55 protein-coding genes, 1 tRNA gene and 2 pseudogenes (2 of these 58 running past the window's edge) are annotated in these 55,234 nt (G+C 67.5%); 31 read left to right on the top strand and 27 right to left on the bottom strand.

The features are described 5' to 3' along the window. The 3 genes from IT882_RS11625 to IT882_RS11615 all read right to left on the bottom strand — a co-directional run. Window positions 1-579, bottom strand: partial view of a glycosyltransferase gene (locus tag IT882_RS11625; protein WP_195691988.1) — the 5' portion only. The gene continues 627 nt to the left of window position 1, outside the view; 579 of the gene's 1,206 nt are visible here — the first part of the coding sequence; it begins with the start codon at window positions 577-579; the stop codon falls past the left edge of the window. 90 nt (window positions 580-669) lie between these two features. After that, window positions 670-1,701 (bottom strand): glycosyltransferase family 4 protein, encoded by a 1,032-nt coding sequence (locus tag IT882_RS11620; protein WP_229382091.1) that lies wholly within the window; start codon window positions 1,699-1,701, stop codon window positions 670-672. 49 nt (window positions 1,702-1,750) lie between these two features. Then, window positions 1,751-2,299 (bottom strand): hypothetical protein, encoded by a 549-nt coding sequence (locus IT882_RS11615; RefSeq protein WP_195691987.1) that lies wholly within the window; start codon window positions 2,297-2,299, stop codon window positions 1,751-1,753. Window positions 2,300-2,457: 158 nt separating this feature from the next. Here IT882_RS11615 and IT882_RS11610 point away from each other — a divergent pair, with 158 nt between their 5' ends. Then, entirely contained in the window at window positions 2,458-2,622 is a 165-nt protein-coding gene (locus IT882_RS11610; RefSeq protein ID WP_195691986.1) for a hypothetical protein, read from the top strand. A gap of 40 nt (window positions 2,623-2,662) precedes the next feature. On the opposite strand, the gene IT882_RS11605 is transcribed toward IT882_RS11610, so the two are convergent. Continuing rightward, the gene (locus IT882_RS11605; protein ID WP_229382090.1) at window positions 2,663-4,321 is read right to left on the bottom strand and encodes an amylo-alpha-1,6-glucosidase; all 1,659 of its coding nucleotides are present in this window, start codon (window positions 4,319-4,321) and stop codon (window positions 2,663-2,665) included. Between the two features lie 176 nt (window positions 4,322-4,497). Between IT882_RS11605 and IT882_RS11600 the strand changes: the two genes are divergently transcribed. From IT882_RS11600 to IT882_RS16585, 6 genes and pseudogenes are all read left to right on the top strand, one after another. After that, complete coding sequence (locus IT882_RS11600) at window positions 4,498-5,517, top strand: LacI family DNA-binding transcriptional regulator (protein ID WP_195691985.1); 1,020 nt, start codon at window positions 4,498-4,500, stop codon at window positions 5,515-5,517. Window positions 5,518-5,563: 46 nt separating this feature from the next. After that, a complete protein-coding gene (locus IT882_RS11595; RefSeq protein ID WP_195691984.1) occupies window positions 5,564-6,817 on the top strand; it encodes a sugar ABC transporter substrate-binding protein in 1,254 nt (417 codons plus the stop codon). Between the two features lie 54 nt (window positions 6,818-6,871). Further along, entirely contained in the window at window positions 6,872-7,840 is a 969-nt protein-coding gene (locus IT882_RS11590) for a carbohydrate ABC transporter permease (protein ID WP_195691983.1), read from the top strand. Then, window positions 7,837-8,655: a carbohydrate ABC transporter permease gene (locus IT882_RS11585; protein ID WP_195691982.1), complete on the top strand. Its 819-nt coding sequence runs from the start codon at window positions 7,837-7,839 to the stop codon at window positions 8,653-8,655. Before IT882_RS11590 ends, IT882_RS11585 begins: the two co-directional genes overlap by 4 nt. Further along, window positions 8,541-9,901 (top strand): annotated as a pseudogene (locus IT882_RS16590) (glycoside hydrolase family 127 protein); the annotation flags it as partial. The gene IT882_RS11585 and the pseudogene IT882_RS16590, both read left to right, overlap by 115 nt. Before the next feature lie 12 nt (window positions 9,902-9,913). Further along, entirely contained in the window at window positions 9,914-10,624 is a 711-nt protein-coding gene (locus tag IT882_RS16585) for a hypothetical protein (protein ID WP_418887796.1), read from the top strand. A gap of 48 nt (window positions 10,625-10,672) precedes the next feature. Here the strand turns inward: IT882_RS16585 and IT882_RS11575 are convergent, their stop codons facing one another. Both IT882_RS11575 and IT882_RS11570 read right to left on the bottom strand, forming a co-directional pair. Further along, complete coding sequence (locus IT882_RS11575) at window positions 10,673-11,818, bottom strand: RNA polymerase sigma factor (protein ID WP_229382088.1); 1,146 nt, start codon at window positions 11,816-11,818, stop codon at window positions 10,673-10,675. Between the two features lie 53 nt (window positions 11,819-11,871). Then, window positions 11,872-12,201 carry a YciI family protein gene (locus tag IT882_RS11570; RefSeq protein WP_195691980.1) on the bottom strand — a complete coding sequence of 110 codons (330 nt, stop codon included), beginning with the start codon at window positions 12,199-12,201 and terminating at the stop codon, window positions 11,872-11,874. 284 nt (window positions 12,202-12,485) lie between these two features. Here IT882_RS11570 and IT882_RS11565 point away from each other — a divergent pair, with 284 nt between their 5' ends. Both IT882_RS11565 and IT882_RS11560 read left to right on the top strand, forming a co-directional pair. After that, window positions 12,486-12,848, top strand: a complete 363-nt coding sequence (locus IT882_RS11565) for a nuclear transport factor 2 family protein (RefSeq protein WP_195691979.1) — start codon at window positions 12,486-12,488, stop codon at window positions 12,846-12,848. Between the two features lie 95 nt (window positions 12,849-12,943). Next, window positions 12,944-13,399, top strand: coding sequence for an ASCH domain-containing protein (locus tag IT882_RS11560; RefSeq protein ID WP_195694335.1), 456 nt, complete (start codon window positions 12,944-12,946; stop codon window positions 13,397-13,399). A gap of 11 nt (window positions 13,400-13,410) precedes the next feature. Here the strand turns inward: IT882_RS11560 and IT882_RS11555 are convergent, their stop codons facing one another. Genes IT882_RS11555 through IT882_RS11545 form a run of 3 tightly spaced genes read right to left on the bottom strand, consistent with a single transcriptional unit; the run spans window position 13,411 to window position 14,926 of the window. After that, window positions 13,411-14,229 (bottom strand): hypothetical protein, encoded by an 819-nt coding sequence (locus tag IT882_RS11555; protein WP_195691978.1) that lies wholly within the window; start codon window positions 14,227-14,229, stop codon window positions 13,411-13,413. Further along, window positions 14,226-14,450 carry a helix-turn-helix domain-containing protein gene (locus tag IT882_RS11550; protein ID WP_195691977.1) on the bottom strand — a complete coding sequence of 75 codons (225 nt, stop codon included), beginning with the start codon at window positions 14,448-14,450 and terminating at the stop codon, window positions 14,226-14,228. Before IT882_RS11550 ends, IT882_RS11555 begins: the two co-directional genes overlap by 4 nt. Then, window positions 14,450-14,926 carry a DUF2975 domain-containing protein gene (locus IT882_RS11545; protein WP_195691976.1) on the bottom strand — a complete coding sequence of 159 codons (477 nt, stop codon included), beginning with the start codon at window positions 14,924-14,926 and terminating at the stop codon, window positions 14,450-14,452. Before IT882_RS11545 ends, IT882_RS11550 begins: the two co-directional genes overlap by 1 nt. 116 nt (window positions 14,927-15,042) lie before the next feature. Here IT882_RS11545 and IT882_RS11540 point away from each other — a divergent pair, with 116 nt between their 5' ends. Beyond that, window positions 15,043-16,203, top strand: a complete 1,161-nt coding sequence (locus IT882_RS11540; protein WP_195691975.1) for a hypothetical protein — start codon at window positions 15,043-15,045, stop codon at window positions 16,201-16,203. On the opposite strand, the gene IT882_RS11535 is transcribed toward IT882_RS11540, so the two are convergent. After that, the gene (locus IT882_RS11535) at window positions 16,200-17,030 is read right to left on the bottom strand and encodes an LLM class F420-dependent oxidoreductase (RefSeq protein WP_195691974.1); all 831 of its coding nucleotides are present in this window, start codon (window positions 17,028-17,030) and stop codon (window positions 16,200-16,202) included. The genes IT882_RS11540 and IT882_RS11535 overlap by 4 nt on opposite strands. A 381-nt stretch (window positions 17,031-17,411) precedes the next feature. Between IT882_RS11535 and IT882_RS11530 the strand changes: the two genes are divergently transcribed. Together IT882_RS11530 and IT882_RS17135 are read left to right on the top strand one after the other, a co-directional pair. After that, a complete protein-coding gene (locus tag IT882_RS11530) occupies window positions 17,412-18,581 on the top strand; it encodes an RtcB family protein (protein WP_195691973.1) in 1,170 nt (389 codons plus the stop codon). A gap of 71 nt (window positions 18,582-18,652) precedes the next feature. Continuing rightward, complete coding sequence (locus IT882_RS17135) at window positions 18,653-19,690, top strand: DUF1990 family protein (RefSeq protein WP_324253882.1); 1,038 nt, start codon at window positions 18,653-18,655, stop codon at window positions 19,688-19,690. Here IT882_RS17135 and IT882_RS11515 read toward each other — a convergent pair. Both IT882_RS11515 and IT882_RS11510 read right to left on the bottom strand, forming a co-directional pair. Then, window positions 19,593-21,664: pseudogene (locus IT882_RS11515) on the bottom strand (heavy metal translocating P-type ATPase). The gene IT882_RS17135 and the pseudogene IT882_RS11515 overlap by 98 nt on opposite strands. A 75-nt stretch (window positions 21,665-21,739) precedes the next feature. Then, entirely contained in the window at window positions 21,740-23,236 is a 1,497-nt protein-coding gene (locus tag IT882_RS11510) for an amidase (protein ID WP_195691972.1), read from the bottom strand. 121 nt (window positions 23,237-23,357) lie between these two features. Between IT882_RS11510 and IT882_RS11505 the strand changes: the two genes are divergently transcribed. Then, on the top strand, window positions 23,358-24,041 hold the full coding sequence (locus IT882_RS11505) for a TetR/AcrR family transcriptional regulator (RefSeq protein ID WP_195691971.1): 684 nt from the start codon (window positions 23,358-23,360) through the stop codon (window positions 24,039-24,041). Between the two features lie 29 nt (window positions 24,042-24,070). Here the strand turns inward: IT882_RS11505 and IT882_RS11500 are convergent, their stop codons facing one another. Further along, entirely contained in the window at window positions 24,071-24,844 is a 774-nt protein-coding gene (locus IT882_RS11500; RefSeq protein WP_229382087.1) for an SDR family NAD(P)-dependent oxidoreductase, read from the bottom strand. Window positions 24,845-24,962: 118 nt separating this feature from the next. On the opposite strand from IT882_RS11500, the gene IT882_RS11495 reads away from it, so the two are divergent. Then, a complete protein-coding gene (locus IT882_RS11495) occupies window positions 24,963-25,772 on the top strand; it encodes a TetR/AcrR family transcriptional regulator (protein WP_195691969.1) in 810 nt (269 codons plus the stop codon). Here IT882_RS11495 and ald read toward each other — a convergent pair. Beyond that, window positions 25,664-26,749 carry an alanine dehydrogenase gene (gene ald, locus IT882_RS11490; RefSeq protein WP_195691968.1) on the bottom strand — a complete coding sequence of 362 codons (1,086 nt, stop codon included), beginning with the start codon at window positions 26,747-26,749 and terminating at the stop codon, window positions 25,664-25,666. The genes IT882_RS11495 and ald overlap by 109 nt on opposite strands. 190 nt (window positions 26,750-26,939) lie before the next feature. On the opposite strand from ald, the gene IT882_RS17130 reads away from it, so the two are divergent. The 5 genes from IT882_RS17130 (at window position 26,940) to IT882_RS11470 (ending at window position 30,002) form a co-directional block, all read left to right on the top strand. Beyond that, window positions 26,940-27,074: an AsnC family protein gene (locus IT882_RS17130; RefSeq protein ID WP_324253881.1), complete on the top strand. Its 135-nt coding sequence runs from the start codon at window positions 26,940-26,942 to the stop codon at window positions 27,072-27,074. A 71-nt stretch (window positions 27,075-27,145) separates the two neighbouring features. After that, complete coding sequence (locus IT882_RS17125) at window positions 27,146-27,409, top strand: Lrp/AsnC ligand binding domain-containing protein (RefSeq protein WP_324253880.1); 264 nt, start codon at window positions 27,146-27,148, stop codon at window positions 27,407-27,409. 129 nt (window positions 27,410-27,538) lie between these two features. Next, on the top strand, window positions 27,539-28,390 hold the full coding sequence (locus IT882_RS11480) for a transporter substrate-binding domain-containing protein (protein WP_229382086.1): 852 nt from the start codon (window positions 27,539-27,541) through the stop codon (window positions 28,388-28,390). Then, window positions 28,387-29,271, top strand: coding sequence for an amino acid ABC transporter permease (locus IT882_RS11475; protein WP_195691967.1), 885 nt, complete (start codon window positions 28,387-28,389; stop codon window positions 29,269-29,271). Before IT882_RS11480 ends, IT882_RS11475 begins: the two co-directional genes overlap by 4 nt. Then, window positions 29,268-30,002: an amino acid ABC transporter ATP-binding protein gene (locus tag IT882_RS11470; RefSeq protein ID WP_195691966.1), complete on the top strand. Its 735-nt coding sequence runs from the start codon at window positions 29,268-29,270 to the stop codon at window positions 30,000-30,002. The genes IT882_RS11475 and IT882_RS11470 overlap by 4 nt, the downstream gene beginning before the upstream one ends. A gap of 29 nt (window positions 30,003-30,031) precedes the next feature. Here IT882_RS11470 and IT882_RS11465 read toward each other — a convergent pair whose 3' ends face one another. Next, window positions 30,032-31,558, bottom strand: coding sequence for a SulP family inorganic anion transporter (locus IT882_RS11465; RefSeq protein WP_195691965.1), 1,527 nt, complete (start codon window positions 31,556-31,558; stop codon window positions 30,032-30,034). A 248-nt stretch (window positions 31,559-31,806) separates the two neighbouring features. Between IT882_RS11465 and IT882_RS11460 the strand changes: the two genes are divergently transcribed. Continuing rightward, window positions 31,807-32,991: a sensor histidine kinase gene (locus IT882_RS11460; RefSeq protein WP_195691964.1), complete on the top strand. Its 1,185-nt coding sequence runs from the start codon at window positions 31,807-31,809 to the stop codon at window positions 32,989-32,991. A gap of 75 nt (window positions 32,992-33,066) precedes the next feature. Continuing rightward, window positions 33,067-35,472: an acyltransferase family protein gene (locus tag IT882_RS11455; RefSeq protein WP_195691963.1), complete on the top strand. Its 2,406-nt coding sequence runs from the start codon at window positions 33,067-33,069 to the stop codon at window positions 35,470-35,472. 28 nt (window positions 35,473-35,500) lie between these two features. On the opposite strand, the gene IT882_RS11450 is transcribed toward IT882_RS11455, so the two are convergent. The 3 genes from IT882_RS11450 to IT882_RS11440 all read right to left on the bottom strand — a co-directional run bounded on the left by IT882_RS11450 (window position 35,501) and on the right by IT882_RS11440 (window position 37,481). Further along, complete coding sequence (locus tag IT882_RS11450; protein WP_195691962.1) at window positions 35,501-35,845, bottom strand: histone-like nucleoid-structuring protein Lsr2; 345 nt, start codon at window positions 35,843-35,845, stop codon at window positions 35,501-35,503. A 96-nt stretch (window positions 35,846-35,941) separates the two neighbouring features. Further along, window positions 35,942-36,790, bottom strand: a complete 849-nt coding sequence (locus tag IT882_RS11445) for a LuxR C-terminal-related transcriptional regulator (RefSeq protein WP_324253879.1) — start codon at window positions 36,788-36,790, stop codon at window positions 35,942-35,944. A 142-nt stretch (window positions 36,791-36,932) separates the two neighbouring features. Beyond that, on the bottom strand, window positions 36,933-37,481 hold the full coding sequence (locus IT882_RS11440; protein WP_195691961.1) for a methylated-DNA--[protein]-cysteine S-methyltransferase: 549 nt from the start codon (window positions 37,479-37,481) through the stop codon (window positions 36,933-36,935). A gap of 220 nt (window positions 37,482-37,701) precedes the next feature. Here IT882_RS11440 and IT882_RS11435 point away from each other — a divergent pair, with 220 nt between their 5' ends. Further along, entirely contained in the window at window positions 37,702-41,382 is a 3,681-nt protein-coding gene (locus tag IT882_RS11435; RefSeq protein WP_195694329.1) for an AAA family ATPase, read from the top strand. Beyond that, on the top strand, window positions 41,369-41,563 hold the full coding sequence (locus IT882_RS11430; protein ID WP_195691960.1) for a hypothetical protein: 195 nt from the start codon (window positions 41,369-41,371) through the stop codon (window positions 41,561-41,563). Before IT882_RS11435 ends, IT882_RS11430 begins: the two co-directional genes overlap by 14 nt. Window positions 41,564-41,707: 144 nt before the next feature. Here IT882_RS11430 and mscL read toward each other — a convergent pair whose 3' ends face one another. From mscL to IT882_RS11415, 3 genes are read right to left on the bottom strand one after another with little or no spacing between them, the layout of a single operon-like run. Beyond that, window positions 41,708-42,136: a large conductance mechanosensitive channel protein MscL gene (gene mscL, locus IT882_RS11425; protein WP_195691959.1), complete on the bottom strand. Its 429-nt coding sequence runs from the start codon at window positions 42,134-42,136 to the stop codon at window positions 41,708-41,710. A gap of 30 nt (window positions 42,137-42,166) precedes the next feature. Continuing rightward, a complete protein-coding gene (locus tag IT882_RS11420) occupies window positions 42,167-42,499 on the bottom strand; it encodes an FmdB family zinc ribbon protein (RefSeq protein ID WP_195691958.1) in 333 nt (110 codons plus the stop codon). 28 nt (window positions 42,500-42,527) lie between these two features. Continuing rightward, complete coding sequence (locus tag IT882_RS11415) at window positions 42,528-43,124, bottom strand: 5-formyltetrahydrofolate cyclo-ligase (protein ID WP_195691957.1); 597 nt, start codon at window positions 43,122-43,124, stop codon at window positions 42,528-42,530. A gap of 116 nt (window positions 43,125-43,240) precedes the next feature. Between IT882_RS11415 and galU the strand changes: the two genes are divergently transcribed. The 4 genes from galU to IT882_RS11395 all read left to right on the top strand — a co-directional run bounded on the left by galU (window position 43,241) and on the right by IT882_RS11395 (window position 45,920). Beyond that, window positions 43,241-44,128, top strand: coding sequence for a UTP--glucose-1-phosphate uridylyltransferase GalU (galU, locus tag IT882_RS11410; protein ID WP_195691956.1), 888 nt, complete (start codon window positions 43,241-43,243; stop codon window positions 44,126-44,128). A gap of 25 nt (window positions 44,129-44,153) precedes the next feature. Then, the gene (locus IT882_RS11405; protein WP_195691955.1) at window positions 44,154-44,783 is read left to right on the top strand and encodes a GNAT family N-acetyltransferase; all 630 of its coding nucleotides are present in this window, start codon (window positions 44,154-44,156) and stop codon (window positions 44,781-44,783) included. Between the two features lie 79 nt (window positions 44,784-44,862). Continuing rightward, window positions 44,863-45,768, top strand: a complete 906-nt coding sequence (locus IT882_RS11400; RefSeq protein ID WP_229382085.1) for a large exoprotein — start codon at window positions 44,863-44,865, stop codon at window positions 45,766-45,768. Between the two features lie 76 nt (window positions 45,769-45,844). After that, window positions 45,845-45,920: transfer RNA gene (locus tag IT882_RS11395), tRNA-Ala, on the top strand. A 72-nt stretch (window positions 45,921-45,992) separates the two neighbouring features. On the opposite strand, the gene IT882_RS11390 is transcribed toward IT882_RS11395, so the two are convergent. Continuing rightward, entirely contained in the window at window positions 45,993-46,868 is an 876-nt protein-coding gene (locus IT882_RS11390; protein ID WP_195691954.1) for an SDR family NAD(P)-dependent oxidoreductase, read from the bottom strand. Window positions 46,869-46,929: 61 nt separating this feature from the next. On the opposite strand from IT882_RS11390, the gene IT882_RS11385 reads away from it, so the two are divergent. After that, window positions 46,930-47,523 carry a TetR/AcrR family transcriptional regulator gene (locus IT882_RS11385; RefSeq protein WP_195691953.1) on the top strand — a complete coding sequence of 198 codons (594 nt, stop codon included), beginning with the start codon at window positions 46,930-46,932 and terminating at the stop codon, window positions 47,521-47,523. Between the two features lie 932 nt (window positions 47,524-48,455). Beyond that, the gene (locus IT882_RS11380; RefSeq protein WP_195691952.1) at window positions 48,456-48,953 is read left to right on the top strand and encodes a hypothetical protein; all 498 of its coding nucleotides are present in this window, start codon (window positions 48,456-48,458) and stop codon (window positions 48,951-48,953) included. 17 nt (window positions 48,954-48,970) lie between these two features. Here IT882_RS11380 and IT882_RS11375 read toward each other — a convergent pair whose 3' ends face one another. Next, window positions 48,971-50,599: a helix-turn-helix transcriptional regulator gene (locus IT882_RS11375; RefSeq protein WP_195691951.1), complete on the bottom strand. Its 1,629-nt coding sequence runs from the start codon at window positions 50,597-50,599 to the stop codon at window positions 48,971-48,973. 169 nt (window positions 50,600-50,768) lie between these two features. Here IT882_RS11375 and IT882_RS11370 point away from each other — a divergent pair, with 169 nt between their 5' ends. Continuing rightward, on the top strand, window positions 50,769-51,152 hold the full coding sequence (locus IT882_RS11370; RefSeq protein WP_195691950.1) for a hypothetical protein: 384 nt from the start codon (window positions 50,769-50,771) through the stop codon (window positions 51,150-51,152). Window positions 51,153-51,244: 92 nt separating this feature from the next. Here the strand turns inward: IT882_RS11370 and IT882_RS11365 are convergent, their stop codons facing one another. Genes IT882_RS11365 through IT882_RS11355 form a run of 3 tightly spaced genes read right to left on the bottom strand, consistent with a single transcriptional unit; the run spans window position 51,245 to window position 54,016 of the window. Continuing rightward, the gene (locus IT882_RS11365; protein WP_195691949.1) at window positions 51,245-52,072 is read right to left on the bottom strand and encodes an ABC transporter permease; all 828 of its coding nucleotides are present in this window, start codon (window positions 52,070-52,072) and stop codon (window positions 51,245-51,247) included. Next, the gene (locus IT882_RS11360; protein ID WP_195691948.1) at window positions 52,069-53,112 is read right to left on the bottom strand and encodes an aliphatic sulfonate ABC transporter substrate-binding protein; all 1,044 of its coding nucleotides are present in this window, start codon (window positions 53,110-53,112) and stop codon (window positions 52,069-52,071) included. The genes IT882_RS11365 and IT882_RS11360 overlap by 4 nt, the downstream gene beginning before the upstream one ends. Window positions 53,113-53,170: 58 nt before the next feature. Further along, complete coding sequence (locus IT882_RS11355) at window positions 53,171-54,016, bottom strand: ABC transporter ATP-binding protein (RefSeq protein ID WP_195691947.1); 846 nt, start codon at window positions 54,014-54,016, stop codon at window positions 53,171-53,173. Window positions 54,017-54,182: 166 nt separating this feature from the next. Between IT882_RS11355 and IT882_RS11350 the strand changes: the two genes are divergently transcribed. Continuing rightward, complete coding sequence (locus IT882_RS11350; RefSeq protein ID WP_195691946.1) at window positions 54,183-54,650, top strand: DUF3817 domain-containing protein; 468 nt, start codon at window positions 54,183-54,185, stop codon at window positions 54,648-54,650. Between the two features lie 33 nt (window positions 54,651-54,683). On the opposite strand, the gene IT882_RS11345 is transcribed toward IT882_RS11350, so the two are convergent. After that, window positions 54,684-55,234, bottom strand: partial view of a ZIP family metal transporter gene (locus IT882_RS11345; protein WP_195691945.1) — the 3' portion only. Its footprint extends 208 nt past the window's final position; only the last 551 of its 759 coding nucleotides appear in the window; its start codon lies off the right edge, out of view — the gene reads right to left on this strand; the stop codon is at window positions 54,684-54,686.

Raw genomic sequence — 55,234 nt, 5'->3', positions numbered from 1 at the left:
CACGCCGTGGGGGATGGTGTGAACGAGTGCGGCATTCACGTCGTAGTTTTCCAGCAGGGTCTCGCGAGCACTGCTGGTCATCACGACGGTCGCGGACGCTGCTGCGCATACGCGCGTGAGAACTGCTCGCTGATGCGGCGTCGGCGCGGGGAGGACCGTGTGCAGCACCACAATGGTCGGAGCGGTGATGGCCGCGAGGACCTCGAGGATCTCGTCACCGTCTGCGCCGCCGTAGATGCCGTACTCGTGTTGGACGATCGCGACATCGCAGACATTGAGAGCGGTCACGACAGCGGCCCTGCTTCCGCTGTCGTGCGCGATCAGGTCTGCTCGTACCCGAGGTGCGCCGTCGGCGGTACGAGCCGCGGCCGGCTCGGGGGTGTCCAGCACCCGCGCGATGTCGGCGCTGTCTCGCGGGTCGCCGCTCAGGGCGTGGGCGAGTGCCTCGGTGAACGTCGCCAGGCCGCAACGGGTGGGCGGGTAGGTGCTGAGGAATCCATAGTGGGTCACGACGACGCGCTCCTCGGTAGGCCCGAGCGGTGCGACGCCCGGCGTTGGCGAGACGTCTGCCAGCGGCATCCCTCGTGGGATCGTGGCGTCGATGGCGCGATCCGGTCCACGCCCGAATGGTGATGTAGGTGAGGACGCTGTGGGCCCACCATACGCCGGTCAGCTGTGAACAGGCCTGGGCTGAGCTGCCAGGATCTGTTCGTACACGCTCAGGTAGTCATCGACCATCCGTTCGACACCGAACCGGGCCGCTGCTTGCTCGTGGACCTGCCGTCGGTCCAGCGCCACGATGTCGTCAACCGCGCTCACGGCCTGCTCGAGCGTTGCGACGGTACGACCGGTGATGCCGTCATCGACGACTTCACTCATCGAACCGCGCCGATAGGCGATGACCGGCGTGCCGCACATCATCGCCTCCACGACAGATAGGCCGAACGGCTCATTGAAGGCAATCGGATGCAGCAGTGCGGCAGCGTTCCCGAGAATGTGAGCACGGTCAGTCGCGCCAACCGAGCCACGAAACTCCACACGATTGCCGTCGATGTGGGGCGCGACCTCGGATGCGAAGTACTCCTGATCGTGCACGATGCCGCAGATGACCAGCCGACGCCCCGCCCGGCGGGCGATCTCGATGGCCTGGGCGGTGCCCTTGTCGGGGTGGATCCTTCCGAAGCACACGAGATAGTCATCCGGGGAGAGGGCAACCGGGAGTTCTGCCGGATCGATCCCGTGGTGCACGGTCGCGATGTAATCCAGCTTCGGCGATCGGTCGCTGTCCGAGATCGAGACGAAGGCACTGGACGCGGACTCATAGACAGGCAGCGTCGCTGCGCCCGAGAACCCATGAATCGTCGTCAGCATCGGCGCGCGCCACTGAGCCCCGAAAGCCAGTGGCAGCCAATCGAGCTGATTGTGCACGATGTCGACCTCGGCAGAGCGCGTCATCGCGTGTGCCACGTGGAGTGCTTCCCAGACCCGGCCGTCCATTGACGGATCGCTCGCGTATCCGTGAGGAACTACCGGGTCCAGCCGCGCCTCGGTGACCGAGTCCGCGGTCGCGAAGAGTGTGACCTCGACGCCCCGCCGCACCAGACCCTCCGTGAGGAGACTCGTCACCCGTTCCCAGGGGCCATAGTCATCGGGCGGCGTGCGCCAGGCGACCGGCCCCAGCATCCCGACGCGGAGTGTCATCCTGTCCTGACGGTCGGAGTTCGCTCACGGTGTGACGCGCACTGCCTCGTCACGAACTCGTGCGCGCATCGCCGCCATCGTCATTCCACTCCTCGATCTGCGCTTGCTCGTCCGCATCCAGGCGAGGGAGGGTCGTCGCGGTCGCACTCTCGCCGGAGCGATGGAAGGCGACAGAGCCTGCAAGTTCGACCACGGCCGCCGCGCGAAGATGCTCGGTCGCTGCCGCATCATGAGAGCGCGCGGCCGCCTCATCCCGTCCGGCGCGGACGCTGTCGCTGATCGCGGCAAGCCGTTCCGCGAGGACCGTTGCCAGGCCGTCTCGCAGCTCTTCAAGATTCGTATTCGCGATTTCCAAGCGGCGGTCCGAGACAGTGATCTCCACGGTGGGGTACCCCGCTCGAGTGAGAGCATCGCGGGTCTGGTTGTCGAGGATCTGGACCACCTCGTCGCGGTCGGGACGGCGTGTGAACACGGCCTCGACGGTATAGCGGTCGGGGCTCTCGTCAGTCAGTAGCGCAGCAGGCAGCGAACCCACCAGCACCGATCCCAGGCCCAGCGTCGCGGCATCCGAGCCGCTCGTTCGTGTCTGTGTCTTCATGATCGGACGGTACGCCCCGAACATGTACGACTCTCAGGTTCATCTCGCCGAGTGCGCGTGCGTTTCCTGGGGCTGACGGGTGGGGAGAGGGCGCGCGGCTTGCTGTGAATGTGGCTGGCTGGCACTGCCGTGCTCATCGAGCGCGTACGGTGAGGACTATGTGGACAGTACTCATCATCTTGCTTGTCGCGTGGGCGGTGCTGTCGATTGTGGGGTTCGCCTTTGAGGGGCTGCTCTGGCTCGCCATCATTGGAATCGTGCTGTTTATCGGCACCGTGATCTTCGGGATCATCCGGCAGCGCGCACGGGGCAAGAAAGCCTGACGCGCTCGGCATCCTCGTCGCGGCGAAGCCGCCGCCGTTCTCAGACGTCGTCGCGCGCCACCGCTTCCCGCGCCAGCACGAGGTAGGCGGCTGCTGTCCAGGTGTAGGCCCGGTCGCGCAGGCCCTCCCCGGTCAGGGCGTCGAAGTTCTCGGCGAAACCGGATGCCTCGCACAGCCGCCGAAACCGTAGGCTGACGGCATCCGCGGTCTCGCCCGCGCCGGCGCGGCGCAGGCCGTCTTCGATCAGCATCGTCGACGGTGCCCAGATCGGCCCGCGCCAGTAGCCGTCTGACTCGTAGTGGGGGCTGGAGACGAGCTCCGTCGCCGGGCCCCAATCGGTGAGGAACGGCTCGACTCCCTGCGCGAGCGCGTGCGAGACCTCGGGATCGAGAAGGTCGGCTGCAACGATCGGGATCGAGGTGAGCAGACTCGATCGGGTGCTGTCGGCGCCCCCCGAGATGCCGCCGGTGACGCCGCGCGCGACGAATCCATCGCCACGCCACAACTGGGTCATGAGCGCGTCCCGCACGTCGTCGCGACGGGCGAGCCATGGCTGGGCGGACTCGCCGACCTCGGCGGCCACCTCCGCGAGGACGTCGAGTTGGATGACGAGGAACGCGGCCAGGTCGGGGGCGTGAACGACACGATCACGATCGAACATCGTGGAGTTATCCCACCCACTATCGTTGCCGTGTTGATAGACCGGGAGCACCGAGCCGGGCGCGGTACGCCGCTCGAGCCAGAACCGCGTCCACCGGGTCAGCCGGTCGTAGGCGTCGCGCAGCTGCTCCTCAGACAGCGTCACTCCCGAGGCCCGCAGCCGGCGCAGCGCCCACCCGTGGATCGGTGGCTTCACGAAGTTGTAGAGCCGCTCCGAGTGCGTGATCGAGTCGGGCAGAGCCCCGCTCGGATCTTGCTGATCGAAGGGCGCGAGGAACTGGTCCCAGGCGGCGTCGGGTAGGCCGGGAGCCAGTGCGAGGGCGTTGAAGCAGTGGTCCCAACTCCACACCTTGTCCATCCAGTGCTTGGACATGAGTACCGACTCGCGCTCTAGGAAACCCGCGGGTGCGACGGTGGCGGACCACAGCACGTAGCAGGCGAGCCCGGTGGCGGGAACCGTGTCAGTTCGCCATGCCGCGAGAGCGTCGACATACGAGTGGAACTCCTCGCTGACCTCTGTTACGACCTCATCGAACCCCGATTCGGCGATGTAGGGGGCTCGTGCTGTCTCGAACTCTTCGATCACCGCTTCCCAGCCCGCTGCGCCCGACAGCGTGACGGCGCGGTCGGTCTGGCCGAGTCCCTGCGCCCCCGTGACGGTGAGTTCTCCGCGGATCGGCGTCACGCGGTAGCGGCAGCCGGTCTCATACGACGTGAACACGGCGGCGCCGTCGGCAGGGTCGACGAACAGATACGTCCCGGTGAACGGGGTGAGGTCGGCTGCAGCATCCGCCAGCTCCACCTGCGTCCCCGCGGAGCCACGCATACGTACCGCGTCGACGCTCTCGAACGCGGCATTGACCGTGTGACGTCCCTCGCCCCAGGTGAGGATGGCGGGCGTGGCTGCCGGCGACGGCGCGCTCTGCCAGGCTCCGGCCGAGGGGCGGATGCGCAGCACCGGATGCATGCCGGTGCGATGCGAGACCAGGTGCACGTCCTCGACGGTCGTATGCGCCGCGATGACGGGGGAGAGGTTCATCCACGACCCCCGACGACTGAACGGAATCGTGCGCACATCAAACGGGGGCAGGGGCTCGTCATCGAGGGGCTCCGATCGTCGTGATCGATCCGATACTTGCGGATCGCTGGGCTCCACTGTGCATTCGAACCGGTTCGAATCGAACCGGATCGACACTCATCAACGAGGAGACGTGAATGGTCACCATCGGCGACGTAGCCCGGGTCGCGGGTGTCTCGCGGAGCACGGCCTCGTACGCGTTGTCGGGCAAGCGGACGATCTCGCCCGCCGTGCGCCAGAAGGTCGCCGATGCCGTCGCCGAACTCGGCTACACGCCTAACGCCGGCGCTCGGGCCCTCGCAACCTCGCGCACCAACGTCATCGCGCTTCTCGGTCAGTTCTTCGAAGACGAGTTCGCCCCCGCGATGCTGCAGTACATCCTCGGCGTCACCGACCGGGCTCGTGAGCTGGGCTTCGACACGCTGCTGGTCTCCGACAGCGACGGCGTCTCGGCGCTACGCCGCATTTCGGACTCGCGCATGGCCGACGGCTTCGTTCTGCTGAATGTCGCCGAGAACGATGAGCGACTCGCCCCGCTGCGCAGCGCGTCACAGCCGGCCGCTCTCGTGGGGCTCCCCGGAAACTCCGAAGGCATCGACGCTTTCGACCTCGACTTCGCCGCGGCAGGCGAGCTGATGGTCGAGCGGATGCACGAACTCGGGCATCGCGAGCTCATCCTCGTGTCACAGCCCGAGCACGTCGTCGAGCGCGGCGGCGCCTACGTCTGGCGGCTCGCCAACGCCGCGGCCGCCCGCGCGGCCACGCTGGGTGTCACGCTGCACCACTACTACGCGGCCTCGAGTCAGCCCGAGATCGGCAAAGACCTGAACGCCTTCCTCGATGCGCATCCCGACGCAACGGGGCTCCTGCTCAACAACGAAGCCGCCGCGGCGGCGCTGCCCAACGTGCTGCAGGCACGCTCTCTCGCCGTCCCGGCAGACATGTCGGTGATCGGTCGCTACTCCGAGACCTTCGCTCGCACGTTCTCGCTTCCGTATTCCGCCATCGACAGCGCTCCCGACCTCCTGGGTCGCCGCGCCGTCGAGCATCTCGTCTCCCGCATCGACGGCACTGCCGATGCGGACACCCACGTCGTCGATCTGATCGCGCCCATCATCGACGACCGCGGCTCTGTGGCCGCACCACCATCCCGATAGGGACACCAAGAGTCCGGTTGCGACCGGGCACGTTCAAGGAGGAACCATGATTACCAGCAAGCTGCGGGTGCCCCTCGCGGTCGCCACTGCGGCCGTCGCGGTGGGCGCACTGGCCGGATGCTCCGGCTCGGGCGACGGCGGATCGACAGCCGCCGCCGACACCTACACGTGGTGGGATCCGTACCCCCAGCACGAGGAGGGCTCGGACTGGGCCAACCGCGTGCAGGACTGCGGCACGGAGGCCGGTGTCACCATCGAGCGCACGGCGTACGACACGACCTCGCTCACCAACCAGGCCCTTCTGGCTGCGCAGGAAGGCACCTCGCCCGACATCATCCTGCTCGACAACCCCGCCGTCTCGACACTGGCTGACACCGGCATGTTGACGACGATGGACGAGCTCGGGCTGGACACCTCCGACATCGACAGCAACCTGTTGGCAGCCGGCGAGATCGACGGCCAGGCCTACGGCATCCCGATCGGCGCGAACACGCTCGCGCTGTACTACAACGAGGACGTCCTGTCCGCTGCCGGCGTGGACCCCGCATCCATCACCGACTGGGCATCGCTCACCGACGCGCTGGCGGCAGTGACCGCCGCGGGCCACAAGGGCATCAGCTTCGCCGGGATCAACACGGAAGAGGGATCGTTCCAGTTCCTGCCTTGGTTCTGGGGCGCCGGCGCCGACCTGACGCAGCTCGATTCGCCCGAAGCCGTCGACGCTCTGCAGTTGTGGACCGACTGGGTGAACAACGGCTACGCGCCGAACTCCGTGATCACCAACTCTCAGAACACCGTCTGGGAGGAGTTCCTCACCGGCGACTTCGGCTTCGCCGAGAACGGCACCTGGCAGGTCAACAGCGCCGCAGAGGCTGACTTCCCGACGGGTGTCATCGAGCTTCCCGCCATGAACGGCGGCGTCGCACCGGCACCCACCGGGGGCGAGTTCATCATCGCTCCGGTTCAGCAGGACACCGGCCGGTACGAGACGACGAAGCAGATCATCGAGTGCATGACCACGCCCGAGGGCTTCGTTGAGACGGCTAACACGTTCGCGTACTACATCCCGCCGACGGATGCCGGTCAGCAGGCGCTGCTGGAAGAGCACCCCGAACTCGAGACCTGGGTTTCGGCGGTGCAGGCCGCGAAGGGGCGTACCAGCGACAACCTCGGTACGGACTATCCGCTCATCTCGGAGCAGCTGTGGACGGCTGTGCAGAGCGCGCTTTCAGGCGCAGCGACGCCGGAAGAGGCGCTCGCCGCAGCCCAGGAGGCTGCCGCCGCCGAGACCGGAAAGTGACACCGTGCCCGGGCGGGCTCGTCCCGCCCCGGGCACCTCTCTTCAAGGACAACCATGACCCTCTCTTCGACGCTGTCGCCGGCGCCCGCTCCCGACACGGCGACCATGTCGGTACCGCCGGAGCGACGCAGGCCCGCGCGCCTCCAGGGGTCGCGATGGATCGCGGTCGGGTTCGCGGCGCCGCTGCTGGTCTACCTCGTGGCGTTCTACGTCTACCCGCTGATTCGCAGTATCGACCTCAGCATCCACGACTACACCGTGCGGGCTTTCGTGCAGGGCAACGCCGAGTTCGTCGGCCTGCAGAACTACATCGACGTCGTCACCTCGCCGCTGTTCGGGCAGGCCATCGTCAACACGGCAGTGTTCGTCATCGGATCCCTCGTGTTCCAGTACGCGATCGGACTCGCGCTCGCGGTCTTCTTCCGCAACAACTTCCGGCTCTCGGGTGTTCTGCGGGCCCTGTTCCTGGTGCCGTGGTTGCTGCCGCTGATCGTCTCGGGCTCGACCTGGTCCTGGATGCTCAACAGCGACAACGGCATCGTCAACGCTGCGCTCGAAGCGTTCGGGATCGGCTCGATCAACTGGTTGACCTCGCCCGACACCGCGATGATCGCCGTGGTCATCGCCAACATCTGGCTCGGCATCCCGTTCAACCTCGTCATCCTCTACTCGGGGCTCCAGAACATCCCCGGGGACCTCTACGAAGCTGCGTCGCTCGACGGCGCCGGGGGCTGGCGACAGTTCTGGAGCATCACGTTCCCGCTTCTTCGTCCCGTCTCAGCGATCACCCTGCTTCTCGGCCTCGTCTACACGCTCAAGGTCGTCGACATCATCTGGATCATGACGACCGGCGGTCCCGCCAACGCGACGACCACGCTGGCGATCTGGTCCTATCGCGAGGCGTTCGGTACGGGGCAGCCCGACCTTTCACCCGCCGCCGCCGTCGGCAACGTCCTCATCGTCATCGCGCTGATCTTCGGATTCTTCTACCTGCGCATCCAGCGACGTCAGGAGAACTCATGAACGCCCGCCGCCCCTGGTGGAAGACTGCGCTGGGCATCGTCTTCACCGCCTTCATGCTCTTCCCGGTGTACTGGATGCTCAACGTGTCGCTGACCAAGACCAGCGACCTGCGGCTCAGTCCGCCGCACCTGTTCCCGATCGATCCGACCTTCGAGGGCTATGCCGACGTCCTGCGCCAGCAGCTTCCGAATCTCGGAACGAGCCTGCTCATCGGCCTCGGATGTGTCGTCCTGACGCTCGTGATCGCAGCGCCAGCTGCCTACGCGATCTCGCTGCTGAACCTGCGCGCCGGTCGTTCGCTGAACTTCGTGCTGCTGGTTGCCCAGATGATCCCCGCGGTCGTGATGGCGATGGGCTTCTACGCCATCTATGTGCGACTCGGCCTGCTCAATTCGGTGGGTGGACTCATCCTCGCCGACTCCACGATCGCCGTGCCCTTCGGGGTGCTGTTGTTCACGGCGTTCATGAGCGGCATCCCGCGGGAACTGCTGCAGGCAGCTCGCATCGACGGCGCCGGCGCGTGGCGCGTATTCACCTCGGTCGTGCTGCCGCTGAGCCGCAACTCCGCGCTGACCGTCGCCCTGTTCGCGTTCCTCTGGGCCTGGTCGGACTTCGTGTTCGCCTCGACCCTGGCGCGCAACTCGCCGCTGCGGCCGATCACGCTCGGGATCTACGCCTACATCGGCAACAACACGACGCAGTGGAACGCCATCATGGCAACCGCCGTCGTGGCCTCCATCCCTGCGGCGATCCTGCTGGTCGTCGCGCAACGCTACGTCGCCGCCGGGGTCACCGCCGGCGCGGTGAAGGACTGACCGTGACGCTCTCTCCCTCTTCGGAGGCCACCACGTCGTCGCGCGTCACGGACACTCCCGCGCGCACCGGCGCCGTGCCCGTCGCGCCCATTCACAGTGACCGGTTCGGGGTGAGCACGGGTGAGGTGGTCCTGGATCCCGATGGTTTCTGGGGGCACCGCCAGGAGGTGAACGCCACAGCGACGTTCGCGCACTGCCTCGAGTGGATGGAGCGTCTCGGATGGCTCGCGTCGTTCGACCGCATCGCACGGGGCGAGGCCACGACCGACCGTCCGGGATGGCAATTCTCTGACTCTGAGGTCTACAAGCTCCTCGAGGGCATGGCGTGGGAACTGGGCCGCAGCGATGACCCGGCGCTTGCCGACATCTTCGGTCAGCTCGTCGCCCGCGTGGGCGCCGCGCAGGACGCTGACGGCTACCTGGGCACGGCCTACGGGCATCCGGGGTTGCCGCCTCGGTACTCGGACCTGGCCATGGGGCACGAGCTCTACAACATGGGGCATCTTCTGCAGGCGGCAGTCGCGCGCATCCGCACCGGCTGGGTCGACGACCCGATCGTGCACATTGCGCGGCGCGCAGCCGACCACATCTGTCAAGAATTCGGCGTGAACGGACGGGATGCCGTCTGTGGGCACGCCGAGATCGAAGTGGCGCTCGCCGAGGCGGGGCGCGCCCTCGGCGAGCGTCGCTACCTCGAACAGGCCCGGCTCTTCATCGAACGCCGCGGCCGAGGGTCCCTGCCCGTGCCCCCGCTGCAGTCGCCCGAGTACTTCCAGGACGACATCCCGGTGCGTGAGGCCGACGTGCTTCGCGGCCACGCGGTGCGGGCGCTGTACCTCAGTGCCGGGGCCGTGGACGTGGCAGTCGATAGCGCGGATGCCGAACTCCTCGCCGCATTGCAAACACAGTGGGAGCGCACCGTCGCCCGTCGCACCTACCTGACCGGGGGATGGGTTCCCGTCACCAGGACGAGGGGTTCGGCGAGGACTTCGAACTGCCCGCCGACAGGGCCTACTGCGAGACCTGCGCCGGCGTCGCATCGGTCATGTTCGCGTGGCGTCTCTACCTCGCGACCGGTGACGTTCGCTATCCGGATCTGATCGAACGCACCCTCTTCAACGTCGTCGCGACCTCGCCCAGCGCTGACGGCCGGTCGTTCTTCTACGCCAATCCGCTCCATCAGCGTGAAGCGGCGCCGCGGGCGCTGGACGGGGTCAACACTCGAGCCGAAGGCGGCGTTCGCGCGCCGTGGTTCGAGGTGTCGTGCTGTCCCACCAATGTCGCCCGCACCCTCGCATCGCTGGGTGCCTACGTGGCGTCGGTGGATGCCGAGGGTCTCACGATCCTGCAGTACGCGGCAGGAACCATCGCGGCGGGAGGGTTCCGGCTCACGATCGATACCGCCTACCCCGACGAGGGTCGCATTCGGATCCGCGTCGAGCGAGCACCGGCCCAGCGCTCGCGGTTGCGCCTTCGCGTGCCCGACTGGGCTGGCGCCGGCGCCAGGGTGCGACTCCGCGGCGGTGCCTGGCAGCAGGCGGGTCGGGGATGGCTGGATCTTCATGATCAGTTCGCTCCGGACGATGAGATCGTGCTGGAGCTCCCCACCACCCCGAGGTTCACGTGGCCGGACACGCGTATCGATGCGCTGCGCGGCTCGGTCGCCGTCGAAAAGGGGCCGCTGGTGCTCTGCCTCGAGTCCACTGACCTGGCAGAGGATGCCGCGCTTGACCACGTGCGTGTGGACACGACCGCGACCCCGGATGCCGACGGTGACGGCGCCCTGATCTCGATTGCCCAGATGCCGCCGCCGCCTACCGACGTCCTGCCGTACGCCGCGTCGGCTCCGTCATCCGTTCCGCTCTCGATCTCGACAGCGCGTCTCGTGCCCTACCACCGCTGGGCCGAACGGGGCCCGTCGACGATGCGCGTGTTCATGCCCGAGCTCTCGGAGCTCGGACAGGCGTAACCGACTGATTCGCGCGGTCCGCAGGAAGCACCGCAGCACGGAACTGAGCTACGCAGTCAGCGTGTCGAGCATCCGCTGCAGTGCGCGTCGCTCCGCATCCCCCGATGCCGCGGCAATGGCCAGGGAGTACTGCGCCGCCGCCTCTTCGCGCCTCCCCGCGCGCAGAAGGAGGTCGGCGCGTGCCGCGGGCAGGAGCGGGTAGCTGCCGAGCGCATGCGCCACATCGTCGAGGGCTGCGAGTCCTGCATCCGGTCCCGCCGCCATACCGAGGGCGATCGCCCGGTTGAGAGCGACGACGGGGGAGGGTGTGGTGGCGAGCAAGCGGTCGTAGAGGGCGACGATGGCGGCCCAGTCTGTGGCATCCGCTGTCGGTGCAGTCGCGTGAGCAGCGGCGATCGCGGCCTGCACGTGGTACGGGCCGATGTGCTGCTGGCGGGCGGCGCGGCTGAGCAGCGCGCGGGCTTCGTCGATGGCGGCGGCGTCCCAGAGCGCCCGATCCTGCTCTTCGAGCGTGAGGAGCATCCCGTCGTGCTCGCGCGCGTGGCGACGTGAGTGTTGGAAGAGCATGAGAGCGAGGAGCCCGAGCGTCTCGGGTTCGCCGGGGAGTAGGTGCACGAGCGCGCGAGCGAGTCGAATGGCCTCGTCGGCGACCTCGCTGCGTGTCGTGTAGCCCTCGTTGAACGCGAGGTAGAGCACGGCGAGCACCCCACCGAGGCGCTCCGGCAGGAGGTCAGTACCGGGCACGCGATAGGGGATCCCCGCATCGGTGATCTTGCGTTTGGCGCGAACGACGCGCTGGGCAATGGTCGATGTCGGCACAAGAAAGGCGCGTGCGATCTGCTCCGTGGTAAGTCCGCCGACGGTACGCAGGGTGAGTGCGACGCGGGACTCGAGGGGGAGTGCGGGATGGCAGCAGGTGAAGATCAGGCGCAGTCGGTCGTCGGGAAAGTCCGGAAGCTCGGGGTCGAGGTGTTCGAGTTCGGTCATCGTCGCCACCTCTTCCAGCTTGCGGGTGAGCACCGCCGCGCGGCGCAGCCGGTCGAGCGCGCGGTTCTTCGCCACCGTCGTGAGCCACGCGCCCGGATTGCGTGGCACTCCGTCCTGGTCCCACGCCCTGAGTGCGGTCTCGAAGGCTTCGGCGGCACAGTCCTCAGCCAGTGACCAGTCCCCGGTCACACGGATCAGAGTGGACACCACGCGAGCCCACTCTGATCCGTGCGCATGGGCGACGGCGTCGCGAACCGCGTCTACAGCGGCCACACCGGCCGCAGCTCGATACGTCCGAAGCGCGCCATGGGATGCTTCGCTGCGATCTTGATCGCCTCGTCTAGGTCCTCCGCCTGAATGATGTCGTACCCGGCGATCCACTCCTTCGACTCGGTGAATGGCCCGTCGGTGACGAGGACCTCGCCATCCCGCACGCGGACGAGCGTGGCATCCTCGATCGGACGCAGGCGGTCGCCGTGCAGATGGGCGCCGCGCGCGGTCACATCGGCGATCCAGTCTTCGATGTTGTCCTGGTCCTTGTCATAGGGCTCGGCCTCGGGGTCGGTTGCCACGAACATCATGTACTCCACGGGACTATCCCTTCGTTGGTGAAACGGTACGACAGTGCGACGAACGGGGGAATCGTGATTCGACACTCACAGCAGGCGAATTCCCAGCGCCGCGGGAATGCGCTCGATCCAGCTGATCTCATGATCCTCGCGTGGCTCCTCGGCTGTCTCGTTCTCGTCCATGGCGATCTCCTCTCGGTGAGGATCCCGGCGGATTCCTCGTCACCCTCACGACGAACGCAAACCCACAGATTCGACAGGGCCTGTGCGTCTCCTTGTCGGGACCGCGTGCGAAGGTGGGAGCCATGGATACGGATGCCGTCGGGCGCTGGGTTACGGAGTACGAGAGAGCCTGGCGTGACTGCGATGCGCCAGCGGTGCGCGATCTTTTCACCGAGGACGTGCACTACCTCACGTCCCCATACGAAGAGCCGCTCGCCGGGCACGAAGCGATCGAGGCTTTCTGGAACGATCCGCGCCCGTTCGACATGGGGGTCGAGTCGGTCACGCTCGATGGATTCCACGCCGTTGTGCGTGTGCGAGTCAACTACCGCGACCCCGACCAGGAGTACCTCGACCTCTGGGAGCTCGACTTCGCGCCAGACGGGCGCGTCGAGCATTTCGTCGAGTGGGCTTACTGGCCCGGCAAGAGCTTCACCGCCTCGTAGAGCGAGGTGGCGGACCATACGTGCGAACGGGCCTACTATGAGGAGCCGTGAGCTCCGTTCCCGCCATCTCTGTTGACCTGGAGGCGGGGAGGCGGATGTGGAGCGACTACTCCGCCGCGTTCCCCGACGCTGCTGCCGCAGGCCCCGAGTACACGATCGAGTACTTCGGTGACTCTCCGCGGCTGGCCGATGAGCTGCTCGAACACGTCCTGAGCGGGCGGAAGCGTGCAACATCCGAGCTTGTCGCGGCCTTCGTTAGTCGCGGCGACAGCGTGCCCCGCGTCGGATCCCACTGGATCGCCTGTGACGGCCGGGGCAAGCCCAGGATCGTCATCCGGAGCGTCGAACTGCGCATTGGTGACTTCGCAAGCGCGGATTCCTCGTTTGCGCACGATGAGGGAGAGGACGACCTCAGCCTCGAGAGCTGGCAACGAGAGCACCGCCGGTACTGGACTCGCACGTGCGCTGCGGAAGGGCGCGACTGGTCGGAGGGTGAGGAGATCGTCTTCGAACGCTTCCGCGTGGTGTGGCCTCCGGAGCACGCGGACTGATGGCTGTTCCCTCAGCCCGCGGCCTCGACGGCACACGCGGTCTCGAGCTTGAGGTGCAGCATCCCATCGATCGTCGTCGAGTCACGGATTCTCATCCGTTCGATGGGCAACTCCGTGCTGTAGCGAAAGTCCTCCTGCATCGCTCGATCGGGCATGTACCCGGCGCTATCCCAGGCAGCCAGGATGCGGACCAGTGAGGCCGCGTTATCACCCGTGCGGAACGTGAGGTCGACGGTCAGCCTAGCCCCGACCTCGCCGCACGGAGCTGCGGCCACCGGCGTCTGATGAACGGTTACGGGAGTCTCCTCGGGTGTCCGAAGGGGCGGCGTGCTCGCCTCGATCGTTGCGTGCAGCATCCGCGTGATCTCGTCCCGCGCCTGGGTGACAGTCAGAGGATCCGGTGCTGGCGTCGTGGCTGCCGGCGGCAGGATCGCGGGAGTGTTCCCGATCGCGGATGTGGCTATCTCGGTGAGCTTTTCGACATTGTCATCTCCCCACGCGACGAGCACGAGCGAGCAGGAGAGCAGCACCCCGGACACGAGGCCGGCTGCCAGCCAGTTGACGGATCGCCTCCACACGGCGAAGGCGATGATGGCGCACACCACGATGAGGGTGATGCTCAAGATCGCTGATGCTCCACTCTTGGCCGACGCGGCTTCAGCGATCTCCTCCAGCCAACCAGCCGCTGTCACCGGTTTGTTGTAGCCGACGTCGCCGCTGAGCATCGCGAACAGCACCGAGGCTCCGCACAGCACGACTGTGGTGGCGACGAGGGCAAGAATCGCAAGCGCGTTGATCACTCGCAGCGCGGCGGTGGAGATCCTGCTCACGTGCCGCCGGCGGTCGCATCGGGCTCCCACCGCAGGATGTCACCGGGCTGGCACTCCAACACGCGGCAGATCGCGTCGAGCGTGGAAAAGCGCACGGCCTTGGCTCGGCCGTTCTTGAGGACCGACACGTTGACGGGGGTTATGTCGATGGCGGCGGCGAGTTCCGAAACACTCATTTTCTTCTTCGCGAGCTGCACATCGAGGTCGATCACGATCGCCATCAGACGACCTCAGACAGGTCCTGGCGCAGCTGCGTCGCTTGCTTGAGGAGCCCGCGCATCACGACGACCACCAGAGCGAGTCCCGCTGCACAGATCACCGCGATGACGCCCATGAGCGCGAGGAACGGGCTCCCGGCGCTCGCAAGGGATAGAAGCACGAGGCCTGCAATGACGAGCACTCCCGCGGCGAGGATGCTGGTGATAATGACGTCGACCCAGAGCAGAGCCGTGGCGTCGAAGATGTCTTCCCGCGCGACGCGCGAGAGCAAAGCCCACACGCAGATGAGGACGACCTGGCCGCACAGAAGAAGCGCGTCGACCATGATGATCCCCGGCACTTCGAGTGCAGCGAACTCGGGAGCGGCCAGGGCGAAGCTCGTGGCATTGACGGGAACGAAGACGACCTGACAGAAAACGATCGCGGCGAACAGGATCACGATCAGAGCCTTCGTTGTGACGATCACGACGCGCCGCATGCATCTCCACCTATCGTTTATCGCTTGCAATCTATCGAAAAACGATAGTAGCTTACCTGCGAGGGTCGCAACACGCGGTATGTCGTGCGTGCCTCGCGGCGTGTTGCGACCCCTCGATGAAGACCGAGGAGGGTGTGGAGGTCGCGGTGACGGATCGTGCTGACTGGCTGCGGTCGGCGTATTCTCGGGCGACCTGGCTGGCGCTCCTCGTCGGCGTCATCGTCGGCGCTGCGCTCGGATTCGTGGTCGTTTCGATCGTGGGTTCCGGGGCGCCGTGGGGCGTTGTGACAGTCTCAGGTGTCGCCGGCGGCATCGTCGCAGCGATCGCCGCGGGTGGATGCCTCGCGATCCTCGCAGGCATGAACGCTTATGTGCCGGCGCGCTCGCGCGGTCGGATCGCGATCGCGACGATCACGGCATCCGTGGTTACCGGGGTACTTTCGGTCGCCCTCCTGTGGATCATGTTCCTTCGCGCCGTCCTGTGGGTCGCGGGGATCGCCGCGGTCATCGCGGGGATCGTGGCCATCGCCCTGGCGCTGGCAGCTGAGAAGCGCGCTCCGACCTTGCCGGCTCCGGTGCGGCGCGACCATATTCCCAGCGGGATCGCACTCTGGCCGCTGGGCGCCGCAGCGCTCACTCCGATTGGTGCCGGCGGCTCGATCTTCCTGCTCCGGACACAGCTGCATGTCCAGTGCGGCATTTACTTCGAAGCGGGCGTCTCGCAGATCGAAGCGAACGGGACCTGGGTCTGCGCGGACGGCATCAGCTACCTGATGCCGGGCCTGATCCTGCTCTGCGGGCCCGTCGTGCTGTCTATCGCGGGTGCCCTCGTCGCGCACCTCATCGTCCGTGACCGGTCGGCGCGGCTCGTCTTGACGCTCCTCGCCGCAGCGAGCGTTGGGTGGGTCCTCGGGTGGACGTCGTACGCCTCGCGCGAGTCCGTGCACTCCACGCCGCCGGGCGTCGACTCACTGCACTACTGGTACGTCGCCGTCGGGCCTGCCGCGGCCGTGTCGGCATCCGCCGTGGTGATCGCACTCATCGCGCTCGCCATGCGCCCCGTAATCGCCAGACGGATGCTGGGCCTCGCGATTGCCGGCATGCTCATCGCGAGTGTGGCCTGCCTCGGCATCTCTGCCGGCACATTAGTCGCCGCAGGTCTTCTCGGTGCCGCCTACGGGCGCGGGCCTGTTCACGACGACCCTCTCGCGCCGAGCGAGAACTCCGTTGCCCGCCCCGGCCAGGCCGATGGCGCCCGTATCGACTCGGGAGACTAGTTCCAGGCCGCCGCCACGGCGCGGTACGTCTCGGCAGCGGAGACGGTGGGGACCGCTTGAAGACAGACGTGGTCGGCGCCGGCATCGCGGTGCGCGCGCAGTCCGGCGACAAGAGATTCGGCATTCCCGTGGATGACAATCCGATCGACCAGCTCGTCGCTTCCGGATCCTGCCACGTCTGCGTCGCTGAACCCGCCTCGCTTCATCGTGGTGGTGTAGTTGCTCAGGCCGAGATACGGCGTCAGGAACGTTCGCGCAGCAGCTCGAGCTGACACCGGATCCGTGTCGAGAACGACGGTTTGCTCGGGCGCGATCAGGATGCCGGGGCCCAGCACTGTGCGCGCCTCGGCGGTCTGCGAGGGCACCGTGAGGTACGGATGCGTGCCTGCGCTGCGGGTGCGGGCGAGCTCGAGCATCCGCGGGCCGAGCGCCGACAGCAGGCGGTCTTCGTGCGGCACCCCTTCTGCGTCGAGGACATCCAGATAGTGGCTCATCGCCTCCAGCGGCCGGGCGCGTTCGTGCTGTCGCTCGCGATGCCCGGATCCGATGCCGAGGAGGATCCTCCCGGGGTGTCGGGCAACGATGCGGTGGTAGGAGGCAGCAAGTTCGCGGGCATCCGACATCCATATGTTGACGATGCCGGTCGCGACCACCACCGATTCGGTCGCATCGAGCAGCCGCTCCGCCTCGGTGAGGTCGGCGGCGGGAGACCCACCCAGCCAGATCGTGCCGTATCCGAGCCGCTCGACCTCCTGAGCCGTCGCCTCGTCGATGTCGCTGCTGCGGCGCCAGACGCCGAGTTCACCCAGTCGATCCGTCCACGTCATGTTCGCATCCTCGCATGCGTGCGGATGCCGGGGGTCGAGGGGTGGGGAAGTGACCGACGTCTCCGCGATCGTCGCTGGTTGACGCGCAGCGTGCCTGTCGCTAGCGTTGCAAGGCTGTGCCACCGTGGCACGGCAATCCGGCACGCCGAGAGGACGACGCGATGACTCCCCAGCGGGTGTTTCGCACGCTCGCGGTTCTGGGTCTCAAGCCCCAGAACCGCTACGAGTCGACCCCTCCGGCGCCGGTCGTGTAGACGCATCCGTCTTCCCACGCCCCGCACCGAATGGTCCGGGGCTTTTTCTTTTCCGCGCAGCGGAAGGTGCACCCCGGACGGCCTGCCGGCCCTCCCCGCGCCGCCGGCGCAGAACAGGAAAGGAATCATGGAAAAGCTCACCGACAGACTTCTGTCGTGGGCGAGCCTGATCGATGAGAAGACCATCGATCAGGCGCGCACCTCATCACGGATGCCGTTCATCTACCCGCACATCGCCCTGATGCCCGACGCCCACCTGGGCCTCGGTGCCACGGTCGGCTCGGTCATCCCGACACTCGGCGCCATCATGCCCGCCGCGGTCGGGGTCGACATCGGGTGCGGGATGATCGCTGTCAAGACGCAGTTCACGCGCGCTGACCTTGCGGGACGCGATCTCGCGGAGTTGCGGGGGCAGATCGAGCGAGCGATCCCGCTGTCGGCAGGGCATGACAACCGGAAGATCGTCGCGAGCGCTGAGCCGCGGGTGGCGGAGCTCGAGGAAGCCGCGCAGGCTGCCGAGTTTGACCCGGCGTCGTACGCGGCGCACTGGCGCCTGCAGCTCGGGTCACTGGGCAGTGGCAACCACTTCATTGAGGTCTCGGCCGACGAAGCCGACGTGGTGTGGATGTTCCTGCACTCGGGGTCGCGGGGAGTGGGTAACAAGATCGCTCAGCACCACATCAAGGTCGCCCAGCGGTTGGCGAAGCAGTGGTGGATCGATCTGCCCGACCCGGATCTTGCCTACCTCGTCGAGGGCACGCCCGAATTCACCCGGTACATCCGGGAACTGCGGTGGGCGCAGAGGTTCGCGCTGCTGAACAGAGAAGAGATGATGGACCGCGTCGCGAATCAGCTTGGTCGGTTCCTCGGCGAAACGGTGCAGGAGCAGGAGCGGATCAACTGCCACCACAACTTCACCGAGTCGGAGATGCACTTCGGCAAGCGGGTCTGGGTTTCCCGGAAGGGTGCGATCCAGGCCGACGCGGGACGCGCAGGTCTCATTCCCGGATCCATGGGAACCGCGTCGTACGTCGTGGTCGGCAAGGGCAATCCGGTGGCGCTGCACTCTTCTCCGCATGGCGCGGGCCGCGAGTACTCGCGGTCGGCGGCGCGGAGAACCTTCACCCACGACCAGTTGCGTGAGGCGATGGTCGGCATCGAGTACCGGGACACGAATGCCTTCATCGACGAGATTCCGCAGGCGTACAAGCCGATCGATCGGGTCATGGCGGATGCCGCGGATCTGGTCGAGGTGAGGCATACGCTGCGTCAGCTCGTGAACGTGAAGGGCGACTGATGCGTCTCGCCCGGGGGAGCCGGCTCCGGTTCCCCCGGGCGCGGTGACACCCGATCAGGCAGGATCGGAGGATGGCCAGTCGATTCGTCGTGCGCACCCGCGCTGAGGTGGCTGCGGAAGAACTCTTCGACATCTCGCTCGACATCGACACGCACGTCGCCTCGATGGAGCAATCCGGTGAGCGTGCGATCGGTGGCGTCGTCTCGGGTCGGATCGACCTCGGCGAGGAGGTCACCTGGCGTGCACGTCACTTCGGTGTCTGGTTCACGATGACCTCGCGGATAGCCGCACTCGATCGCCCTAAGCGATTCGTTGACGAACAGGTGCGGGGTCCGTTCCGATCGTTCCGCCACGAGCATCGATTCGACGATCGCGGCGGGGCAACCACCATGACAGACACCATCGACGTCGCGTCACCGATCCTCGGTGTGCTCGCCGAACGCGTCGTGCTCGTGCCCTACCTTCGTCGACTCATCCGGCTTCGCAACGGGCATCTGCTCGACCGGCTCGGACTCGCACCATCCACCGACCCCGGTGCCGCCGTCTGGGAGTCGGGGGAGTGCTACCCGTTCCGGGCCGCCGAGAGCACGACTCTCCTCGGTCACGGGGCAAAAGTGTGGGAGTTTGCCGCTCGCGAGGTGCTCCGCTGGGGCGTGAAGACCCGCAGTGGGTTCCGGGTCGCTGACGTTCGCGATGTCGTGCCCGGTGAGCGGCTGCAGATCACCGCGCGCGTCGGTCCCGTCAGGGTTCGTGAACCGGTCGAGGTTCGCCGCGTCATCCGTGAACCCGACCGGGTCGGCTTCTCCTATGCCGCACTGCCGGGACACCCGGTGCGCGGGGAGGAGGCATTCATCGTCCATCGCGACGGCGACGAGGTCTTCCTCAGCATCCGGTCGCTCACGGCCCCCGCTGACCGGGGACTGTGGCGATTCGCATACCCCTGCTGCGGGTGGCCCAACTCGTCGCGCGACGCCGCTACCGGCGCGCGCTGCGCTGAGATCGACCCGGAACCTACCGGCGCGCAGCTCGAACGGCGGCCGCGGGGTCGAGGTCGATGCGCCGCAGGAGTTGGGCGTTCAGGGCCACGACGACCGTGGACAGCGACATGAGGATCGCCCCGACCGACATCGGCAACACGAACCCGATCGGAGCCAGGATGCCGGCGGCCAGCGGTACCGAGATGAGGTTGTACCCGCCCGCCCACCAGAGGTTCTGCGCCATCTTGCGATGGGTGCGGCGCGACAGCGCGATCACCGATAGCACGGAGCGGGGATCGGAGGTGGCGAGGATCACCCCGGCCGAGGCGATCGCAACGTCCGTCCCCGCGCCGATGGCGATGCCGACGTCGGCCTGCGCGAGGGCGGGAGCATCGTTGACGCCGTCGCCGACCATCGCGACCCGCTTCCCCTCACTCTGGAGTGCGCGCACCGCATCGGCCTTGTCTTCAGGCCGCACCTGCGCGAACACGCGGTCGATGCCGAGCTGGTCGCCGACGGAGTCGGCAACGCTCTGAGCATCCCCGGTGATCATGATGACAGCGATCCCGAGAGCATGCAGGGCCTCGACGGCCTCGCGGGACTCCGGCCGCACACGGTCGGCCAGTGCCAGCGCTCCGATCACCTTCCCATCTCGCGCGACATGCAAAATGATGGCTCCCTCGTCGCGCCAGGATGCCGCGGCCTCGACCTCCCGGGCGCCGAGCTCTTCCAGCATCCGGGGCCCGCCCACCCGGATCTCGTGTCCGTCGACCGTCGCTGCGACGCCGACCGCGGGGAGGAAGAGAAGCCGCGTGCCTCGGGAACCGGGATGCCGCGTTCTTCCGCCGCGCGAACGATGGCGGCGGCAAGTGGGTGCTCGCTGGGCGTCTCAGCGGCCGCGGCCAGGGCCACGACCTCGTCGTCGCTGGCGCCCGTCCCCGCCACGCCCGTGATCGCCGGCGCGCCCTGCGTGAGGGTGCCCGTCTTGTCGAAGAGCACGGCGTCGACGGTGCGCATGCTCTCGAGCGCGAGTCGGTCCTTCACGAGAACACCGGCGTGCGCTGCGCGTTCGGTGGCGATCGAAACGACGAGGGGGATGGCCAGCCCCAGCGCATGGGGGCAGGCGATCACGAGTACGGTGATCGAGCGGACGACGGCGGAGTCAGGGTCTCCGAGGAGCGTCCACACGGTAGCGGTCACCACGGCCGAGCCGAGGGCAAACCAGAACAGCAGCGCGGCAGCCCGATCGGCCAAGCGCTGTGCGTGGGATGACGAGTTCTGCGCCTCGGTGACCAGTCGCTGAATGCCGGCGAGCGCCGTCGCATCCCCGGTGGCGGTGACCTCGATCCGTAGCCCCGAGTCGACAGCGACGGTGCCGGCCGTGACGGTGTCGCCAACGCCGCGGGAGATGGGGCGGGATTCTCCGGTCACCATCGACTCGTCCATGTCGGCCCGGCCGTCGATTACCCGGCCGTCGGCGGGTACGCTCGCGCCCGGGCGCACCACGACGACATCGCCCACGCGCAGCTCGGCGGGCGCGACGGTGACGATCTGATCGCCCTCCACGCGCTCCGCCTCGTCGGGCAGCAGCGCGGCGAGCGAGTCGAGCGCCGAGGTCGTCTGCGCGAGGGAGCGCATCTCGATCCAGTGGCCCAGCAGCATGATCACGATCAGAAGCGCGAGCTCCCACCAGAACTCGAGCGTGTGGTCGAGGATGCCGACAGTCGCGCCCCAGGATGCGAGGAAGGCGACGGTGATCGCGAGTCCGATCAGGAGCATCATCCCGGGCGTGCGCGAGCGAAGCTCTGAGACGGCGCCCGTCAGGAAGGGCCAGCCGCCCCAGACGTACATGACGGTGCCGAGAACAGGAGCGACAACCAGCGCCCAGTCGGGGACCGCGTAGCCCAGGATCATCGCGAACATCGGCGAGGTAGCCACGACCGGGATGGCAATGAGGAGGTTGATCCAGAAGAGCCGTCGAAACTGGCCGACGTGGTCCCGGTGGCCCGCGTGATCCCCGTGGCCCGCGTGATCCTCGTGTTCCGCGTGATCGTGGTGTTCCGCATGAGCGGACATGGGTGTTTCGCGGCTGTGTGCGTCGGTCATCGCCGTCAGTCCCTCCGTCGTTGCGGGACAACAACGATACCCCGTGAGGGTATTCCGACCGAGGGAGTGACGACGCTACGCGTGCAGTGTGCGGGCGACGTCGGGCGTGCCGACGGCGCCGGCTCGCGCCTCAATGTCGCGTGCCGCCGCCAGCGCGATGTGCTCTCCGTTGCGGGCGGCGATCACCTGGACACCCGAGGGGATCCCGTCGGCGTCGAGCCCGGTGGGAACGGCTACCGACGGCAAGCCCAGGAAGTTGACGGTCACGAGCAAGCGGTGGTCTCGCCACAGCTGCGTGGTTGCCTCGGGGCCCGACAGGTCGTACCCGATCTTCGGCATCCGTCGCGCGGAGACAGGGCCCAGCACGATGGGGTACTCGGCCTGGAAACGTTCCCAGGCGGCGGCGATGGCGAGGCGCTGGCCCCACGCGCTCACGTAGTCGCCGACCGTTTCGAGAACGGTGACTTCGCTCGCATTGTCGAGGAAGTACTGCGTTGCCCCCGCTCCGAGGGGCACCTCCCGCGCTCCCGGGGCGAACGAGTCCACCAGCTCGGTGACCGAGAGCTGGCGCCACAGCGAGGCGGCGTCTTCGATCAGCGGCGGCTCCACCTCGACAACCTCCCACCCGGCGCGAGCCAGGGCGTCGGCAGCGATCGAGAGGGCCTCGTCTACTTCGGGATCGATGCCCCAGCCGAGGGGGTCGCGGGTAAGCGCAACGCGACGCACGCCGTCATAGGTAGAGGGGTGCGGAATGGATGCCGCGGTCGGATCGAGCCCGTCAGCGCCGTGCATGAGCGAGAACGCGAGGTCGAGGTCGTCTATTGTTCGCGCCAGGGGCCCGTTGACGGAGAAGAACTGCTCGGTCAGCGGCCATGCCTGGATGGGTGTCACAGCGGGGATTCGCCCCGCTGAGGGGCGCAGTGCACACACGCCAGCGGCATAGGCCGGGAGCCGCAGTGATCCGCCGTAGTCATTGCCGAGGGCGATGGGCGTCATCCCTGTTGCAACAGCGACGGCGTCGCCTCCGCTGGACCCGCCAGGAACCCGGTCGTGATCCCAGGGATTGAGGGTTCGACCGAACAGTTCGTTGTCGGTATCCCACCGCAATCCGGTCTCGGGCATGTTGCCACGACCGATCGGGATGGCTCCAGCAGCCATCAGGCGCTGCACGATCGTTGCGTCGGAGGTCGGCACGGCATCCGCGAGGAAGGTCCACCCCTCGGTCGACGCCGACCAGGTGATATCGATGTTCTCCTTGATCGTGAAGGGCACGCCGGCGAGCGCGCCGATCTCCTCGCCTCGCGCGATGCGACGGTCCACGTCGTCTGCCAGCTCTCGTGACTTCTCCTCGAACACGACGGTGAGCGCGTTCAGCGTCGGGTTGAGATCACGGATGCGTGCAAGGTGTGTGTCGATCACCTCGCGTGCCGTCACCTGCCCGGTGCGCACGAGGTGCGCGATCGTGTGGGCGCTGGACTGCAGGAGGGGAGGGCGTTCGCTGTCATCTAAGCCTCGAGATCGGAGCGGTGGGGTCTGTGTCGGATGTCGGTCTGCCGCCACGAAGCGAGACATCCAGTTGGGGAGAGTATGGCGATAGTTAGTGAGATAGTCAATGATATTCACTAAAGACGTTTCGGGGCGGCGCGATCCACTCGCTCCGGTAGGGTCGAGGACGAATGGGAAGAGGCTGACAGTGAGCGAAACCACGCGCGTAAGGCGCAAGCGCGGGTCGATCACGCAGGACGAGATCGTCACGGCGGCGCTCCGGCTCACCGACCGTGAGGGTGAGTCTGCACTGACGTTCGCGCGCTTGGGACACGAGCTCAAGGCATCGCCGACCGCGGTCTACCGGCACTTCGCGAACCGGAACGAGATCCTGCGTGCCCTCGCGAACCATCTCGACGGCATCTCTATCGACGGCTACGTGCCTACTGACGACTGGCGGCGTGACCTGGAAGACCTGGGGTGGCGCGCCTGGCGCACCGCGATCACGCACCCTGCTGCTGCAGCGATCTCACTGTCGTTGGTTTCGAACGGCGCCAACGAGCTGCGGGCTGTCGAGTGGGTACTGCGGGCCATCCATTGCGCCGGCGTATCCGGCCGCGACGCCGTCGTTCAGTACCAGGTGTACACGAATCTCGTGCTCGGGTCGGCGGGGGCTCAGGCGGCGCGGCTCAGTGCTGCCGACGCCGTGGAGTCCTCAGAAGGATGGATCCAGGTCTACGCGCCGAAGGATCCGTCGCGGTACCCGCACGCCGAAGCGGTGAAGGCCGAACTCACCTCGGTGACCTACGAGGAAGTGTTCGCCAAGCAGATGCAGATGTACCTTGACGCCCTGGCGATGACCAGCGCGGGCCGGTCGGAGGCCCCGGCGTAGGGAGCGAGCTTGCCGGCGATGCGGGAAGATCAGGCGCCTCGTTCTTCGGCGATGGTGTTGGCGCCGTCGACGACCAGGAGCTGGCCCGTGATGTACGAGGCCCCGTCGGAAGCGAGGAAGGCGATCGCGTGCGCGACCTCATCCGCCGTTCCGGAGCGGCCAACCGGCGTCGCGCGTCCCATCGCGCGCTCGTGATCGCTCGCTGACCCGGTGTCGATCCAGCCGGGGGCTACCGCGTTGATGGTCACGCCATCGGCCGCGGTATCGATGGCAACAGCTCGCGTGAGTCCCACCATCCCGGCTTTCGCTGCGTGGTAGGCGACGTCGCCGGGATAGGCGGCGACGGGCCCTGACACGGAGGCGACATTGACGATCCGACCGAACCCCGCTGCGCGCATGAGCGGCACGGCAGACCGAATCATCCGGTAGGCGGTCGTCAGGTTCCGATCGAGCGAGGCCTGCCACTGTCCCAGGGAGAGATCCTGAATGGGCGCGGGGTCATCGGGGTCCGCGACCGAGGTCATCCCAGCGTTGTTGACCAGAACATCGACGCTCCCCGAGATTCGTGTCGCCGCGGCCATCACCGCTTCGGCGCCCTCGTCTCGCGTGAGGTCGGCGACAACTCCGGTGGCCGTGACGCCGATCGCGTCGAGTTCTGCAACACGGTCGAAGATTCGGTCCGTCGTCGAGGTGACGACAACGTTCATGCCGGAGAGTCCGAGCAGCCGTGCGGCGGCGAACCCGATACCGCGTTCTCCGCCGGCTCCGGTGATGATGGCGGTGCGCCTCGGCTGTGCGGACACGTCTGTTCCTCTTCTCGATCGGCTGTTCCATTCTTGCGGGGAGCAAGACGGCACCGATTCGAGGGCTAGGCTAGCAATAGTTGAACGTTCGTCCAAGACATGATCAGGCAGGATCTCCATGGCCGAGTCATCCGTATCGCCCGGAGCGAAGGGCGCGCATCGGAAGGCGCTGATCATCGACGCGGCGCTCACGATCGTTGGCCGGGACGGCCTCGGACAGTTGTCGATGCGCTCGCTTGCCGCCGAAGCGGGTGTTCCCCTGGGCGCGATCGGCTACTACTTCGAGAACAAACGCGCGCTCATCCTCGAGACCTTCGATGCCCATTCGCGGCGTGAACTGGAGCGCGTCATTGGCGCTATCGCGTCGATGGGACGTGCTGCGTCACCGCAGAAGCTTGCGGAGGTGCTGATCGACTTCGTCCTCGACGGGCTGCGCAACACGCAGTGGCGTCTTGTCGCGGAGTACGAGTACCTGCTGGAGGCCAGCCGGATGCCTGAGCTGGCGCGGGCCTCGACGCTGTGGCAGCAGTCTCTGCGCATTGCGGTCGCGGACGCTGTTGAACGGCTCGGCTCGCACCATCCCGGTGCCGATGCTCAGGTCATCCTCGCGGTGCTCGTCGGTCTCGAGGTCGAGAACCTCACGGGAAAGCCCCCAGCGGCGCGCAGCGAACAGACATCGAGCGCACGATCAGGCACGCCATCGATGGCGCGAGCGCCGCGTGGTCCGGTCCAGCCGCCGGCGACTCGCGGGGTGACGCAGCCGCCGATGGCTGAGGGTCAGCCCTCACCGCCGATCGGCGGGTTTCGCCGCGAAGCCGGTCACATGCCGAACGCGGCGCGCACCCCGTCGTTGACGACGACTCCTGCGCGGACGTTGAGTCCGCGGGCGAGGGCCGGATCGGCCTCGGACGCTGCATCCCAGCCGTAGTCGGCGATCGTCGCGATGTAGGGAAGCGTGGCGTTGCCGAGCGCGCGCGTGGACGTGTGCGGAGCCGCTCCGGGCATGTTCGCGACGCAGTAGTACAGGGACTGGTGCACCGGGAAGGTGGGGTTGTCGTGGGTCGTGGGGTGCGACCCCTCGAAGCATCCGCCCTGGTCGATCGCAATGTCCACGAGCACGGAGCCGGGCTTCATTGCGGCGACCATCTCGTCGGTGACGAGCTTGGGGGCCGCAGCGCCGGGGATGAGGACCGAGCCGATCACGAGGTCGGCATCGGCGAGCTGCTCGGCGATCTCGTAGCGGGTGGATGCTCGCGTCTGGATGGCTCCGCCGAAGCGCGCTTCGAGGGCGCGGAGCTTGTGCAGGGAGATGTCGATGACGGTGACGTTTGCACCGAGGCCCAGGGCGTTTGCCGTGGCGTGTTCGCCGGCGACGCCGCCGCCGATCACGACGACCTTGGCCTTCGGGGTGCCGGGCACGCCGCCCAGCAGCATCCCGCGTCCGCCGGAGGGGCTCATGAGCGCTTGCGCGCCGACGGTGATCGAGAGCCGGCCCGCGACCTCGCTCATGGGGGCAAGGAGCGGAAGTGCGCGATCGACGGTTTGCACGGTCTCGTACGCGACGGCGGTGGTGCCGGCGCTCATGAGCGCGTCCGTCAAGGGGCGGTCGGCCGCCAGGTGCAGGTAGGTGAAGAGCGTGAGATCCTCGCGCAGCAGCCCGTACTCGGGGGCGATCGGCTCCTTGACCTTGACGACCATCTCGGCGCCGCCCCAGGTCTCTTCCGCGCTGTCGGCGATCTGGGCGCCCGCTGCCACGTAGGCCTCGTCGGTGAACGCACTGCCAAGTCCCGCGCCGCGCTGCACCGTCACCGTGTGTCCCCGGCTCACGAGCGCGTCGACTGCTGCCGGCGTCATGGCGACGCGGTTCTCGTTGTTCTTGATTTCGGTGGGTACGCCGATCCGCATGAATCTCTCCGTTCTTCCTTGAGCATCTTCCGTGAGAGCGGCCACACAGCTCGCCGTCGGAACAGAGAATCGCACGATCGTCGGTTCTTTGTGTTTCAGAACGAAGAAATTCACCGAGAAAGCGCTCATCAGGGCACCAATTCATGACGAAAGGTTGGTGTATCGGCTGTAATGCCGAAGAATATTCGCCATGGAGAAGGAACTCGACCCCATCGACGAGCGCATCGTCGCGCTGCTTTCCGCCGACGGCCGGATGACCAACGCGGCGCTCGCGGACGCGATCGGCCTGGCCCCTCGACCGTCCACACCCGCGTTCGCGCCCTGACCGACCGCGGGGTCATCGCGGGGTTTCACGCCGCACTCGATCAGCGCGCCCTCGGACGCGGGCTGCAGGCCGTGATCGGCGTCACCCTCCGTCCCGGCGCGCGCCAGGAGAGCATCCGCGCGTTCACGCAGGAGGTGCGACGCATCCCCGAGGTGATCCAGGTCTTCTTCCTCGGCGGTGCGGATGACTTCCTCGTGCACATCGCGGTCGAAGACTCGTCGGCGGTGCGGCGCTTCGTCGTCGACCATCTCTCGGCTCGGCACAGCGTCGCATCCACCCGCACGAGCCTCATCTTCGAATACCACCGCAACGGCGTCGCGGCCGACTTCGACTAGGGCAGGCTCCCGCGGCGAGGCGGAGGCGTAAGAAAGCGCCGCGGAATTGGGCCCCGGGGCCCCACACGACGGATGATGGAGGAACGGCGCATCACAGCACCCGTGCGCCGACCCACCCTTGGAGGCCCTGTGTCCCGTCCCTCTGGCGCATCGCGCGCCCGCATCCTTGCCGCCGCTGCCGCACTCACGGTCTCGGCGCTCGCCCTGGCCGGCTGCGCCGGTTCGAGCGAACAGACCGATTCTGCCGATGCCGCGTATGTGACGCCTGGAAAGCTCACTGTCGCGACCGGGCAGACCGCCTACGAGCCGTACGTCATCAACGATGACCCGGCATCGGGCGAGGGCTTCGAGGCGGCCCTCGCGTACGCGATCGCCGACAAGCTCGGTTTCGCCGCCGACGATGTCGAGTGGGTGCGGACGAGCTTCGAATCCGCGATCGCTCCCGGTCCGAAGGACTTTGATTTCAACATCCAGCAGTACACGATCACCGACGAGCGCAAGCAGGCTGTCGACTTCTCGTCGCCGTACTACTCCGCAGCGCAGGCGGTCGTCGCCCTCGAGGGCGGGCCGGCGGACGGTGTCACCGATATTGCGGGGCTCAAGCCGCTCGTGTTCGGCGCGATGTCGGGATCGACCAGCGCGCAGACGATCGACGCTGTCGTGCAGCCCGATACCGCTCCGCAGCTGTACTCCTCGAACGAGGATGCCGTTGCCGCCCTCAGCGCGGGGCAGATCGACGCCTTCGTGATCGACCTGCCGACGGCCTTCCTCGCGACCTCGCAGTACATCGAGGACTCGTTCATCGTCGGTCAGCTGCCCCTCGGTGGCATCGCTGACGAGTGGGGTGTGGTTCTGGCCAAGGACTCTCCCTTGACCGCGTCGGTTTCGGCAGCGATCGACGAGTTGCGCGCCGACGGCACCCTCCAGCAGATCACCGAGCAGTGGCTGGGTGCCGAGCAGGACGTTCCGATCCTGCAGTGACCCCGTCCGACCCGGCCCTCGCGCCCGCGAGCGGCGGCGGGCTCCCGCCGCCGAGCGCCCTTGAGCTCGACCGCCGCGCCTACCGGCGCCGGCGGTCGCAGCGCTCGGTCCTGCTGGCTATCGCGTCGACCGTCGTCTTCGCGGCGATCGTCTGGGTCAGCGTCATCCAGACGCCGGGATGGGCGGCGGTGCAGGAGGCGTTCTTCGACCCGCGGATCGCGCTGGAGGCACTGCCGAAGGTGTGGGACGGGTTCCTTCTGAACCTGCAGGTTCTCGGGCTGTCGGTCATCACGGTCAGCGTCGTCGCGCTGGTCGTCGCGGTGCTGCGCACCCTCCGCGGCCCGGTGTTCTTCCCGCTGCGGGTTCTGGCAGCCGGCTACACCGACCTGTTCCGCGGGTTCCCCTTCATCATCGTGCTCTACCTCGTGGGATACGGGATCCCCACGATCGTCGGGGAACGGATCGAGCCCGTCATCCTCGGGGTGATGGCGGTCACTCTCACCTACTCGGCGTACGTCGCGGAAGTCATCCGTGCCGGGATCGAGGCGGTGCATCCCTCGCAGCGGTTAGCGGCGCGCGCCCTGGGCCTCGGGCACGCGCAGACACTGCGGCACGTCGTGCTGCCCCAGGCGCTGCGCAAGATGACGCCGCCCCTCATGAACGACTTCATCTCGATGCAGAAGGATGTCGGCCTGATCTCGATCCTCGGAGCGGTGGATGCCATCGCCGCCGCGCGCTCCGAGGTCTCGCTCACCTACAACTTCACGCCGTACGTCGTTGCCGGCATCCTGTTCGTGCTACTGGCTGTGCCGACGATCCGAGTGGCTGACTGGTATACGGCGAGGCTGCAGCGCCGCGAGCAGGCGGGATCGATCCTGTGACCGCGGTGCTGCGGGCCGAGGGCCTCTGGAAGAGCTTCGGCGAGCAACCCGTCCTGCGCGGCGTGTCGCTCGAGCTCTCCCGCCACGAGGTCGTGGCGCTGATCGGTGCGAGCGGCTCGGGAAAGTCGACCCTGTTGCGCTGCCTCAATCTGCTCGAAGGCATCGACGATGGCCGCATCCTGCTGGGGGACCAAGACATCTCCGATCCGCGCGTTGACGCCGACCGGGTGCGCTCGCGCCTGGGAACCGTCTTCCAGAGCTACAACCTCTTCCCTCACCTGAGCGTGCTCGACAACGTCACGCTCGCGTCGCGCGTCGTGCGACGGATGCCGCGGCGCGACGCCGAAGAGCGGGGGAGAGCCCTTCTCGACCGCGTCGGGTTGGGGGCGTTCGCCGGCGAGCATCCTGACCGGCTGTCGGGAGGTCAGCAGCAGCGCGCGGCGCTCGCCCGCGCCCTGGCCACCGACCCCGACGTGCTCCTCCTGGACGAGATCACCTCGGCCCTTGATCCTGAGCTGGTCGGCGAGGTGCTGGGGCTCGTGCGGCAGCTGGCCGAGGACGGCGCGACGATCCTCATGGCTACCCACGAGATGGCGTTCGCCCGTGATGTGGCTCACCGCGTGGTGTTCCTCGATGAGGGCCGCGTGCTCGAGGAGGGACCGCCAGCTCAGGTGTTCGGCGCGCCGCGCGAGGCCCGCACGAGGGAGTTCCTCACCCGTTTCCGCGCCTAGCCCGGTTCAGCCCGGCGACGAGCTCGGCGTCAGTGGCCGGCGCCGAGCTCGCCCGACAGCCTGCCGTGGAAGTCGGTTGTGGCCTCGTTCATCCCCTCGAGGATGACGCGCTTGCCGCGCTGCTCGTACTTCGTGACGACGGCATCCAGGGCGGCGACCGTCGAGGCATCCCAGATGTGAGAGTTCGACATGTCGATGATGACGCGGTCGGGGTCATGCGAGTACTCGAACTGCGTCGTGAGGTCGTTGCTGGAAGCGAAGAACAGCTCGCCGTCGACGGTATAGCGCACCGTGGGGACCGATGCCTCGGCATCCGGCTCACGGCGCACCTGGACGAAGTGGGCGACGCGCCGGGCAAAGAGCACCATCGCCGCGAAGACACCGACGACCACACCGATCGCGAGGTTGTGGGTCCACACCGTCACGATGACGGTGATGAGCATGACGGCGGTCTCGCTCTTGGGCATCCGTCGCAGGGTCGACGGACGGATGCTGTGCCAGTCGAAGGTCGCGACCGAGACGACGATCATGACGGCGACGAGGGCCGCCATGGGAATGACCGCGACGATGTCGCCGAGCACGAGCACGAGGATCAGGAGGAAGACGCCCGCGAGGAAGGTCGAGATGCGCGTGCGTGCGCCGGACGCCTTGACGTTGATCATCGTCTGGCCGATCATCGCGCACCCGCCCATGCCGCCGAACAGGCCCGACAGGATGTTCGCGCCGCCCTGCCCGAAGGCTTCGCGGGTCTTGCGTGAGTGGGTATCGGTGATGTCATCGACGAGCTTTGCCGTCATGAGAGATTCGAGCAGTCCGACGACGGCCACTGCGAGGGCGTACGGGGCGATGATCTGGAGGGTCTCGAGGCTGAACGGGACGTTCGGGATGAACAGCGTCGGAAGACTCTCGGGCAGATCACCCTGGTCTCCGACGGTGGGGATGTTCATCGCGAAGACGACAGCTGCGGCCGTGAGCAGCACGATCGCCACGAGCGGGGCGGGCACGATCTTGGTCCACAGCGGCATGAGGTACATGATCAGCAGGCCGGCGACGACCATCGGGTAGACGAGCCAGGGCACGTCGATCAGCTGCGGGAACTGCGAAACGAAGATCAGGATCGCGAGCGCGTTGACGAATCCGACCATGACGCTGCGGGGGATGAAGCGCATGAGCTTCGCGACCCCGAGGGCCGCGAACACGATCTGGATGAGGCCGCCGAGCAGAACCGTCGCGACGAGATAGTCGACGCCATACTCGCGTGCCACGGGCGCAACCACGAGCGCGATGGCGCCCGTCGCTGCGGTGATCATCGCCGGCCTGCCCCCGAGGAAGGCGATCGCCACCGCCATGACGAACGACGAGAAGAGGCCGAGGCGCGGATCGACCCCCGCGATGATCGAGAAGGCGATCGCTTCGGGGATCAGGGCGATCGCGACGACCAGGCCCGCGAGCACTTCCCGGGTCAGCAACCTCGGGCTTCGCAGCGCGTCAAGCACGGTCGGTTCGATGCGGTAGCGGCCAGAGGTCTCGGGCGCAGCGGGGGCGGTATCGGTCACGGCACTCCAGGGGCGAGGGCAGGGCGGGCGCCAGGAATGGGCGCGGGAACGGGCGGCGACCACCCTACCCGGGAGTGCCTGAGCGTTGCTAACTCCGCAGAATCGCTCGTGGTTCGGAGTTCTCCGGGCCGGATGCTGAGAAGACCGCGCGAAAGTGCGGGGTTCGCGACGGCCGGCGCCGGCGCTCGCGGCCCCGAGCTCCCACCCACGCCGTAGTGTGTTCCGGGTTGGCGACGAAGGGACGAGGGATGACGACAGTCGAGGATGTCACCCGGGTCGAGGCGATCAGCCACTACGACCTGATCGACTCACCACCCCGCTCGGACCTCGAGGGGCTTGTGCGCCTGGCCGCCCTGCTCTGCGGGGTCCCAACCGCCGTGATCAACATCATCGACGATCGGTTCCAGCATCAGATCGCGGCGGTGGGGATGGAACCCGCGGTATGCGACCGCGACGACTCCCTGTGCGTCGCGGTGCTTGCGCAGCGCACCCCGGTCGTCGTCCCAGACGCCCGGGAGGACCCGCGGTTCAGCGCCAACCCCTTCGTCACCGGCGACATCGCTCGCGTCCGCTTCTACGCATCCAGTCCGCTCGTGACCCCTGACGGCGTCGTCATCGGGACGCTGTGCGTCTTTGACGAGAACGTCCGTGATCTCGATTCTGAGACTCAGCGCGCGCTCGACATCCTGGCGAACCAAGTCATCGATGTGCTCGAGTTGCGCCGCATCACCCGCGAACTCCTGCAGACGAACGAGATGCTCTCGCAGTTTGCGGGACAGATCAGCCATGACCTGCGCAATCCGCTCACGGCGTTGACGGGCTTCCTGGAGCTCGCATCCGACAGTCCCGACATCGACCATGCGCCGCAGGCCGCCAGGTCACTGGCTCACGCCGAGTCCGCCGCCGACCGGATGGCGGCGATGATCGCCGACCTGCTCGAGTACGCCCGGCGTGGATCCGCGGCGCCGCGGCCGCACACCGTGCGGCTCGACGAACTGGCGACGGAGGTTGTCAAGGATCTCCGCGTCGCCATCACCGCAGCGGGAGCGGACGTCGTGGTGGATGCCGATCTTGAGGTGTGGGCTGACCGCACGCTCTTGGGTGTTGTCATCCAGAACCTCATCGCCAACGCCGTGAAGTTCGCCGCAGCGGATGGGGTGGAGCCGCGTGTCGAGGTGCGAGCAGAGGTGAGTTCACCGGGCTGGCTCATCACCGTCGACGACAACGGGCCGGGCGTCCCCGTGGCGCTCCGGAGGCGTGTGTTCGATTTCATGGATCGCGGCAACGCGGAAGGCGTCGACGGCCTCGGCATCGGGTTGGCGACGTGCCGTCGCATCATTCAGGCACACGGAGGCCGCATCGGTATCGACGATTCTCCGCTCGGTGGTGCACGGGTGTGGATCACGCTGCCGTCCCGCCCTGACGTGCGCTGACTGACACTCAGAGAAGTCCCGGCTGTCTTTCGCGTTGGCCGGAAGCGCTCCCATAGAATTGTCGGCGGCCTCGCCATGACTCCCGATCCTTCCCCTCACCCTGCGCCTCGCCGCGACATCCAGGGCCTGCGCGCTCTTGCCGTCCTGGCGGTCGTCGGCGCGCATGCCGTGGGGTGGCCCGCCGGAGGATTCGTCGGGGTCGACATCTTCTTCGTGATTTCCGGCTTTCTCATCACGGGGATGCTGCTCGCCGAGTTGCGCCGTCGGGGCCGCGTGTCGCTCGGCGGCTTCTATGCGCGTCGCGCACGTCGCATCCTTCCCGCTGCTCTCGTCACCCTCGGCGCGGTCGTGGGTGCCGCGTTCCTGCTGTTCAATACGGTCCGGGCCGACCAGACGCTGTGGGATGCCGTCAGCGCGGCGCTGTTCGTCTCGAACTGGCACTTCGCGGCTCAGGGCACGGACTACTTCCACGCCGCCGATGCCGTCTCACCGCTGCAGAACTTCTGGTCACTCTCGGTCGAGGAACAGTTCTACCTCGCCTGGCCGGGCCTGCTCGTTATTCTCGCGCTGCTGGTGCCCATCGCAGCGCGCCGACGCGGGGTCATCCGGATCGTCGTGGCGGTCGCGGCGGGAGCGGTTGTTGCGGCATCCTTCGCGTGGGCGCTGACGCAGACCGGGGCGCAGCCCACCGTCGCCTACTTCTCCACGCTGACGCGGGCCTGGGAGCTCGCGGCCGGGGCGCTCCTGGCCGCAGCGGTCCCGGTGCTTGCCCGCATTCCTCGGGCGGTGGGAATCACGCTGAGCTGGGTGGGACTTGCCGGTGCTGTCTCCGCGCTCGTGATCATCGAGCCGACCGAGCCCGGCTTCCCCGCGCCGTGGGCCGCGCTGCCGGTTGCGGCGACCTGTCTCGTGCTTGCCGGGGGCGTGGCAGGGGATCCGAGGCAGCGACACCTTTTCCCTCTCAGCAACCCCGTCAGTGTCTTCGTCGGCGACATGTCGTACTCGCTGTACCTGTGGCACTTCCCGGTCATCGTCTTCGCCGCAACCCTGCTCCCCGCCTCCGATCAGCGGTTGTGGATCGTGCTTGCGGCCATTGCCGTGCTCAGTCTCGCCTCGTACTTCATCGTTGAGCAGCCGTTGCGGTACGCGCCGTGGCTGGGTGCTCGGACGCCGGCAGCGCCAGATCGGGGAGCATCCGCTCGGTCCTCGGCGACGCCCCAGCCGCCCGCCGCGCCGGCCCGTGCGGCCTCCGCAGCCCCCGCTGCGAGCTCGACGCGGCCGCCGGGATGGACCCCGGGGACCCGGTACTTTCCCGACAGTCGACGGGGTCCGCTTCCCCCGGCCGCCCCCGCAGCGTCCGCCGCTCCCATTGCATGGACTGCTCCCGCCGCCCCTGCCGCGCCGGCCGTGGACGTTCCGGTCGCGCCCGCGGACGATGCGACGGTGACCGATGGCGAGGTCGCTGCCGGTCGGCTGTGGCGTGAACGGTTCGGCGCGCAGATCTTCTTGGCGACGGCAGGTCTGCTGGCCGTCGCGCTGGGAACGGCAACCTGGGTACACGCCACCTCGGGTGCCGGCCCGCTCATTCAGGTGCCGGCGCTCGCTGCTCCCACGGCACCGGCGCCGGCGGAAGACCCGACAGCGCAGCTGCAGGCAGAGCTTGCTGCAGCAGTCACGGCGACGGCCTGGCCCGAGCTGCATCCATCGCTCGACGAGGTGATGGCGCAGTCATCCGGAGCGAACCCCGCGCATGACTGCTTCTCGCCGACCGTGACGCCTGACCCGGCGGCGTGTACATGGGGGAGCGGCGATGCGCCGACCCACGTGTATCTCGTCGGCGACTCCACGGCGATGGCCTATGCGCCGGCGTTCCGGGCGCTCGCGGATAGCAGCGGCGGGCAGATCGCGGCGACGACGGTCGGGCTGTACGGATGCCGATTCACCGACGTGCTCGTGCAGAATGACGGCGATGGCATCATGGCCGCCTGTGAGCAGCGCAAGGAGTTCGTGCGGCAGCTGATCGCAGCCGATCAGCCCGCGCTCGTCGTGCTGTCGAACGCCTTCACGCTCGGACGCTCGACGGCCGGCGTAGACCTGTCAGCGCAGGACCTCGCCGCCGCGGCTCAGGCCGAAGCCGCCACCTACGGGATGGCGGGGCGTGTCGTCTACCTCGCCCCGCCTCCGCAGGGCGTCAACCTCGGCGCGTGCTACTCACCGGTGTCATCACCGTCTGCGTGCATGTCGGCGGTCGACGACACGTGGAAGGCGATGTGGGAAGCCACGGTGGCCGCCGCGGCGGCAACCGGTGATCACGCCATCGATGCGCTGCCGTTCAGTTGCTGGGAAGAGATCTGCCCCGCCTTCGCCGGAACGATTCCCACGAAGTACGACCAGACGCACCTCACCGTCCCGTACTCCGAGCACATCGCTCCGTACCTGGAGTGGGCGCTTCAGAGTCAGGGTCTGCTTCCCGGCGGGTGATCGGTGACGCCGCCCTCGTTCGACTCGATCAGTTGGCGGCGTTGTACGCGTCGAGCACGGATGCCGGCACTCGCCCGCGCTCCGAGACCGAGTAGCCGTTCTCCTTGGCCCACGCGCGGATCGCGCCGTAGTCCTGCTGCCCGGACCGGCGGCGCTTGCGTCCTGATGCTGACGCGCTCTGTGATGCCGAGATTCGGCGTCCGGCTGCGACATACGGGGCCAGCGCATCCCGCAAAGCCGAGGCGTTCGTCTCGGTGAGGTCGATCTCGTAGGCGACTCCGTCGAGAGAGAACGTCAGCGTTTCTCCCTCGCCGATTTCGAGAACGGTTCCGTCGAGGTCATCGACGAGTTGATGAACGATTTTGCGTGCCATAGGTCAAGTCTATGGCGTTTGTCGCCGTCATTCGCGGAGACAAATACCGCGTCGCCGGCGTTTCGCTAATGCCACACCAAGACCGGTAATGGGTATTCAGGGCAGAATTCCCGCGCGTCGTGCCTTTGTCACTGCCGCATGCCGCGTGGAAACGTCAAGTTTCGACATCGCCGACTGCAGATAGGACTTCACCGTGCCGTCTCGCAGTCCGAGCGACGCCGCGACCTCGGCGTTTGTTGCGCCCACGGCAACGCTGGCGAGCACGTCGATTTCGCGCGGAGAGAGGCGCACCTCCAGGGGGGTTGCCGATCCGTCACCGCTGAGAGCGGCGAGCCGCCTTTCGATGGCCTCGAGGCGACGCTTCAGGGCCTCATCCGAAACCGTCGCGGCAATACTGCGGATTTCGGCGTAGCTCTCTCGCAATTCCTCGCGTGCGGCGCTGCCGAGCGTGGTCGGTGACGGGGTGACTATATCCGACAGGCGGCGGTCTATTTCCCGGCGTACGCGCAATTCTGTTGCGAGGGAGTCAGCAACGCTGAATGCCGCGCGCGCGACGACGTCTCCGATGGCGGATTCGGCCCAGGATCCGCAATAAAGCACGCCGTGAGCTTGGCCGTCGACCATGACGGGTACCGCGAAAAGTGTCGAGATTCCTTCGCCGAGAATCGCGCGATCGTAATCGTGCGTGATTCCACGCGCCGTTCGGTAGTCGATCGCCAGTCGCGCGCGCTTTTCGACAAGCGAACGACCACCCAGGCCGCGCTCGGGTTGCACGACGAGTCCGGCAAGAGATCGGGTGCGGGTGCCCGCGGTGGCGGTGACGGGCAAGAGGCCGTTGGTCGTGAGCCCACCGAACGCGACGGGGAACTTCGTGGCCTGCGGAAGCTGCGCAACTGCGCGTGCAAGCAGATCGTGCTCCGTATCGGGGGAGGATGCCAGGGCCACGTGGACCGCCTCGTGTCGGGACGACCGATTCCGTTCAGGACGTCACTGTCGCCGAATCCAGTAGCGACGAGGCTACCATCCGCGCATCGTGCGCAGTGCGGGACCTCCGGCGTGCACCGGAGGTCCCGTCGGCTGCGCCGGCCTACACGGCGCGGCCGGTCTCGGCTCCCTCGATCGCGCGCGATTCGAGGTCGAGGAGGAATCGCTTCGTCTCGGGGTGGCCGCCGTAGTCGCCGATCGACCCGTCGGCTCGGATGACGCGGTGGACCGGAACGACAAGGGAGAAGGGCGTCGTCGCGCACGCGGTGCCGACGGCCCGCGCAGCCCGGGGATGCCCGGCCATGACCGCGACCTCACCGTAGCCGGCGGTCTCGCCGAAGGGGATCCGGCTCACCGCCTGCAAGGCCTCGCGCGTGAACCCCCTCGCCAGCCGCCAATCGAGGGGCACATCGAACGCCATCCGGTCTCCCGTGAAGTACTCGTCGAGCTGTGCGGAGAGACGCTGTGCGGCATCCGTGAGCCCGGGCTTCGGCTCGATGCCCAATGCGTGCGTGAGAGCAGCCAGTTCGGCGCCCGGATCGTCATACACGGGGTGGCAGGAGATCACGGCTTCGGGGGTGCTCACGATGAGGACGTCCCCGAGGGGAGTGGGGTGCAGAACATAGGTCGAGGCGACGGATGCAGGAGGCATGTGTCCATCCTGTTCGTCGGTGCGGGATCTGCTGCGGCGGGGATCGCCGCGGTGGACAGTCTGGCGATAGGGGCAGCGGGGGAGGAAGCCCTGACGGACTCGGCGTGTCGCGCAATACTGCAACACTCGTGGGGCGTTACCGGGGGGTACCCAGAGCGCAACCTAGTCTGACCGTGTGGTGCGAGCAGAAGGTGGCGTCATCCTTGGCGCTGATGGTGCGATGCGTGCGGTGTCGGTGGACCCCGCGGATCTGAGTCTCGCCGACACGGACGCGACGATCGTGCACATCGCCGAAGAGGAGCGCCAGAGGTTGCGCACGCAGGCGGCGGACCTCGGCGGCCGCTCGGCACTGCTGCACTTCTCTGACACACCGGATTCCGGGATCGAGATCACGAAGGCGCACCCGGGGAGTCTTCCGCAGTTCATCACGGGGCGCTCGACGCTCTTGTCGGGCCTGTTCCGCGACGAGGTGGCCCTCGGCACTGCCCGTCGCGCCGCCGAGCGGATCACGACGAAGAACGTCGAGTTGCGCACGGCCCGAGGTATCGATGCGGTGCGCCTGGCGGTCGGGATCGCGTCGTGGCGAATCGGTGGGCTGGAGTGCATCGCCCCTGTTCTGCTGCGCCCGCTGGCGATCCGTCGTCATCACACCGACTTCGAACTGAAGCTCCACGGCAGCTTCCAGGTCAATCCCGAACTGCTGCGCGCGATGCGGATGCATTTCGGCATCGAACTCGACGGCGACGCCCTGTCGGGTCTCGCCTACGATCAGGGCGTCTTCAAGCCGCAGCCGGTCATCGATCACCTGCGCGCGCTCATGGCGCAGATCCCGTCGTTTGTGGTCAAGCCACGGCTTGTGGTCTCGACGTTCGTGGACGTCGGCTCGGCCATGGTCCGTGACGCCGCGCACCTGGACCACCCGGTCTTGAACGCGCTCGCCGGCCACCCCGCGGATCGCGAGACCGTCACGCTGCGTCGCCCGGTTCCCGTGACGCCCGGTCCTGACGAGCGTGTGCCGGCTGCCGACACTCTGTTGCTGGATGCCGACGCTGAGCAGGAAGCCGTCTTGGCTCGGGTCACCGCGGGCCAGTCCGTCGTGGTGCACACCCTGCCGGGAACCGGCGGAACCCAGACTGTCATCAACGCCGTGGGCGCACTCGTGCGCGAAGGACGTCGCGTGCTCGTCGTCAGTGCGCGCCGCTCGACCCTCGACGGGGTTCGGCACCGCCTGGCCGGTGTCGGGCTCCCGGGTCTTGCCGTGTCGCCGAGCGAACTGCAACGCGATCTCGTCCGCGCGATCGGGCGCAACGAGAAGGCTGTCGCCCCCAAGGTCTCCGAGATCGATGACGCGCTCGTGCGTCTGCGCACGGTTCTGCGTGATTACCGATCGTCGCTGGCTGACCGGCATGACGCTCTGGGCACGTCGGTGCTCGACATCCTGCGCCAGCTGTCGGTACTCGCGCAGCGAGAGGACCCGCCCACGACGACAGCGCGGCTCGATATCGAGACCCTCGTCCGCCTCGCGCGCGGTCGAGAGGATGCCGCGGCAAAGCTGGCATCGGCGGCGCGGCTCGGCGAGTTCCGGATCGGCCCCTCGGACTCTCCCTGGTACGGCGTGAGCTTTGCGACGACCGAGCAGGCGCGTTCGGCGCACGCCCTGGCGGGGAAGCTCCACCGCATGGACCTTCCTCACCTGCTGGAGCGGGGCTACGTTCTGCTTGGGCAGACGCACATGCGCCCGTTCGAGAGCATCGGCGAGCTCGGCGAGTACCTGCGGCTCCTGCAGGGCATCCGGGACTCCCTGGACCGCTTCAGCCCGACGGTGTTCGAACGTCCCATCGGCGACCTGATTCAGGCTCACGCCCCGCGCCGTGACACCTCGACGCTCAGTGGCGCCGACCGTCGCCGGCTCCGCCGTCTGTCGCGCGAGTACGTGCGCCCCGGAGTGCACGTCGGCGACATGTACGAAGCGCTCCTTCGCATCCAGAAGCAGCGTCAGCAGTGGCAGCGGTATGTCGACGCGAACGTCGTTCCCGACATCCCCCTCGGTCTTGCCGACGTCGCGGTGGCCTGGCAACGGGTGGACGCCGAGCTTAGCGAGCTGGATGCCGTCCTCCGGCGATCGGGCTCGCAGGCGCTGTCTGCGCTTCCGGTGAAGACCCTCGTCCGCACCCTCGCAGGGCTCGCGGCCGAGTCGGAGGTCTTCGAGAACCTCATGGAGCGCGCGAGCCTCCGCAGCGAGCTCGCAGCCCTCGGACTCGAGCCGCTGCTGCTCGACCTCTCGGTGCGGCACGTGCCCGAACAGCAGGTCGCCGGTGAGCTGGAGTACGCGTGGTGGCAGTCGGCGCTGGAGCACCTGCTGCGCAGTGACCGGGCGCTCCTGGGAGCCAACACCGCCGTTGTTGACCGCCTGGAGCGCGACTTCCGTCTGGTTGACGAAGCGCACGCGGCGGCATCCGGGCAGCTCCTGGCTGCGCAGCTGGCTACGCAGTGGCGTGTGGGGATCGTCGACGAACCCCACGAAGCCACCGCGCTCAAGCAGGCTCTGCGCGATGGCCGCACCTCGCCGCGCCATGTGATCTCGACGGCGCCGACACTCATGCGCTCTCTCGCGCCGGTCTGGCTCGCCTCTCCGTACGAAGTGCCCGCGATCCCGGATGACCTCGTCTTCGATGTCGTGATCATCTCGGATGCTGCATCCCTGAGCCTGGCCGAGGCGTCGCCCGCGATTCGCCGCGGCCGGCAGATCGTGGCGCTCGGCGATCCCGTAACCCAGAAGCCGACGGCATTCCGCGTTGCCGCGGGTACGCCGAGCGGTGAGGACGAGCCCGAGGAGCCGTTCGACGACGCGAGCGTCTTCGAACGTCTCGCCGAGATTTTGCCCGTTGAGACGCTCACACGCAGCTATCGCGCCGGCGGCGAGGATCTCGCGGAGCTCGTCAACGGAGCGTTCTACGGCGGCGAGATCGTCTCTCTGCCCTGGGCGGGGTCCTACCTCGGGCGGGGGAGCCTCTCGGTCGACTACGTCGAGGGCGGAATCGGTGTTCCCGATCCCGAGTCCGGCGCCGTCGAGAGCCCGGATGCCGAGGTCGCCCGTGTCGTGACGCTCGTCGTCGAGCACGCCGTCAACCGCGGGTCCGAGTCGCTCATGGTCATCACGGCCAGCGCGAAGCATGCTGCCCGCATCCGTGCTGCCGTTGACCGTGCATTCGCCGGGAGGTCGGATGTCGCGGACTTCGTCGCGCGCGACTCCGCCGAGCCGTTCTCGGTGCTCACTCTCGAGGAGTCGGTGGCCGAGAGCCGTGACCGGGTCATCTTCTCGTTGGGCTTCGGCCTCACTCGCCACGGACGGGTTCTCAGCGACTTCGGTGACCTGTCGACCGCCGATGGTGAGCGGCTCCTGACCGTCGGAATGACCCGTGCCCGCCGCTCGATGGTCATCGTGTCATGCATCCGTCCCGGCGCTGTCGATGACCGTCGTTTGGCTCACGGTGCAGCATCCCTCATGTCGATCCTCGGGGATGTCGAACGGCGTGCTCGGGTGTCGCGGCAGGAGGATGACGGCGATCCGTTGATGCTCTCGCTCGCGAAGGAGCTGCGACGCCTGGGCGTGGCTGTCGAGGTGAACTACCGTGGCCTGCTCCCGCTTGTCGCCCACCACCAGGGCAAGGCCGTGGTTGCTGAGAGCGACCCCGAAACGATCGGCGGGTCGCTGCGGGAGTCGTTGCGCCTGCGCCCGCAGATCCTGCGGCGCCTGGGCTGGCACTACGTCCGCGTGCACTCGTTCGATCTGTACAGCGACCCCGGCGGCGTCGCGCAGCGCATCGCCGGAATCCTCGGGGTGACCACGGAAGCACCCGTGGCCGAGGGTGACACGCAGCCGATCGATGTCGTCGCCTGATGAGCGCCAGCGCGTCGAGCGCGTTCCCGGATCCCGCCGCGCACGCCTGACTCCCGCTCCGGGGACGGATGTGGCCCCCGAATCCCCGGATGCCGACGCCGACGCACCATCGACGCCGCCGTCATCCCCCACGGGCCCGAACGACGACCGTCTGCGTGCCGACGTCCCCCCGCACTACTGACCTCGCCCCGACGACCGGAGCGCCGAACCCACGCGTTCGGCGGCGAGCCCACATATTTGGGTTGGTCGGTCCCGTGGGTTCGCGCGGATTGCTGTGGGCTCGCGGGAGCGGACTTACGCAGCGGGCAGCGGGGCCTCATCCGTGCTAGGGCTTCGGCGGGGCCGTGTCGTTCTGCTTCTGCAACAGGTCGCGGATCTGGATGAGAATCTCGGCCTCGCTCGGCATCGGCTCGGGCTCGGGCGGCAACTGTTCGCGGGCCGCGGCGCGTTCCTTGAGCCTGTTCATCGGCATGACGAACACGAAGTAGACGACCACCGCGACCGCGAGGAAGTTGATGACGGCGCCGATGATCGCACCGAAGGCGAAGGTCACCGTGCCCCCGCCGAGCGTGGGAACCGGAACCGCCAGCGCCTCATTGAGGCTGTCGGCGGCGAAGAAGAGGCCGATGAGCGGGTTGATGAACGAAGCGACAAGCGTGTTGACGATGGTGGTGAAGGCAGCGCCGATGACGACGGCTACCGCGAGGTCGATGACGTTGCCGCGGAGGATGAACTCCCGGAATCCCTTGATCATGGTTGTCCCTTCAGTCGCAGGTTGGCGGCGTCAGCCGGCGCTCGTGGTTGAGGTGGTGCTGCTGGAGGAGGTGGATGACGAACTCGAGCTCTTGGAACCGGAGTCCTTGGAACCGGAGTCCTTGGAACCGGAGTCCTTGGAACCGGAGTCCTTGGAACCGGAGTCCTTCGCGCCCGAACTCGCGCCGGCGCGAGAGTCGGTGCGGTAGAAGCCCGACCCGTTGAAGGTCACGCCGATGGAACCGTACTCCTTGCGCAGCGGACCGCCGCACTCCGGACACTCGGTCAGCGAGGCATCCGAGAACGACTGGACGGTTTCGAATCGGTGGCCGCACTGGCGGCAGGCGTAGGCGTACGTGGGCATGGGTGGTCTTTCGGTCGGTGCGAGGGGGTCAGCTCTGGTCAGGATGCAGGTCGACGATGCGGGTGGGAGTGACGACGCCCGCCACCGGCTGGTCGTGGAGGTCTCGGGGAACCTCCGGCACGAGTTCGTCGTCGAAGATCACCGCGTAGACGGGTGGGCAGCGTTCCATCGAGCCGATCGTCTTGTCGAAGTAGCCGCGTCCCCAGCCGAGCCGCATGCCGGTCGTGTCGACGGCTGCGGCGGGGATGATCATGAGATCGACATCGTTGACAGCGATCGGGCCGAGCAGTTCGCCGGTCGGTTCCGGCATGCCGAACAGCCCCTCGATCTCGCTGCCATCGCGCTCGGCGACCGTCCAGTCGAGCAGTCCGTCGGCGCGGGTAATGGGAAGCAGAACCCGCAGGCCTCGGTCGATCGCGGCATTGACGAACTCGCGTGTGCCGGGCTCGGTCGTCGTCGACAGGAAGCACGAGAGGGACGTTGCGCCGAGCCGGTCGACGAGAGCGTCGAGCTGGGTACGGATGCCGTCCGCGGCGGCTTCCCGGGCGGGTTCGGAGATCGTCTGCCGACGCTCTCGGAGGTCCGCGCGCATCGCACGCTTGGCATCGGCGATCGCATCGGACATGCGTAGATTCTAGGCTGCTCACGTGCGCAGGCAGGCTTCGGCATCCGGATGTCAAGGGGTGACGGCGGTTGGCCATCCGTCACATCGCGTTCATAGCCTCTCGGTAGAGTGAGGCCATGTCTGATCTTCCCTTCAAGGCAGTGATCCCCGCAGCGGGCCTCGGCACCCGCTTCCTTCCTGCCACCAAAGCCATGCCCAAAGAGATGCTGCCGGTCGTTGACAAGCCGGCGATCCAGTACGTCGTGGAAGAAGCGGCGAGCGCCGGCATCCAGGATGTCCTGATCATCATCGGACGCAACAAGAACAACATCGCCAACCACTTCGACTCGGTTCCCGAGCTCGAAGAGAAGCTGCGCGAAAAGGGCGACGGCAAGAAGCTTGCGGCTGTCGAGCATTCCTCGGACCTCGCCGAGGTTCACATGGTGCGTCAGGGCGAGCCCAAGGGCCTCGGACACGCGGTCCTTCGCGCGAAGTCGCACGTCGGTACCCACCCCTTTGCTGTGCTGCTCGGCGACGATCTGATCGATGAGCGCGACCCGCTGCTGACCAAGATGCTCGATGAGCACCGTCGCACGGGCGCGGCGATCGTGGCTCTCATGGAGGTCGACCCCGAGCAGATCCACCTGTACGGCTGCGCTGTCGCCGAGCCGACGGACGATCCGGATGTCGTCACCGTCGGTGGCCTGGTTGAGAAGCCGTCCAAGGAGGACGCTCCCTCGAACCTCGCGATCATCGGGCGGTACGTGTTGGCGCCGACCGTGTTCGACGTGCTCGAGCACACCCAGCCGGGCAAGGGCGGCGAAATCCAACTCACGGATGCTCTCGAGGAGCTTGCGAAGGACCCGAACGGTCCCGGTGTACGGGGCGTCATTTTCCGCGGGCGTCGCTACGACACCGGCGATAAGGTGGACTACATCAAGGCCATCGTTCAGCTCGCTTCGGACCGTGAGGATATCGGCGCCGAGCTGAAGCCCTGGTTGAAGGAGTTCGCGGCGACCCTGTAAGCGCCGCCCGGGTCGGAGGGGTCACGTGGATCTGACGTCACCCTTTCAGCACGGCCCGGTATCGATCCGGCTAGTGCGTGCGCGCGATGCGCGCGTGCTGCAGCAGCTTCTGCTGGACAACCGCTCGTGGTTGCGCCGGTGGGAAGCGACGAGCCCCGACGGCCCGGTCTCGTTCGACATGAGACTGAGCATCCGTCGCCTGCTGCAGCAGCACCGCGAGGGCTCGGGCGTGCCCTACGTCATGGAGTACGACGGCGAGGTCACGGGCCAGCTCAACGTGTGGGGGATCGCTCGCGGATCGCTCGCGTCGGCGACGATCGGGTACTGGATCGCCGAGAAGTTCGCCGGCCGCAACATCACGCCGATCTCTGTCGCGCTCGCTACCGACATCTGCTTCCGCGAGCTTAACCTCCACCGCGTCGAGATCTGCATCCGCCCCGAGAATCGCGCGAGCTTGCGCATCGTCGAGAAGCTCGGCTTCCGCTACGAGGGGTATCGGCGCCGCTACATCCATATCGACGGGGATTGGCGCGATCACTACGCGTTCGCGCTCGTGCGCGAGGACGTTCCCGAGGGCGTGCTGCAGCGGTGGGCCTCCGGCCGGGTCCCGGCGGGTGCCGCGACCGTGCCTCCGGAGGATCGGATGCCGATCTAGCGCTCGCTCGCTACGGATCCGCCTCGCCGCACGACGTGTCTGCGGGGCAAGCGAGGATCCGTCGCATACCGTATGGATCATGGACGGACAAGTGCTGGGCGGCGGAGTGATCGTCGCCGTCTCGGTGCTGTTGTGGCTCGTGTATCTGGTGCCCTCGTGGTACGAGCGCCGCCAGTATGACGCGGCTGAGCGTAACGCGGTCCGCCTCAACCAGGCGCTTCGCGTGCTGGCCGAGACGAGCGAGACGCCCGATGAGGTGCGGCTCGAGTTGAACACCCGCACTGCTCAGGCGCAACAGCGTGAGGCGAAGCGAGCGCTTGCCGAGCGCGAGCGTCTCGCGAAGCTTGCAGCTGCCGAACGCGAGCACGCTGCCGTGGAGCAGGCGCGCGAGGAACTCGTTGCGGCCAGATCGATCCCCGCGGCTCGTCGCGCTCGTGCCCGTCGCCGCGCACGGTTGCTGACCACCCTCGTCGGAGTGGTCGCGATCGTGTTCCTCGGATGGGGAGCGTGGCTCTTGGCGACAACCGGTTCGCAGACCATGCTGTGGTGGTCTGCCGGGATCCTCGCCGTGTGCGCCACGATGCTCGTGCAGATGGCGCGGGTCGCATCGCGCGGCTCCGCACGTTCCCAGGTGTCCGTTGCAGAGCCAGCGCGGGCAGCGCCGGTCGTGCAGGATGTCGCCCTTCCCGTTTCGCGCCAGTGGGCGCCTCGTGAGCTTCCCAAGCCGCTGACCGCGGCATCCGGATCCCGCGCTGCCGCGACCCTCGACGGTGTCGCTGCGCGAGAAGCTCTGCGCCAGGCCGCGCGTGATGAGGCGCTGCGCCAGCGCGCAGAGGCGGTCGCGCCACCGACGATCGACCGCGTGCGCGCCGACCGCGAACGCGCCCGGACGTCGGCATCCGCCGCGCCGGCGCCGGGGTCGACTTTGCGCGGATGGGCTATGTCGACGACGCCGAGATCGAGGCGCATGTTCGCGACCTGCTGAGTCGTCGCGCGGCCAGCGCATAGCCCCACCGCGATTCAGCCCGTCGGTGGCTGCGTGATAGTGTTACTGGGTTCACGGGCCTGTGGCGCAGTTGGTAGCGCGCTTCGTTCGCAATGAAGAGGTCAGGGGTTCGAATCCCCTCAGGTCCACCACATCCGTATCCTGAGAGCACCCGACCGTGCCCACTCAGGTAGTTCTTCTGTTCCCGCGAGCTGGGGTGGAACCTATCCCTGGGTGAGCTTCAGCGATACGCGTGTGGCTCGCTCAGACAGTTCCCACAGGCGCGCGGCGAGCTCTGTGTTCTGCGCTCTCGCCGACCGACCGATTGGCTGCGCGCCGCCGCGCATATGCAGGGCGTGCTGCGGTCCGATGAAGCTGTCGCCGGGGATGCTCTCGGTCGCGGCGAACAGCAGCGGCAGCGCGCCCTCATCGGGAGACTGAGCAATCCGGACGAGCTGGCGTTCTGCCCAGCCTTGTCGGTGGCCTCCGTCGTAGATCGGAGTGCGCACAAACCCGGGGTGGGCGGCCACCGAGAGCACCGGAGATCCGGCTGCGTGGAGCCGGCGGTGAAGTTCTGACGCGAAGAGGATGTTCGCCAGCTTGGAGTCGTTGTAGGCCCGTGAAGGCGAGTACCGACGACGCGTCCATGCGGGGTCATCGAGGTCGATCCGTGACCCGCGTTCCGCTTGCGAGGCGACCGTGACGACCCGCCCCGTGATATGGGGCAGGAGAAGGTTCGTCAGTGCGAAATGGCCCAGGTGGTTCGTTGCGAAGTCGAGTTCGTACCCCGCGGGCGTGACCTGTAGCTCCCGCGAGTAGATCCCGGCGTTGTTGATGAGGATGTCGACCTCACCCTCCCACTCTGCGGCGAAGCGTCGAACAGACGCCAGGTCGGCGAGGTCGAGGTCGCGGGCGTGCGCATTCGGTCCGAGCTCGCGTGCGACATCGCGGGCTCGGACGATATCGCGCGCCGCGATCGTCACGTGCGCTCCAGCTTGTGTGAGTCGTTCGGCTACGGCCTGTCCGATACCGCTCGACCCGCCCGTCACGATGATGACGCGGCCAGCCAGAGCCCCGCGGTCCGTCCATTTCCAGTCCATGTCTGCCAATGTAGGCGGCGCCTACATTGTTGTCAATGGCTACGTCGCCTAGCATGAGCGGGTGAGCGGCGGCTATCACCACGGGAATCTTCGCGAAGCGCTCGTCACCGAAGGCATGAAGCTTCTGGACGATGACGGCGTCGAGGCGGTCACCCTGAGAGAGCTGGCGCGCCGCACGAACGTGAGCCACGGTGCGCCCCATCGTCACTTTGGTGACCGAGACGAGCTTCTTGGCGAGATGGCAGCGCGTGGCTTCGACGAACTGTCGACCTTGCTTGTGGAGGTGCTTCAACAGCCGACTCCCGCTCGACGCCTGCGCGCGTACCTTCGCGGCTATGTCACCTTTGCGACCGAGCGACCTGGCCTGGTCCAGTTGATGTTCTCGCGCGTCGGGAAAGACGCGGAGGGCGTTCATGAGGCGGCCCGGAGGTTCTTTTCCCAAGGGGCCCGAGCGCTCGGCGTGTCTGAGCCGGGGGAGCCGTCGACGGGCGCCTTCCTCGTGGCAGCAGTTTCCGAAGGCATCTCCACGCTCGCGATCGCGGGTCGCCTGCCCGAAGAGCGAGTCGATGAGGTCATTGACAGCGCCGTGGCGGCCTTGCTCGCCTCGGATGCTCTCGCGCTACCCGACACGGGCCAGCACGCAGATCTGACGTAGGGCGACCTGAGCGTGCCATGTCGATGTCGAGCTCTCAGGCGCGACCGTTCCGCCGCACGAGGCTCGGCGCGATCGTGAGTTCGTGCGCAGCGCGTGGTAGAGCTCGAGTACGTGGGGGACTGGGCCATCCATCATCTCGCGGCGCAGGTTTCCGCCAAGTATTGACATCGCGAACCCGTCGACACCGGTGTGGTCTCGACGAGGAGACGCCCGGCGCAGCAGGGCGAGGTGCGCGGGCTTTGACGGATGCCCGAAGCCGTAGCTGCACGCACGTCCCAGCGTGACCGGGCGCCGCACAGAATCACCGGCTCTCGGTACTGGGTGCGTTGTGCGGGAGACCTGCACGCGGACCTCGAAACACCGGTCCACCCGGTATTGGCATGCGCATAGGAGCGGCAGACAACCGGGGGAAGGTCCCCATCGCCCGAATACGCCGGGACCGCCATATCGAAGGGAACTGATTCGCTCCTACTCTTCTGATGCGGCCGGTCCGGTCGCGGGAAGGGAAGCATGTCTGAACGAAGCTCCCGGCGCGTTGCCGCAGTTGTGGTGATGACGGTTCTCACCGGAGCGACGGTCGCCACGACGACCCCTGCTGTCGCCTTTACGGACCCGGCGGTCCTCACAATCAGCCCGGGCGACGAGACCGCCGAGAACCTCGGGGCATTACCTTTGCCGGCGAGTGCCTCCCCGGCAGCGACGCAGCGGAACTGCGCTGGGATGTCGGATCCTCCCCGGTGGTCGTCCCGGTGATTCTCGACGGCACAGGCGCTTTCAGTGGAGTGGGACCCTACTTCACAGGTGCCGCGCCCGGTCTGGGTCTCGCTGTAACCCTCGATTGCCTTCAGGGCGGGTCTTCGATCGGTGCGGCATACTCCTTCGCAATGTATCCCGATCTGGGTGCATCCATCGGTGGGCCCGCCACTGTGGCCTTGGATGAGCCGCTTGCCCCGTCCTACGACTGTGGCACCCCGATCGCGCCGTCTGTCTTCGCATCGGCCTCCATCACCCTCTACGACCCGCACGACGTCGCCGTGGACACAGTTGCGAGTCTTCCTGTGCCCACCGGATCCGGTGCAGGTCTTGGTACTCCCGCTTCGTACGGGCTCGTGATCGGCGACACCGTCGCTCTCTACCTGAACTGCTTCGTCTCGAGCGGAGGCTCTGCGACGGTCGCGGGGTTCCGCAGCTACGCAATGACCATCACCCCGGGATCCGCCACGGTTGTTGCTCCCGCTGTCCCGTCCGCCTCCGCTCCCGTTTCCCCAGCCGCGCCGACTGACCCCTCGCTCTCCGGGACGTCCGAGCTTGCTGAGACCGGGATGGATGCAGCGCCAGCGAGTATCGCGGCGCTCGCCGCCGCCCTCGCGCTCGGCGGAGTCCTCGCCCGCTTCGCAGCTCGGTTGCGGATGCGCCGCGACGTGCGTTGAGGTGGAGCCTCTCCGGGTCAGCCCGCGAGTTCGCCGGGCGGCCCACCGGCGATGTGGACGATTCCTGCTCGCGATCGGACACCCCAGCGGCGCATCACGGCGGCGACATGCTTCTCGACTGTGCTGACGCCGATGCCCAGCCGGTCGGCGATGAGCTGATTGCCCAGTCCCTCGACGATCAACGCGACGATCTCGGACTGCCGGGCCGTGAGCGGCGCGCGGGTCGCGGCTGCTGGCGCCAACGCCTTCGCGACGCCGAGTCGACTAGAGACTCCGAATGCGTGCAGTACTCGAGACACGTGCATCCGCACGGTGTGCTCCGAGACGAACAGTGCCGCAGCGATCTCGGCGTTGACCGCGCCCTCCGCGATGAGGACGGCGACCTCGCGCTCGCGCGGTGACAGACCCGACCAGCCGCTTGCAGTCCTCGGCGGGAGGCGGCGTCCGATCCCGCGTAGCTCCCGGGATGCAGCGTTCACGGCAGAGACATGGCCGGCGATTCGAGCGCGGTGCGCAACTTCTGCGAGATCCCGCGCGGCGGGGCCCCGCTCGTGCACTCCGATCCGCGCGCGGGCCAGGAGAATAGCTGCCTCGGTATCCTCAAAGGTTCGCCCTTCGGCCTGCGCATTCTCGCGTGCGCGCGCGGCAAACATCGCGGCGGTGGAGGCGTCGTCGCTGAGGAGTGCGACCAGTGCGCGAATGCGGGCTACCGTCGACCTCGCGATCGGATGATGCTCGAGGGGGGTGGCCCGGGCGAGCCATGCTGCAGCAGCAGTCGCATCGGCGTCGGTCGCGGCGGAGCTCGCGAGAATCTCCAATCCAAGGACTCGGTCGATGATGCGCAGCTGCTCGAGGCCGGGACCGCCGCCAGCGTCGAGCATGAGGCGTGATGCAGCCGCCCGGTCCCCGAGTGCCCAGGCGCCGTATGCAATGAGGACGAAGCCTCCGCGCGTGACGAGATCGACGGGCCGCGCCTGCCCGGACTGCAGGAGGTCGATGATCTCGAGGGTCTCCCGGCGAGCTCCCGCGTTGCCGTGGACCAGGGCGGCTGTTCCCGCAGCCAGCATCCGGGCGCTCGGCGTGGAGGCTCCCGTGATGGCGTCCTCGATCAGCCGCTCCGCCTCGACGATCTCGCCACGGAAGGCCGCCACACGTATGGCGGTGAGTCGCATGAATGTCAGAAACGGATGACGTGTGCTCCCGAACAACTCGACCGGCGGGCGTCGGTGCGTGAGCAGGTGAGAAGCGAGCTCTACTCGTGCGCACGCGAGAGCGGCTTCGGCGAGCAGGAAAGCGGAAGCGATGCCAACCGACGATCTAGGGTCTCGGGGTTCCGCGCTGGCGGCGTCGAGGACATCGCCGCCGGTGAGCGGGTCCGTCAGTCGCGGGGGTGGCGTTACGTCCGGGAGATGAGCCAGCGTTAGTCCGGCAACGGCGCGCGCGAGGTCGAGTGCCTCTGGATCTCGGGCCTGCGTGAGCGCCATGGCCGCGTTGTCGACGGCGATCTGGATCTCACCGTCGGAGATCGCTTGCAGGGCTGTGATCGCGTGGCCGAAGGCATCTGCCCGTGGCTCGCTACGTAGGGTGGGATCCGCGGCGCTCATCAAGTAACGCAGAGCCCGATCCGCGCGTTCGGCGCGACTCATGGCGTCATGCTAGCTGGGAGAGGACCGAGCCGGGTTTCACACGGCTGCTGTCGCTCGCGAATACGACGGAACCGCTATGGGCGAACTCAACGAAGCTCGGTACCGTGCTCCCCAGGAGTCCGATAGCCGAGGGGGACCTATGTCGTTGCGTACGCTTCATTCCGTCGCCGTGATCGTGATGCTTGGCGTCACCGTCGTGGGGTGCGCCGCAACGACACCCTCGGAGCAGGATGCAGCAGTCTCGTCTGAGACCGACTCCGGCACCGTGCAGTCATCCGAATCGGATGCCGCGTCATCCGACCAGGATGCTGCATCGTCATTCGTGACTGTCTCGGGAACGGGCCGCTACGCAATCGGTGTCGATCTCCCCTACGGCGGATACCAGTTGCACGGCGAGCCGGACGAGCAGCCGGCGGGATGCACCTGGGCGATACTGGATGCCGACGGCGGTGTGTCGTTCGAGAATCAGGGCTCCTACGCCTTCCTGACGGACGTCCCCGAGATGGTCACCTTTGAGACGACCGGATGCCCCGACTGGGAGCAGTTCGAATAGCCGATATCTCACGGCGGGCGAGTACGCAGTCGGCTCGTTACGATATGCGGAAAGTCTGACACAGGGCCGACGAGTCGACCAGAGCCAGCGCGCTACATCCACCTCCGCAAGAGGAGCTTCTGGGCAAGGCTCAGAAGTCCGTTCGTGACGGTGCCGAGAATGGCGAGCAGCACGATCGCGAGCAGGATGCGGTCGACGCGACCGGTCGACTGCGAGTCGGTGAGCAGGAAGCCGAGGCCCATTGCGGCGGCCAGGAGTTCGGCGGCGACGAGGAAGAGCCACGCCTGCGCGAGCGCGAGCCGCAGACCCGACATGATCGACGGCACGACCGCTGGCAGTTGCACGGCACGGAAGAGAGCGAACCCGCGCAGGCTGAACGACCGTGCCATCTCGACGGCGTGGGGGTCGACCTGGCGAAGCGCCGCACTGACGGTGGTGAAGACGGGGAAAAAGGCGCCGATCGCGATGAGTGTCACCTTGGAGTCCTCGCCGATTCCCATCCACAGCAGAAGGAGGGGAACCAGGGCGAGCGAGGGGACGGCGCGGAGCGCTGCGAGCGACGGACTGAGCAGGATGTCGCCGGCACGGGTGAGACCGACGATCGCGGCAACCGCGAGACCGATGACAGAGCCGACCGCGAACCCGAGCAGCACGCGTTGGAGCGAGATCGCGATGTGAATCCAGAGGTCACCGCTCTGCGCGAGCTGGATGGCGGCATCGACGACCGTCGCTGGCGGTGGCAGCCGGTAGGGCGGGACGAGTCCCGAGACGGTCACGGCCTGCCACACGCCGAGAATCACCAGCGGCAGGATGATGCCCCCGACGATCCGGGCGGGCCGGCGATCCCCCAGGGTGCGTGGCGCCGGGTCGGCGGCGTCGCGCAGACGCTCGGTGCCCCGGGCGGTGGTCACGGCGCTCATCGGCCCTGCGTCGCCTTCTCGGCGAAGGTGGGGTTGAGGATCGTCGCGAGAGCTCTGTCGATCTCTGCCTGCGCACCTTGGACGGCATCCGAGGCGACGAGGACGGGCGCGATCTTCTCGAGCACCGCGAGTTGCGCATCTCCCGGGATGCCGCTCACATCGAGGTTTGAGCGTTCCTGGATGACGGTGGCGGCGACGTCGGGGTCGATTCCCGCTACCTCGGCCAGGAGCGCGGCAGTCTCGTCCGGGTGTTCGAGAGCCCACACGCGCGCCTGCTCGTAGGCATCCACCACGACCTGAGCGAGGTCAGCGTGCTCGGTGAGGAACTGCTCGGTGGCGTTGAGGAACCCGTACGAGTTGAAGTCGACGTTGCGGTAAATCAGGCGCGCACCGGACTCGACCTCGGCGGCGGCCATGATCGGATCCAGGCCCGCCCAGGCGTCAACCGAGCCGGCATCCATCGCCGCGCGTCCATCGGCGTGCTGCAGGTTCTGCACCTCGAGGTCGTCGATGGCTACCCCCTCGGCCTCGAGTGCCTGGAGCAGGAAGAAGTAAGGGTCGGTTCCGGCGGTTGCCGCGATCGACGAGCCGACGAGGTCCTGGACGGAGTTGATCGGGCTGTCGGCGGGAACGACGATCGCCGACCACTCCGGCTGGGAGTAGATGTCGATCACCTGGATGGGCGAACCGTTCGCGCGGGCCAGAAGCGCGGCAGAGCCGGCGGTCGAGCCGAAGTCGATCGATCCTGCGCGCAGGAACTCGTTCGCCTTGTTGGAGCCGGCCGACTGCACCCACTCCACGGTGACGCTGTCGCCGAGTGCCTCTTCGATCAGTCCCTGCTCGCGGATGATGAGGCTCAGCGGGTTGTAGGTCGCGAAGTCCACGGTGAGGGTGTCGGACGACCAGGCGGTGTCGCCGGGTGCCGCGGGGGCTGCCGAGGCGTTCTCGCCGGCGAGGCATCCGGTGGTCCCGAGGGCGAGGGCTGCGGTGGTCAGGAGGGCAAGGCCGGCACGGATGCCGAGAGTGGTGCGCGAAGGCATGAGTGTCTCCAGTGATGTCGGTGCGAGTCGTGGATGCTGCGGTGCGTGAGGAGTGAGGTCAGAGCGGGGAAGCGTGATGCGTATCGACCCCGAGGCCGGTGAGAAGGTCGGCGCGCAGGTCGGCGAACGCTGCCTCGGCGCGGTCGCGGGGGCGCTCGCCCGGCGCGGTGAGGATGCGTGCGACCGAACTGGAGCCATCCTCCGGCGTCAGCGTCCGCAGCAGCAGCACGCGGTCGGCCAGGAAGAGAGCCTCCTCGACGTCGTGGGTCACGAGGACGACAGTGGTCGGCTCGACGGCATGCACCTGCAGCAGGAGGTCCTGCATTCGGAGTCTCGTAAGGGCATCGAGCGCGCCGAAGGGTTCGTCCAGGAGCAGTACTTCGGGGCCGCGGGCGAGGGCGCGGGCCAGAGACGCGCGTTGCGCCATGCCTCCCGACACCTGGCGCGGGTTCAGGTCAGCGGATGCGGTGAGACCGACCAGCTCGAGGAGCTCGGCCACGCGCGCCCGACCCGCGCGACGGCCGGTGCCCTGGGGCAGGCCGAGCTCCACATTCTGCGCGAGGGTGCGCCAGGGCAACAGGCGCGGCTCCTGAAACGCGATGGCGGTGCGGGCGTCGGTGTCGACAACGGGCTGGCCCGCAACGGTGACCGCTCCCGCGGTTGGCCGGTCGAGGCCGCCGATCACGCGCAGCAGGGTCGACTTGCCGCATCCTGACGGGCCGACGACGGCGAGGATCTCACCGGCGCGGATCTGCACCGTGAGGTCGCGCAGCACATCGCGACGGCCGCCGGTGCCGGAGAAGGCGCGACCGACCTCGACCAGATCGACGGCTCCACCCCGAGGTGCGGGCTGGTCGACGTCGGCGGGGAGAGCGACGGAACGGTCGAGCGCGGTTACAGACATGCCGACCATCGTGGCGGCGTTCGCGCGAGGCTCCCAACCGCGTCGTCACGAAGAGCACCGGGGTGTCATCGTTCGACCCGAACCGTCATGAACCGCAATCTCGGGGCGGCGGGGTCGCTTCCCACGGCTGGCCGCCCGGCGGTGATCCTTCAGATATACTGAAGGTGTGTTCCGTACTCCGCTGTCGCTGTTTCGTACCCTCGCGATCCTCGAAGCAATCTCCTGGACTCTCCTCATTGCGGCGCTCATCACCCGTGCCGTCGACGCGGATCTCGCCCTGGCGGTAACCATCGGCGGCGGCATCCACGGGTTCATCTTTCTGTCGTACGGCGCGACAGTGATTCTCGTCGCCCTCAACAACAGGTGGCGGGCCTGGCCGACGATCGTCGGGCTTGTGAGTGCGGTGGTGCCGTACGCGACGATTCCGACCGAGATCTGGCTGCACCGGCGCGGATCACTCGTCGGAAACTGGCGTCTCGAGCAGACCGATGATCCGCGCGATCGTGCCTGGTATGACCGTGCGCTGCGCTGGTTCCTGCGCCGCCCGTGGGCTCTCGGCCTCCTCATCGCGGCAGCTGTCGTCGTGCTGTACGTGAGCCTGCTTGTCATCGGCCCGCCGGGCGGCAAGGGCTGACCGGCACCCGCCTCGAGGGCGAACGGGGCGAGATCAGCCCAGTTCGTGCATCACGAAGGCGAGCAGGAAGCCGAGCGTCGTCCAGATGCCCGTGAGCAGGTGCAGGCGCTCGAAGGCTTCGGGGATCATGGTGTTCGCGACCATGGCGAGGAGCGCTCCCGCTGCCACACTCGTGATGACCGCGACGAGTTCGGGTGGTGCGCCCTGGAGGGCCAGGTAACCGATCACAGCGGCGACGACGGATGCTGCGGTGATTCCACCCCACAGCAGTGCGACAGTACGACCGCGGCTCCCGTCCTGCTTGAAGGCCGCTGTTGACGAGAGTCCCTCGGGGATATTGCTGATCGCGATGGCAGCGACGATCGGGATGCTGATACCGCCCGACTGCAGCACGGAAAGGCCCATCACCACCGATTCGGGGATTCCATCGATGAGCGATCCGATCGCGATCGCCGCACCACCACCCGAGAGTGCGGCCTTTCCGTTGCCGCGACGCTTGGCGATGTTGCGCGAGGACTCGTGAGCTGAACTCGGCCGGGACACGAGCCAATCCGCGACGACATAGATGACCGCACCGGCGAGGA

The organism is Microbacterium schleiferi (assembly GCF_015565955.1).
Taxonomy (GTDB): domain Bacteria; phylum Actinomycetota; class Actinomycetes; order Actinomycetales; family Microbacteriaceae; genus Microbacterium; species Microbacterium schleiferi_A.
The sequence above is the reverse complement of the archived record's forward strand: the minus strand, read 5'-3'. Positions and strand labels throughout refer to the sequence as shown.

What these genes read in the sequence shown, in the direction of transcription:
- IT882_RS11355 (WP_195691947.1), bottom strand. Translation starts at nt 54,016, where the DNA reads ATGTCTGTAACCGCGCTCGACCGTTCCGTCGCTCTCCCCGCCGACGTC.
- IT882_RS11430 (WP_195691960.1), top strand. Translation starts at nt 41,369, where the DNA reads ATGTCGTCGCCTGATGAGCGCCAGCGCGTCGAGCGCGTTCCCGGATCC.
- IT882_RS11530 (WP_195691973.1), top strand. Translation starts at nt 17,412, where the DNA reads ATGGAAAAGCTCACCGACAGACTTCTGTCGTGGGCGAGCCTGATCGAT.
- IT882_RS11605 (WP_229382090.1), bottom strand. Translation starts at nt 4,321, where the DNA reads ATGAACCTCTCCCCCGTCATCGCGGCGCATACGACCGTCGAGGACGTG.
- IT882_RS11420 (WP_195691958.1), bottom strand. Translation starts at nt 42,499, where the DNA reads ATGCCCACGTACGCCTACGCCTGCCGCCAGTGCGGCCACCGATTCGAA.
- IT882_RS11610 (WP_195691986.1), top strand. Translation starts at nt 2,458, where the DNA reads ATGTGGACAGTACTCATCATCTTGCTTGTCGCGTGGGCGGTGCTGTCG.
- IT882_RS11565 (WP_195691979.1), top strand. Translation starts at nt 12,486, where the DNA reads ATGGATACGGATGCCGTCGGGCGCTGGGTTACGGAGTACGAGAGAGCC.
- IT882_RS11510 (WP_195691972.1), bottom strand. Translation starts at nt 23,236, where the DNA reads ATGTCTCGCTTCGTGGCGGCAGACCGACATCCGACACAGACCCCACCG.
- IT882_RS11360 (WP_195691948.1), bottom strand. Translation starts at nt 53,112, where the DNA reads ATGCCTTCGCGCACCACTCTCGGCATCCGTGCCGGCCTTGCCCTCCTG.
- IT882_RS11595 (WP_195691984.1), top strand. Translation starts at nt 5,564, where the DNA reads ATGATTACCAGCAAGCTGCGGGTGCCCCTCGCGGTCGCCACTGCGGCC.
- IT882_RS11390 (WP_195691954.1), bottom strand. Translation starts at nt 46,868, where the DNA reads ATGGACTGGAAATGGACGGACCGCGGGGCTCTGGCTGGCCGCGTCATC.
- IT882_RS11375 (WP_195691951.1), bottom strand. Translation starts at nt 50,599, where the DNA reads ATGAGTCGCGCCGAACGCGCGGATCGGGCTCTGCGTTACTTGATGAGC.
- IT882_RS11540 (WP_195691975.1), top strand. Translation starts at nt 15,043, where the DNA reads ATGAAGACCGAGGAGGGTGTGGAGGTCGCGGTGACGGATCGTGCTGAC.
- IT882_RS11460 (WP_195691964.1), top strand. Translation starts at nt 31,807, where the DNA reads ATGACGACAGTCGAGGATGTCACCCGGGTCGAGGCGATCAGCCACTAC.
- mscL (WP_195691959.1), bottom strand. Translation starts at nt 42,136, where the DNA reads ATGATCAAGGGATTCCGGGAGTTCATCCTCCGCGGCAACGTCATCGAC.
- IT882_RS11415 (WP_195691957.1), bottom strand. Translation starts at nt 43,124, where the DNA reads ATGTCCGATGCGATCGCCGATGCCAAGCGTGCGATGCGCGCGGACCTC.
- IT882_RS11590 (WP_195691983.1), top strand. Translation starts at nt 6,872, where the DNA reads ATGACCCTCTCTTCGACGCTGTCGCCGGCGCCCGCTCCCGACACGGCG.
- IT882_RS11560 (WP_195694335.1), top strand. Translation starts at nt 12,944, where the DNA reads ATGTGGAGCGACTACTCCGCCGCGTTCCCCGACGCTGCTGCCGCAGGC.
- IT882_RS11400 (WP_229382085.1), top strand. Translation starts at nt 44,863, where the DNA reads ATGGACGGACAAGTGCTGGGCGGCGGAGTGATCGTCGCCGTCTCGGTG.
- IT882_RS11615 (WP_195691987.1), bottom strand. Translation starts at nt 2,299, where the DNA reads ATGAAGACACAGACACGAACGAGCGGCTCGGATGCCGCGACGCTGGGC.
- ald (WP_195691968.1), bottom strand. Translation starts at nt 26,749, where the DNA reads ATGCGGATCGGCGTACCCACCGAAATCAAGAACAACGAGAACCGCGTC.
- IT882_RS11535 (WP_195691974.1), bottom strand. Translation starts at nt 17,030, where the DNA reads ATGACGTGGACGGATCGACTGGGTGAACTCGGCGTCTGGCGCCGCAGC.
- IT882_RS11450 (WP_195691962.1), bottom strand. Translation starts at nt 35,845, where the DNA reads ATGGCACGCAAAATCGTTCATCAACTCGTCGATGACCTCGACGGAACC.
- IT882_RS11585 (WP_195691982.1), top strand. Translation starts at nt 7,837, where the DNA reads ATGAACGCCCGCCGCCCCTGGTGGAAGACTGCGCTGGGCATCGTCTTC.
- IT882_RS11365 (WP_195691949.1), bottom strand. Translation starts at nt 52,072, where the DNA reads ATGAGCGCCGTGACCACCGCCCGGGGCACCGAGCGTCTGCGCGACGCC.
- IT882_RS11455 (WP_195691963.1), top strand. Translation starts at nt 33,067, where the DNA reads ATGACTCCCGATCCTTCCCCTCACCCTGCGCCTCGCCGCGACATCCAG.
- IT882_RS11550 (WP_195691977.1), bottom strand. Translation starts at nt 14,450, where the DNA reads ATGGCGATCGTGATCGACCTCGATGTGCAGCTCGCGAAGAAGAAAATG.
- galU (WP_195691956.1), top strand. Translation starts at nt 43,241, where the DNA reads ATGTCTGATCTTCCCTTCAAGGCAGTGATCCCCGCAGCGGGCCTCGGC.
- IT882_RS17130 (WP_324253881.1), top strand. Translation starts at nt 26,940, where the DNA reads ATGGAGAAGGAACTCGACCCCATCGACGAGCGCATCGTCGCGCTGCTT.
- IT882_RS11545 (WP_195691976.1), bottom strand. Translation starts at nt 14,926, where the DNA reads ATGCGGCGCGTCGTGATCGTCACAACGAAGGCTCTGATCGTGATCCTG.
- IT882_RS11600 (WP_195691985.1), top strand. Translation starts at nt 4,498, where the DNA reads ATGGTCACCATCGGCGACGTAGCCCGGGTCGCGGGTGTCTCGCGGAGC.
- IT882_RS17135 (WP_324253882.1), top strand. Translation starts at nt 18,653, where the DNA reads ATGGCCAGTCGATTCGTCGTGCGCACCCGCGCTGAGGTGGCTGCGGAA.
- IT882_RS11495 (WP_195691969.1), top strand. Translation starts at nt 24,963, where the DNA reads ATGGCCGAGTCATCCGTATCGCCCGGAGCGAAGGGCGCGCATCGGAAG.
- IT882_RS11620 (WP_229382091.1), bottom strand. Translation starts at nt 1,701, where the DNA reads ATGACACTCCGCGTCGGGATGCTGGGGCCGGTCGCCTGGCGCACGCCG.
- IT882_RS11435 (WP_195694329.1), top strand. Translation starts at nt 37,702, where the DNA reads ATGCGTGCGGTGTCGGTGGACCCCGCGGATCTGAGTCTCGCCGACACG.
- IT882_RS11440 (WP_195691961.1), bottom strand. Translation starts at nt 37,481, where the DNA reads ATGCCTCCTGCATCCGTCGCCTCGACCTATGTTCTGCACCCCACTCCC.